Origin of the sequence: Streptomyces sp. 549 (assembly GCF_030124175.1) — a bacterium.
GTDB lineage: Bacteria > Actinomycetota > Actinomycetes > Streptomycetales > Streptomycetaceae > Streptomyces.
Genome location: NZ_JASKMT010000012.1, coordinates 113,246 through 165,379 on the forward strand (window position 1 = coordinate 113,246; position 52,134 = coordinate 165,379).

The following is a 52,134-nucleotide window of genomic DNA, read 5'->3' on the forward strand; positions in this document are numbered from 1 at the left end:
CGGGCTCCGGGCGGCCAGGGGCCCGAAGTCTGAGACGGGGCTGACCGCGATATGACCGGCGGGTAGGGTCGTTCGCGTGCCGAAGCCGCTCAGTCTCCCGTTCGACCCGATCGCGCGCGCCGACGAACTGTGGAAGCAGCGCTGGGGTTCCGTGCCGTCCATGGCCGCCATCACCTCGATCATGCGGGCGCACCAGATCCTGCTCGCCGAGGTGGACGCGGTCGTCCGTCCCTACGGTCTGACGTTCGCCCGCTACGAGGCGCTGGTCCTGCTGACCTTCTCGCAGGCCGGCGAGCTGACGATGTCCAAGATCGGCGAGCGGCTGATGGTGCACCCCACCTCCGTGACCAACACCGTCGACCGGCTCGTGCGGTCCGGGCTGGTCGCCAAGCGGCCCAACCCCAACGACGGCCGGGGCACGCTGGCGTCGATCACCGACAAGGGGCGCGAGGTGTGCGAGCAGGCCACCCGCGAGCTGATGGCCATGGACTTCGGGCTCGGCGCCTACGACCACGAGGAGTGCGCGGAGATCTTCGCCATGCTGCGCCCGCTGCGCTTGGCCGCCGCCGACTTCGAGGAGGGCTGACCTGCCCGCTCGCCGGTCGCCCGCGTCTCCGGACGGGTGACGGCGGGGCCGCCTCGCCGCTGCCCGGAACGCCCGGTTACGCTCGTTGCCCATGAAGTCCAATGTGCTCACCCGGTACCGGGTGATGGCCTACGTGACCGCGGTGTGGCTGCTCGTGTTCACCGGGTTCATCATCGCCAAGTACGCCTTCGAGGTCGGGGACACCACGGTCGTCTCGCAGATCCACGGTGTGCTCTACATCATCTACGTCGTCTTCGCCTTCGACCTGGGCTCCAAGGCGCGCTGGCCGTTCGGCAAGCTGCTGTGGGTGCTGGCGGCCGGCTGCATCCCGGTGGTCGCGTTCTTCGTCGAGAAGCGCATCGCCGCCGAGATGAAGCCGCTGCTGGAGGACGCGGAGCCGGCCACCCCGGTCAAGGCCTGACCGGGCCGACCCGCCGCGGGCGAGTCCGCCCGGGGCTGCCCGGGGTCGCCCGGACTGTGAAGCCCCGCCCGGTGTCCGTCAAGGTCGCCGGGCGTCTGCTCTAGCCAAATAGTAGGACGTCCTAGTAAATTTGTCCTCATGGACGCTGACGCCACCGCTGAGGGCCGCCGCCGCTGGCAGGCCCGGTTCGACGCCGCCCGCAAGCGGGACGCCGACTTCACCACGCTGAGCGGTGATCCCGTCGAACCCGTCTACGGGCCCCGCCCCGGCGACACCTACGAGGGCTTCGAGCGCATCGGCTGGCCCGGTGAGTACCCCTTCACCCGGGGACTGCACGCCACCGGCTACCGGGGGCGGACGTGGACGATCCGCCAGTTCGCCGGCTTCGGCAACGCCGAGCAGACCAACGAGCGCTACAAGATGATCCTGGAGGCCGGTGGCGGCGGCCTCTCCGTCGCCTTCGACATGCCGACCCTGATGGGCCGCGACTCCGACGACCCGCGCTCGCTCGGCGAGGTCGGCCACTGCGGCGTCGCCATCGACTCGGCCGCCGACATGGAGGTGCTGTTCCGCGACATCCCGCTGGGGGACGTCACCACCTCCATGACGATCAGCGGCCCGGCCGTGCCGGTGTTCTGCATGTACCTGGTCGCCGCCGAGCGCCAGGGCGTCGACCCGGCGGTGCTGAACGGCACCCTCCAGACGGACATCTTCAAGGAGTACATCGCCCAGAAGGAGTGGCTGTTCCAGCCCGAGCCGCACCTGCGGCTCATCGGCGACCTCATGGAGCACTGCGCCGCGGGCATCCCGGCGTACAAGCCGCTGTCCGTCTCCGGCTACCACATCCGCGAGGCCGGCTCCACGGCCGCGCAGGAACTCGCCTACACGCTCGCCGACGGCTTCGGCTACGTCGAGCTGGGCCTCAGCCGCGGTCTGGACGTCAACACCTTCGCGCCCGGCCTGTCCTTCTTCTTCGACGCCCACCTGGACTTCTTCGAGGAGATCGCGAAGTTCCGGGCCGCCCGCCGTATCTGGGCCCGCTGGATGCGGGACGTCTACGGCGCCACCAGCGAGAAGGCGCAGTGGCTGCGGTTCCACACTCAGACGGCCGGCGTCTCCCTCACCGCGCAGCAGCCCTACAACAACGTGGTGCGCACCGCCGTCGAGGCGCTGTCGGCCGTGCTGGGCGGCACCAACTCGCTGCACACCAACGCGCTCGACGAGACCCTGGCCCTGCCCTCCCAGCAGGCGGCGGAGATCGCCCTGCGCACCCAGCAGGTCCTCATGGAGGAGACCGGCATCACCAACGTGGCCGACCCGCTGGGCGGCTCCTGGTACGTCGAGCAGCTCACCGACCGCATCGAGGCGGACGCCGAGAAGATCTTCGAACAGATCCGGGAGCGCGGCACCCGCGCCCACCCCGACGGCGTGCACCCGATCGGCCCGATGACGTCCGGCATCCTGCGCGGCATCGAGGACGGCTGGTTCACCGGCGAGATCGCCGAGGCCGCCTTCCAGTACCAGCGCGCGCTGGAGAAGGACGAGAAGCGCGTCGTCGGCGTGAACTGCCACACCGGTTCCGTCACCGGCGACCTGGAGATCCTCCGGGTCAGCCACGAGGTCGAGCGGGACCAGGTCAGCGCGCTTGCCGCGCGCAAGGCCCGCCGCGACGAGGCCCGGGTGCGCGCCGGGCTGGACGCGATGCTGGCGGCGGCCAGGGACGGCGGCAACATGATCGGGCCGATGCTCGACGCGGTGCGGGCGGAGGCCACGCTCGGCGAGATCTGCGACGTCCTGCGCGACGAGTGGGGCGTCTACGTGGAGCCGCCCGGCTTCTGACCGGCCCGGTCGTCCGGCTCGGCCCCACCCCCGGCAGCGCCGCCGTGCGCGAGCGCGCTGGGGGTGAGGCGGCCGACGATCGCCGGGGTCTCCCGGACCAGGGTGCGCACTGCTGGCTGACCAGACGCCGGACCGACGTCGTGCAGATCTCCCCCGACCCTGAAGCCCTCGAACCCCTCACCACCGCCGTGCTCACCGAGATGCACGACGAGCGGATTGCCTGCCCTCGCCGCTACCTCCCCGAAGGGGGCATGGACAAGGTCTATCCCGACAACGATCAGATCGGTCCGGCTACGCCACCACAGGGGACATGACCCGCTGTGGGCGTGACATGCGACGGCGGACCCTAGCTGGGCGGCTGCAGTTCCCAGTGGGGCGGCTCGATGGATGTCCGCTCCACCGCGATTCGACCGGCCGTGCCGGGAATGTCCATCAGCCTTCCGAACGAGCCGGAGTGATCGCTGGGGGTGTGCTCGATGTCGGCCCACACCCGGCTGCCGGGCCCGGCGGAGCCGTTCGAAACGGTCCACTCGGCGTACTTGTCAGCGCAGTTGCTGACCGCCACGCGGTGGTCCGATGTCACCTTCATGCAAGCGCGCGGGTTCGAGCCCGGAGGGGAGATCTCCATCATCCCGTTGGGAAGTTTCTGTACCTGCCAGTTCGCCGAGGTGGACGCGGTGTCCGTGCAGGCGCCCAGCGACACCATGCCGATGTTCCCGTGTGTCTTGGGCCAGACCAAGCACTTGCCGTCGTGGAGAGCTGCGAACCGGTAGACCCCGTCGACGAGGGGGGCGGCCTGGGCGGGCTGCGCGAGTGCCGCGGTGGCCGCAAGTGCGGCGGCCATGACGGCGATGACACGTGAACGCATGGGGTGGGACTCCTCGGACAGTCGGATGGATCCGATCACACGGCACAGACGCGGTTGACGCACACTTCGCCGGACTCGGGGAAGGCACTGATCGTGGAACACTGACCCCTCCGAAAGCAGGCCGCGCCAGCCGCTGTCACGCGTTCGGCCTAGCCGCATCACCCGATGGCGTGGCGGCACTCGGAATGTGGTTTCGCCGAGGACTCCGTGAACAAGAGCCCACGCCAGCGGGGGTGCTGGAGCAGTGGCGAGGCATCGCCCGCCCGACACGGCAGGACCGCGCGCCGAACCCTCGGCACCGGTGCCAGGGAGCGACCGCGACAGACGTGGGCCAACCCCGCCCCCGAGGGCCTTCCCGCCTGGTACCCGACCTGGCCCACCCTCCACAGAGGCTTCTGCCCCGGGTGCGACACGGCGTTCGCATCCGTAGCAGAGGGCTCTCCCATGATCATGGGGCTGGTTCCACTCTGCGCCAATCCTCGCAGTGGCCTCGGCCTCGATCAGTTCTGGGGCATCCGCTCGGCCACCCCGCGGACGAGTTCGAGCCCGTCCGCCGAGCGTAGTGACTCCAGCAGCCGGAGTAGGTCATGCTGAGACAGGGCCATCCTGCACCTCCCGCGTTGAACTGCCCGTTCACTACGGAGAGTTGCGCGATGGCCCGCCTCATGCGCAGAGAGCGCGGGCCCCTTCGCGGGTGTGCGCCCGGCGAGCAAGCCCGCGCACACCTCACCCTTGATCGGCTACACCACGCGGCGGGACGCCATCCCGGACCCAGCCCCGACCTGCCGCATCGCCTGGTGCTGGGACCGGGTAGGTTCGCCGCAGGCTCGCAGTTGTTCGGGCACGGACGTGCCTTTCGCCTTCCCACCGTGGGCCGGTGATCGCCTGCGAGTGACAAAGGGGGCAGTGTGAACGGCAATCCGCTGTACCACTGGATAGGGCTGGCGGTGTCCACGGCGGTCGTGCTGCCGGTGCCGGTGGCGATACTGCTGGGGTGGACATCGCCGTGGATGCGGAAGCGAGAGGCCGGGAAGCGGCTTCGCGCCTACGGCATCCTGTGCATCTACGGCCTCATTCTCGTCAACAGCATCCCCCGGATCGCCGACGCCTCCTTTGAGACGGTCATGGCCTGCATGAACGTCGGCTTCGGCTTCATCGCCGCCGCTGTGGTCCTGTTCCTGCTCGCGGAACGCAAGGACGCACGCGCCCGGACAGCCGCCGTGGTCGAACCGAGGGAAGGCTGAAGCTCACTCCGCCACACCCGAGTTCTTGCGCCACGCCCTTACGCCACCCCCTGTGCCGGTACGAGCCTCCCGGAGCGCATCTCGATCGACCGGTCGGCGAAGTGGCGTACCACGGCTCGGTCGTGGCAGATGAAGAGGTACGCCAGGTCCAGCTCGTCCTGGAGGTCGGCGAGCAGGTTGAGGACTCCGGCCCGGATGGAGGGGTCGAGAGCGGACACCGGTTCGTCCAGCACCAGCAGGCGGGGCTCGGAGGCCAACGCCCTCGCGATGCCAGCGCGTTGGCACTGCCCGCCGGACAGCTCGTGCGGGTGTCGGTCGCCGTAGGCGGGGTCCAGGCCGACCCGGTCGAGGAGTTCCGCGACCCGGGCGGGGCCCGTCGTGTCCCAGCGGCCCTGCACGTGGAGGGGTTCCGCCACCGCGTCCCGGATGCGGTGGCGGGGGCTGAGCGAGCCGTACGGGTCCTGGAAGACCGGCTGCATCCGGGGGCGGATCGGACGCAGTTCGCGTTCGGGCAGAGAGGTCAGTTCCCGACCCTCGAAACGGACCTCGCCCCCGTGCGGGCGCCGCAGCTGGAGTACGGCCGCGATGGTGGATGACTTGCCGCAGCCGGACGGGCCGTTCAGGGCCAGGGTCTCACCCGCGTCCACTGTGAAGGACACCTGGTCGACGGCGGTGACCGTGCCGTAGCGGACGACCAGGTCGCGCACGTCGAGCAGTGCGTGGCCCTCGTCGCCGGGCAGGGCGCGGCTGCGGTCGTCGGGCCGGTGCTCGCGCGGGTTCATGCGGGCTGCTCCAGGAACAACTCGGTGGCGGAGTGCGGGAGGTCGTCCCAGCGGTGGCAGGCGACCTCGTGGTCGGCGCCGGCCGCCCGCAGCGACGGCTCCTCGCGGCGGCAGCGGTCCTCGGCGAGCGGGCAGCGCGGTGCGAAGGCGCAGCCGGGCGGAAGCGCGTCGGGGGCGGGGGGAGAGCCGGGGATGGAGGGCAGCCGGCGGCGACGCCGACGGGCCCCGGACCGTGAGTCGTCAGCGGCACCGTGACCCGCACCGGCACCCGCATGTACATCGTCCGGTGGCAGTGACGCCATCAGTCCCACTGTGTACGGCGCGCGGGGGCGGCCCAGTACTGCCCCGGCCGGGCCCTGCTCGACCTGGCGGCCGGCGTACATGACCAGCACGCGGTCGGCGTGGCCCCGGACCACGCCCAGGTCGTGGGTGACCAGGACCAGCGCGGCCCCGACCGCCTCGCGCTGCTCGCCGAGGACGCGGAGGACCTGTTCCTGGAGTTCCGCGTCGAGCGCGGTCGTGGGTTCGTCGGCGACGACGACGTCCGGTTCGTTGATGGTCGCCATGGCGATCACGGCGCGCTGGCGCATGCCGCCGGAGTACTCGTGCGGGTACGCCCGCGCCTTGCGTGCGGCGTCGGGGATTCCCACCCGGTCGAGCGCGGCGACCGCGCGAGCGCGGGCCTCCCTGCGCGGCACGCCGCCCACCGACCTGACGGCGGCGGCGAGTTGGTCGCCCACCGGGTGGACGGGGGAGAGCGCGGAGAGGGCGTCCTGCGGGACGAGGGCGATACGGCGGCCTCGCTGGGAGGCCAGATCCGCCGCACCGCGCAGCCGTACCGTTCCGGTTGTCGTCGCGCCCGCGGGCAGCATCCCGAGCAGGGCCCGCGCCGTGAGGGACTTGCCGGCGCCCGACTCGCCGACGAGGGCCAGCACTTCGCGGGGCCGGACGTCGAAGGACAGCCCGCGCACGGCCTCCACCCCGTCGAACGCGATCCGCAGCTCGCGCACCGACAGCAGTACGTCGTCGTCAGACGTCAACGGGGGCCTCCTTCGACACGGTCTTCGTGCTTGCCGGGTTCGTGCTGTGTGTCGGGCTCGTCGCCCCGGTCGGGTCCGGTGCGGGCGTCCTGGCCTTCACGGACCTGCGCCGGGCGGCCTGCCGGGCGGACCGCCGGCCGCGCTGCCCGTCGGCGTACGTCGCTCCCGACACCGCCAGACCGGCCAGCAGGGCCAGCGCGACCGCCGGGGCGAGCGCCGCCCACGGGGCGCGTTCCACGTACGCGCGGGACTCGTCGAGCAGCAGCCCCCACTCGGGCGTCGGCGGTTGGGCGCCGAGGCCGAGGAATCCGAGGGCGGCGAGGGCGAGGGCGATGCCCGGGAGGCGGAGGACGGCGTGGCGTGCGACGGGACCCGCGACGGACGGGAGCACGTGCCGGGTGAGGATCCATGACGGGCTCGCCCCGATGGCCCGCTGGGCCGTCAGGAAGGTGGACGCGCGGACCTCCTGGACCAGCGCCGCCGAGTGGGCCGACAGGGCCGGCCAGGAGACCGCAGCCACGGCGAGGGCCGCGCCGCCCGTGCCGGGGCCGGCTGCCGCGGCGACGAGGATGCCGACGATCACCGGGGGCAGGGCGTTGGCGATGTCCGACGCGCCCGCGGCCAGGCCGGGCAGGAAGCCGAGTGCCAGGGCCACCAGCAGGCTCAGGGCGCAGACCGCCGCCGCGGTGCCGACCGTGGAGGCCGCGCCGTGGCCGAGGCGGGCCAGCACGTCACGGCCGAGCCCGTCCGTGCCGAGCGGATACGCCCAGGACGGCGGCAGCAGGCGGGCGGTGGTGTCCACGGCGTACGGGTCACGCAGCAGGCCCCAGCCGATGGTGGTCAGGAGGACGGCTGCCAGGACCAGGGGTACCGCCGGATGGGTGCGGACCGGTCGGGTCGGCGGGAGGGTGAGCCCCGCGTCGCGCAGGGCCGGGCCGAGCAGGCGGCGGCGGACGAGGGCGGCCAGGGCGCCGGCGGCCAGACCCAGGACGAGCAGGGCGAGGACGGAGCCCTGGAGGAGCGGGAGGTCCTGGGACTTGGCCGCGCCGAGCGCCGTGCGGCCGATGCCGGGCACCGCGAACACCGTCTCCACGGCGACCGCGCCGCCCGTCAGGCCGACGGCGACCATGCCGAACTGCGGTACCAGCGGCGGCAGCACACGGCGCAGCGCGGCGGTCGAGACGCGGGACCGGCTCACGCCCGCGCCGCGCCACAGCTCCACCCAGCGTTCGTCGAGTACGGCGGGCAGCGCGTCCGCGACCAGGCGGCCCAGCAGGCCGCCGGCCGGGACGCCGAGGGCGATCGCGGGCAGGACAAGGTACTCCGGTCCCGCCCAGCCCGCTGTGGGCAGCCAGCCCAGCCACACCCCGCACACCAGCAACGCGACCGTGGCCAGCAGGAACTCGGGCACGGCGGCGAGCATCGCGGCGAACGCGCCGCCCGTTCCCCGGCTCCGGACGAGCACCGGGGCGACCAGCGCGCAGGCCAGGAGTGCCGCGACGGCGAAGGCGGCGCCCATCAGGCCGAGGGAGACCTGGAGGCCGGAGGCGACCGAGGGGAGCACGTCGGTGCCGGACACCCACGACGTGCCGAGGTCGCCGCGCAGCAGGCCCAAGGCCCAGTCCCCCAGGAGGGTGAGGGGACCGGCGCCGAGGCCCAGGTCCTCGCGGATCGCGGCCAGCGCCTCGGGCGTGGCCTCCTGCTCGGCTGACCGGGCCCGCAGCACGGTCAGCGCGGGGTCGCGGCCGGACAGCCACGGCAGGAGGCCGACCACGGCCAGCACGGTGATCAGGCAGACGAAGCGGGCCGACCCCGCGGGGCCGACCCGCTTCCAGACGGACTGCTTCACTTGACGTAGGTCTCCGAGGTGACCAGCTCACGCTCGCGCGGGTCGTGCGCGGCGTCCACGACTCCGGCCGCGTCGCCCTGGATGACCCGCTCGTGCAGCATCGGCACGGCGGCGTCGGTGCCGAGGACGGCGGCCTCGGCGTCGATGACGGCCTGGCGGCGGGCGTCGCCGGCGGCGGTGTCGGAGGCCTTGCCGAGTGCCTTGTCGACGGTCCGGTCGGCGAGCTGGGGGATGTTGAAGGAGCCGTCGGAGGCGAAGTCGCTGTACAGGTAGGCGGCCGGGTCGCCGGAGTCGAGAACGGTCGCCCGGGAGAGGACGAAGGCGTCGAACTCGCCTGCCAGCGCGTCGGATTCGATGTTGGCGTACTCGCGCACGTCGAGCCTCACCTTGAACCCGGCCTTCTGCAGCTGCTGCTGCAGTGCGGCGGCGACCTCGGGCAGTTCGGCGCGGTCCGTGAAGGTGCCGATGGTGATCGACTTGCCGGCCGGGTCACCGGCCTTGGCGCGCTTCACCGTGGACCGCAGGTCGGCCGCCCAGGGGAGTGCGGGCCCGAGCAGTCCCTCGGCCACGTCGGCGCGCCCCTCGTAGACGCCCTCGACGATCGACTCGGTGTCGAGGGCCTCGCGGGCGGCGGCGCGCAGGGCGGCGTCCTTGAAGACGCCCTTCTCGGTGTTCAGGTAGAGCGTGTTGGTGCGGGGCATCGGGACCTCGGTGATCAGGTCCTCGTCGAGCACGGCTGCCTGCGACACGGGCACCGACTCGACGATGTCGGCCTCACCGCTGCGCAGGGAGGCAGCGCGGGCGGTGCCGTCCGGCACGAACTTCACGTCGATGCCGGGGGCCTTGGCCTTGCCGCCCCAGTAGTCGTCGTAGCGGTCGAGGGAGGCGGAGGAGGTGCCGTTGACCTTGGTCAGCTCGAAGGGGCCGGTGCCGGCGCCCACCGGGTCGACGGTCTTCCCCTTGTAGGCCTTCGCCGCGAGGATCGACAGCTGCGGCGAGCTGAGCCGCTGCGGGACCAGCGGGTCCTCCACGGCGGTGGTGACGGTGACGGTGTCGCCGTCGGCCTTCGCCGTCAGCTTGACGCCGTCGAGGATGCGGGGCTTGGGGGAGGCGGTGGCCGCCACGGTGAGGGACTTCGCGACGGCCTCGCCGGTGAGCTTCGTCCCGTCGTGGAAGGTCACCCCGTCCCGGAGGGTGAACGTCCACTGCTTGCCCGACTGCTTCCACTCGGTGGCCAGCGCGGGCTGCGCGTCGCCCTCCGCGTCCAGCTTCACCAGGGTCTCCGCGGTCGACCACCGCGACAGCTTGAACGCGTCGTCGGACAGCGGCGTCAGGCCCGAGCGGGGCGGCTGCATCATCGCGACCCGTATGCGCTTGCCCTCCCCGGAGGCCGCGTCCTCCGTCGTGCCCGTCGACGAGAAGCAGCCTGTGAGCAGGAGGGAGGACGCCGCGGTGGTGATCGCGACGAGGGGAACGGATCGGGCGGGATGGCGCACAGGGGACTCCGGGGGGAGGGCATCGTTGAAGTTTGAACATCGCCGACCGTAGCATGATGACAATCGTTTTCAGAAGCGGACATTTATCACATGCCCAAGAGCCTTGTACGTTCCGCGAGTTGAAGAGTGGTGCGTCCTGCGGGACGGCGAAAGCCGAGCCGGATGTGGCCTGTACGTGTCAGCCCTGGCTCTACTCGCCGTTCGGTTGTGCGGTGGCCTCCATGGCGGCGAGGCCGCCGAGTAGGAGGGCGGCGAACCGGGCGGCCCACTGCCGGTCGACCGAGCCGCCGCTGATCAGGCAGCGGTGCACGACCGCGCCCGCGATCACGTCGAAGAGCAGGTCGACGACGCGGGCCGTCTCGGCGGTGTCCGCGGCGTCCGGCGGTAGCTCGCCCCGGGCCTGGGCGCGCGCCCGGCCGGTGACGACGAGGTGCTTCTGGCGGTCGACGACGGTTGCGCGCAGCCGCTGCTGGAGTGCGGGGTCGGTGGCGGCCTCGCCGACCACCGCCAGCAGGGCCGCCGAGGTCTCGGGGCGTTCCAGCAGCGCGCCGAAGGACAGGACGACGCCCTCCAGGTCGTCCCGCAGGTTGCCAAGGTCCGGCAGTTCGAGCGAGTCGAAGACGGTCGCGACCGCGTCCACGACCAGTTCGCTCTTGCCCGGCCAGCGCCGGTAGAGCGTGGTCTTCGCCACGCCCGCACGGCTGGCGACGTCCGCCATCGACAGCCCGGACCAGCCCAGTTCGACCAGGGCCGCCCTGGTCGCGTCCAGAATGGCCGCGTCCGTGGCGGCGTTGCGTGGTCGAGCCATGGGGTGACCCTACCCAGCACATGAGTTACGCTACGGCCCGTAGCGGAATGGCCTGCGGTGGACCTGCCCCGGTCTCCGGAGCGCCGCGACACACCGCGACAACCACAACCGGGTGGGGACCCGGCGCACAACACCGCGTGGAGGGGGGAGACTGTCCTCATGCAGCCACGCAACATGTCCATGAGCGGAGTGGTCGACCTCGGTGCCGTGAAGGCCGCCGGGGAGGCCAAGCAGAAGGCGGAGGAGGCGCGCGCCCAGCGCGCCGCCGCCGGCAGTGGGCCGGGATCGGCCGCGGCGCCGTCCGGCCTGGTGATCGACGTCGACGAGGCGGGCTTCGAGCTCGACGTGCTCCAGCGGTCCGCCGAGGTGCCGGTGGTCATCGACTTCTGGGCCGAGTGGTGCGAGCCGTGCAAGCAGCTCGGACCGCTGCTGGAGCGCCTCGCGCAGGAGTACCGCGGGCGCTTCGTACTCGCCAAGATCGACGTCGACAGCAACCAGATGCTGTTCCAGCAGTTCGGCGTGCAGGGCATCCCGGCCGTCTTCGCCGTCATCGCCGGTCAGGCGCTGCCCCTCTTCCAGGGCGCGGCCCCCGAGGCGCAGGTCCGCCAGGTGCTGGACCAGCTGATCCAGGCCGCCGAGGAGCGGTTCGGCATCGTCGGTGCCCCCGTGGACGGGGACGCCGCTCCGGTGGCCGAGCAGGCGCCCGAGCCGCCGGTCGATCCGGTGCTGGCCGCGGCGCACGAGGCGCTGGACGCCGGTGACCTCGGCGGTGCGGTGCAGGCCTACCGCAACGTGCTCTCCGACAACCCGCTGAACCAGGAGGCGAAACTGGGCCTGGCGCAGGCCGAGTTGCTTGCCCGGGTGCAGGGTCTTGACGAGCGCGAGGTGCGCACCGCCGCCGCCGACGCGCCGACGGACGTGCAGGCGCAGCTGCGGGCGGCGGACCTGGATCTGGTCGGCGGCCACGTGGAGGACGCCTTCGGCCGACTCGTGGAGACGGTTCGCCGCACCGCGGGGGACGACCGGGAGAGTGTCCGGCTGCGTCTGCTGGAGCTGTTCGAGGTGATCGGCGGGGAGGACCCGAGGGTCGTCGCCGCCCGCGGCGCGCTCGCCCGGGTGCTGTTCTGACCGTCGTCCCGATTCCGCCGCGCTTATTTACAGACTGACAAACAGCGGCCGCGCTTTGCCAAATCTTGGCAATCGCGGCCGCTGTTACTCCGGGTAAGTGCAGGTCGGCGTTTTCTCCGTAAGGTGCCCGTTTGATCCACTTGTCAGCGCCGACCCGGCGGGCACCCTCCGTACCCGCCCTGTTCGCGGCGCCGGGCTGTGGTTACCCGTTCGTTACCCGTAAGTAACGAGGCCCTTGTGTCGCGGCCCGTCCATGGACCACGATCGGCCACGCTCGGTCCACTCCCACCGCCCGGCAGCCAACCGGTGTCCGTGCGGCCAGTGGTCACCCCACCGGGCAGGCCGCGGGCACCCCACCCGCGGTCAGGACAGGGGGGTCTCCGCCGATCGGCGGGGCCTGTCCGCAGCCGCGCGAGAGCGCGGCAAGTGGTTGTCGCTCGGGGGTGATCGCCGGCCGACGGGACGCTTCCCGCGCCCCGGGGCTTCGGCGTTCCCCTTCCCGAGGACGGAGCACTTCTCCCATCCCTGCCGGGGGGCGGTCCGCATCGGACGGCCGCACCGGGCCGGAGATGTACGTCCGAGAAGGAGGAATGTCATGGAGTCTGTGGCTCGTGGCGGGACCAGGTGGAAGCGGTTCGCCGTTGTCATGGTCCCGAGTGTGGCCGCCACCGCGGCGGTCGGCCTGGCGATAGGCCAGGGCGCGCTCGCCGCGTCGTTCAGTGTGTCCGGGCAGCAGGCCAAGGTCGCCGTGGACAAGCTCGACGGCAGCGGGTTCGTCCAGTACGGGGCGATCGACACGCAGCGTGGCGGCAAGAAGGTGCCGGTGGCGGTCTCGGCGTTCAAGACCGCGGAGCTGACCAACCTGTGCCAGTCGGTGGTGGTGCCCGTACCCGGCTTCGGCGACGTGTCGCTGCTGCTGCGGGCCGGGCAGGGAAGCAAGAAGGTCGAGGCGCAGAACCTCTACATCGACCTCGACCAGCTCGACGCGGACGCGACCTTCCGCAACATCAACATCGGTGTCGCGGCCGGCGACTCGAACAAGGGGCCCGGCATCAAGCCGGGCGACGACGCCGGAGCCGGCTCGTTCGCCCAGGAGGCCGACTCGGCCACGCTGCTCAACGTCCGCCAGACGTCGTGGGCGACCAGCGCGGGCACCTTCAAGCTCTCGGGACTGAAGATGAACGTCTCCAAGGGCAAGAACGAGTGCTTCTGACGCACTGAGGGGGAGCGGGGCGTGGCGTCCCGCTCCCCGACCTCGAACTTCGCACCGTCCGGCCCGAGGGAGCTGTTCTTATGAGTGCCGAGTCGCTGGGGACGCCGTCGCGCGTCGGCCACTGGCGCAGGTCGTTCCGCCACTGGCGCTGGCAGCGCCCGTTCTGGGCGGGACTGCTGACACTGCTGGCCGGTCTGCCGATCGTCTGGATACCGTACGCCGATCCCAGCCTGGAGGACCTGTCCTTCCGCCTGGCCACCACGACGGGGTCGGGTTCGCTGATCATCGGGGTGCTGCTGGTGGTACTGGGCCTGACGCTCTGGTACCAGCCGCACGGGCGGGTCTTCGCCGGGGTCGCCGCGATCCTGCTCGCCCTGGTGTCCCTGGTGGTGTCCAACATCGGCGGGTACCTCGTCGGATTCCTGCTGGCCCTGGTCGGCGGCGCCATGGCCGTCTCGTGGGCGCCCGGTGACGCCTCCGCGAAGGCCCGCGACACCCGGCCGGTGGAGCCCGCCGAGCCCGCCGAGCCGGTCGGCCCGCGGCCCGTCGTGGAACCCGCAGCCGGCACCGCCCCCGCCGCCGCGGTGGACACCGCCACCGCCGTCGGCACCGACAACCGGGCCGTGTCCGCCGGGAACGAGGCCGGTCCGGCGGACGGGGGAACCCGTGCCGGATGACAGGCCCGCCCGCACCGGTCCGCGGCATGCCGCACCGCGCAAGCCCCTGCTGACCCGGCTGCACGTGCCCACCGGCAAGGCGGTGGCGCTGGCCGCGATGCCGTCCGCGGTGCTGATGAGCATGGGGCTGATGCCCCAACTGGCCAGCGCCCGGCCCCTGCCCGACAACCCGTTCGCGGACGGCCCGTGCGTCACGGCACCCGACCGCGAGCAAGCGCCTGCCGACGGCGTTGACGGCGTTGAGGGCGCTGACGGCGCTGACGGCCGGGAGGACGCGGGGGGCAAGCAGGACGCCGGAGGCGTGGACGGCCCCGAAGCCGACGCCCCCGACTCCCCGGGCGCCTCCGGCCCGTCCGGCGTGCCGCGCCCGGGCGCCTCCGGCGGCCCGCAGACGACGCCGAGCCCCGGCCCGAAGCCGACTGCCCCGGCCGCCCCCGACGTGCCGAAGCCCGCCGCACCCGGTGCGTCCGCCCCGGCGGAGCCCGCGCCGGCTCCCAGCCCGTCCGCGACGCGCAACCCGCTGGACCCGCTGGGCATCGGCGACGCGCTCAGGGACCTGCTCACCCCTGGCGGCAAGCCGTCCCCCACCCCGACCCCCTCGGGTACCCCCGAAGCGGCCGGGACCGAGGCCCCGGACACGGGGGCCGCCCCCGGACGCCCCGACCCGTCCGCCGCCCCCGCCACCGGTGGCGCCGCCCCGGACAAGCCGGGCCGCGGGCCGTCGGAGGGCGACGCCACCGGCAGTGCCGGGCGCGACGCCCCCGACGCCGCTGCCGAGGACCTGACGGCCGACGCCGCCGAGGACCTGCCGGCCGACGCCGCCGAGGACCTGCCGGCCGACGCTGCCGCGGAGGAGGAGAGCACACCCGAGGAGGACGCGGCGGGCAAGGAGCCCTTCCCCTGCCCGGAGTTCGACGCTGAGGCGTACCGCGACGCCGCCGCCGAGCCGACCGCCGCGCTCGTCCCGGACACACCCTGGCGGCTGGAGTCGACCCGGCTGACACTGCTGGGCCTGAAGTACCACGGCATCGTGCAGGTGACGACGTTCAACGGCGCCCAGAAGCGCGTACTGAAGTTCACCGCCGACTCGCTGGACATCAGGGACCTGCACCAGCTCGTCGACGGACCGGCCGGCAGCACCCAGCACGTGCGGGCGCGGGCCGGGAGTACCTCCACCATCCGCGGCGGCACCGTGACGATGTACACAGAGGAGCTGAAGGGCAAGCTGTTCGGGCTGATCCCGATCACCTTCAGTCCCAAGTCCCCGCCGCCGCTGGACGTGCCGGTGGCGTTCTTCACGGACGTCCGGGTCGTCCAGGCGGGCCAGTTCGGCGGCACGTTGACCGTGCCCGGCATGCGGCTGACCAACTCCGGCTGACCCGCCGACCCACCGCCCCCGACGGGGGCCGACGTCCGCAGCACGAGGGCCCGCCCACCGCGAGATCGCGGTGGGCGGGCCCTCGTTCACGTTCCGGTCGGCGTCTCCCGGGGGACGCCGACCGGCGCTGTGTCAGCTCTCGCTGCCCAGGTGCAGCACACGCACCATGTTGGTGGTGCCGACCACTCCGGGCGGCGAACCGGCTGTCATGATCATCGTGTCGTTCTCGCGGAAGCGGTTGAGCTTCAGCAGCTCGGCGTCGACCAGGCCGACCATGGCGTCGGTGTTCTCGGCGTGCGGCACCACGAAGGTCTCCACACCCCAGGTCAGCGTCAGCTGGTTGCGGGTGCTGGCGTCCTCGGTGAAGGCCAGGATCGGCTGCTCCACGCGGTAGCGGGACAGGCGGCGCGCGGTGTCGCCGGACTGGGTGAAGGCCACCAGGGCCTTCGCCCCCAGGAAGTCCGCCATCTCGCAGGCGGCGCGGGCCACCGAACCGCCCTGGGTGCGGGGCTTCTTGCCCGGAACCAGCGGCTGCAGGCCCTTCGACAGCAGCTCCTTCTCGGCGGCCACCACGATCTTCGACATGGTCTTGACCGTCTCGATCGGGTACTGGCCGACGGAGGACTCGGCGGACAGCATCACCGCGTCGGCGCCGTCCAGGATGGCGTTGGCGACGTCGGACGCCTCGGCGCGGGTCGGGCGCGAGTTGGTGATCATCGACTCCATCATCTGGGTCGCCACGATCACCGGCTTGGCGTTGCGGCGGCACAGCTCGATGAGGCGCTTCTGCACCATCGGCACCAACTCCAGCGGGTACTCCACCGCCAGGTCGCCGCGGGCCACCATCACACCGTCGAAGGAGAGGACGACCTCCTCCATGTTCTCGACCGCCTGCGGCTTCTCCACCTTGGCGATGACCGGCACCCGGATGCCGACCTCGTCCATCACCTGGTGCACGTCCCGCACGTCGGCGGCGTTGCGCACGAAGGACAGGGCGACCATGTCGCAGCCCATGTGCAGCGCGAACTTGAGGTCGTCGACGTCCTTCTCGGACAGCGCCGGCACGTTGACGGCCGCGCCGGGCAGGTTGATGCCCTTGTGGTCGGAGATCACTCCGCCCTCGATGACGATGGTCCGCACCTGCGGGCCCTCGACCTCGACCACCTGGAGCGCGACGTTGCCGTCGTTGATCAGGATCGGGTCGCCCTTGGAGACGTCACCGGCCAGGCCCTTGTAGGTGGTGCCGCAGATGGTCCGGTCACCGGGGACGTCCTCGGTGGTGATGACGAACTCCTCGCCGCGGACCAGCTCGACCGGCCCCTCGGCGAAGGTGGCGAGGCGGATCTTCGGGCCCTGGAGGTCGGCGAGCACGCCCACCGCCCGCCCGGTCTCCTCGGCGGCTTTACGGAGGCGGTCGTACCGCTCCTGGTGCTCCGGCTGGCTGCCGTGGCTCATGTTGAAGCGGGCCACGTTCATACCGGCCTCGATCAGCGTCTTCAGCTGATCGTAGGAGTCGACGGCGGGGCCCAGGGTGCAGACGATTTTGGAACGGCGCATGGGTGCGATCCTATCGTTTTGTTTAGACGCGAAACGTATCGGGGGGTGACGCAGCTCACCGATCAGCGGCTGACCAGGCTGTACGCCTGCGCGGCGATCTCCAGCTCCTCGTCCGTCGGCACCACGGCGACGGCGACCCGAGCGTACTCCGGGGAGATCAGCCGGGGCGTGTCCCCGCGCACCGTGTTGAGCTGCGTGTCCAACGCGAGGCCCAGCTCCTCCAGACCCTCCACGGCGGCCTGCCGCACCGGCGCCGAGTTCTCCCCGACGCCCGCGGTGAAGGCCACCGCGTCGACCCGGCCAAGGACCGCGCTGTACGCCCCGATGTACTTCTTCAGCCGGTGCACGTAGACGTCGAAGGCGAGCGTGGCCCGCTCGTCGCCCTCCTCCCTCCGGCGGACGATCTCCCGCATGTCGTTGTCGCCGCACAGCCCCAGCAGCCCGCTGCGCTTGTTCAGCAGTGTGTCGATGTCGTCCACCGACATGCCCGCGACACGCGACAGGTGGAACACGACCGCCGGATCGACATCGCCCGAGCGGGTACCCATCACCAGGCCCTCCAAGGGCGTGAGCCCCATCGAGGTGTCCACGCACCGGCCGCCGCGCACCGCCGACGCCGAGGCGCCGTTGCCCAGGTGCAGCACGATGATGTTGGTGTCCGCGGGGTCGCGGTCCAGCAGCTCGGCCGTGCGGCGCGAGACGTAGGCGTGCGAGGTGCCGTGGAAGCCGTAGCGCCGTACGCGGTGCGCGTCGGCCGTCTCCACGTCGATGGCGTACCGGGCGGCGTGCTCGGGCATCGTGGTGTGGAACGCCGTGTCGAACACCGCGACCTGCGGCAGGTCCGGGTTCAGCGACCGGGCCGTGCGGATGCCGGTCAGGTTGGCCGGGTTGTGCAGGGGCGCGACGGGCACCAGCCGCTCGATCTCCGCCAGCACCTCCTCGTCCACCACAGTCGGCGCGCTGAACCGCTGCCCGCCGTGCACCACCCGGTGGCCCACCGCCGCCAGCTCCGGCGAGTCCAGGCCCATGCCGTCGGCGGCGAGCTCCTCCTCGACGGCCCGCAGCGCCGCCTCGTGGTCGGCGATCGGCTGCTGACGCTCCCGCCGCTCGCCCCCGGTGGGGGAGTGCACCAGCCGGGCGCCGGCCTCGCCGATCCGCTCGACCAGCCCCATCGCCAGACGGGTCGGGCCTGCCATGTCCAGCAGCTGGTACTTCACCGACGACGAGCCGGAGTTGAGCACGAGCACTCGTGTGGCAGGCATGCTCAGACGCCCCTTTCCTGGGCCTGGATGGCGGTGATCGCCACCGTGGTGACGATGTCGGGGACCAGCGCGCCGCGCGACAGGTCGTTGACCGGCTTGCGCAGCCCCTGGAGTACCGGGCCGACCGCGACCGCCCCGGCCGAGCGCTGCACCGCCTTGTACGTGTTGTTGCCGGTGTTGAGGTCGGGGAAGATCAGCACCGTCGCCTGCCCGGCCACCTCCGAGCCGGGCAGCTTGGTCGCCGCCACCGACGGCTCCACCGCCGCGTCGTACTGGATCGGCCCCTCCACCAGCAGGTCGGGACGCTGCTCGCGGACGAGTTCGGTGGCGCGCCGCACCTTGTCCACGTCCGCGCCCGAACCGGAGGTGCCGGTCGAGTAGGACAGCATGGCGATGCGGGGCTCGACGCCGAACTGGGCCGCGGTCGCGGCCGACTGGATGGCGATGTCCGCCAACTGCTCCGCGTCCGGGTCCGGGTTGACCGCGCAGTCGCCGTAGACCAGCACCTTGTCCGCGAGGCACATGAAGAACACCGACGAGACGATCGACGCGTCAGGCTTGGTCTTGATGATCTCGAAGGCCGGCCGGATGGTGGCCGCCGTGGAGTGCGCGGCGCCCGACACCATGCCGTCGGCCAGGCCCTCCTGCACCATCAGCGTGCCGAAGTACGACACCTCCGCCACTGTGTCGTAGGCCAGCTCGTAGGTGACGCCCCGGTGCCCGCGCAGCTTTGCGTACAGCTCGGCGAACCGTTCCCGCAGCGGGGACTCGGCCGGGTCCACCACACGCGCGGTGGCCGAGGTGCCGTCGGGGATCTCGTGCGGACCCAGCAGGTTCAGCTGCACGCCCAGGTCGGCGGCACGCTTGCGCACCGCCGCGTCCGGTCCCAGCAGCGTCAGGTCGCAGATGTTGCGGCGCAGCAGCACGTCCGCCGCGCGCAGCACCCGCTCGTCGGTGCCCTCCGGCAGCACCACGTGCCGGCGGGAGGTCCGCGACCGCTCGATCAGCTCGTGCTCGAACATCATCGGCGTGACCCGGCCGCTGCGCGCGACCGACAGGCGCTCGGAGAGCCGCCCGGTGTCCACGTGCGACTCGAACAGCCCCAGGGCGATCTCCGCCTTGCGCGGGTTCGCCGCGTTCAGCTTGCCCTGGAGCGTGACCAACTCGCCCGCGGTGGGGAAGGAGCCGCCGGGCACGGCCAGCACCGGCGTGCCGGGCGCCAGCCGGGCCGCGAGCTGAAGCGTCTCCGGGCCGGGGCGCTCGCCCAGCGTCAGCAGCACACCGGCGATCGGGGGCGCGCCCGCCGAGTGGGACGCGAGCGCGCCGACGATCAGGTCGGCCCGGTCCCCGGGCGTCACCACCAGGCAGCCGTCGGTCAGCGCCGGCAGGAACGTCGGCAGCATCGCGCCGCCGAAGACGAAGTCCCGGCAGTCCCTCGCCAGGCCCGCCGGGTCGCCGAGCAGCACCTCGGCGCCCAGCTCGTCGACGATCTGCTGCACGGTCGGCGCGGACAGCGCCGGCTCCTCGGGCAGCACGTACACCGGCTCCGGCAGGTGCCCGCCGAGCGCGCGGGCCGCCTCCGCGGTGTGGCTGTCACGCACCCGGTTGGCGATCGTCGCGATCACCTCGCAGCCCAGCGAGGTGAAGGCGTGGTGGGCGTTGCGCACCTCGGCGACCACCGACTCCGCGCTCTGGTCCAGGCCCGCCACCACCGGCAGCACCACCGCGCCCAGTTCGTTGGCGAGGCGCGCGTTCAGCGCCAGCTCCGCCGGCAGCCCGGTGTCCGCGTAGTCCGTGCCGAGCACCAGGACGGCCTCGTAGTCGCGGGAGACCTCGTGGAAGCGGTCCACCAGCTGCGACACCAGCTCGTCGGTGCCCTTCTCCGCCTGGAGCACCGCCGCCTCGTCGTACCCCATGCCGACCATCGTGCCCGGGGGCTGGCTGAGCCGGTAGCGGCTGCGGAGCAGGTCCAGCAGCGGATCGGCGCCGTCATGGGCGAGCGGCCGGAACACGGCGACCCGGTCGATGCGCCGCGTCAGCAGCTCCATGACCCCCAGCTCCACCACCTGCCTGCCGTCGCCTCGGCCGATGCCGGTTACGTACACGCTGCGCGTCACGGCGTGCTCTCTCCTTCGTGTCCCGCGCTCGCAGGGCAGGTCCATCTGCCCCGTGACCGCAGGGCGGATCGGTATCACGGAAACCCGAACGGGCCTGGCTTTACTCTTGACAGTACCTGTGGAACTGGATATGCGGCGGTCGGGGCGGCAGCATGTGGACGAGCTGTACGGGCCGCGTTCAGGACGTGAAACAATCCCCCCGGCCTCAGTCGGACCGTCCCCGATCAGGAGTAGCGATCAGCATGCGCATCGGAGTTCTCACCGCCGGCGGCGACTGCCCCGGCCTGAACGCCGTCATCCGGTCAGTGGTGCACCGGGCCGTGGTCGACCGCGGTGACCAGGTCATCGGATTCGAGGACGGTTTCAAGGGCCTGCTCGACGGCCGCTACCGCGAACTGGACCTGAACTCCGTCAGCGGCATCCTCTCCCGCGGTGGCACGATCCTCGGCTCGGCCCGCCTGGAGCGGGACCGCCTGCGCGAGGCGTGCGACAACAGCGAGGAGCTGATGGGCCGCCTCGGCATCGACGCGCTCATCCCGATCGGCGGTGAGGGCACGCTGACCGCGGCCACCATGCTCTCCCAGGCCGGTCTGCCCGTGGTCGGTGTGCCGAAGACCATCGACAACGACATCTCCGCCACCGACCGCACCTTCGGGTTCGACACCGCCGTGGGTGTCGCCACCGAGGCCATGGACCGGCTGAAGACCACGGCCGAGTCCCACCAGCGCATCATGGTCGTCGAGGTCATGGGCCGGCACGCCGGCTGGATCGCGCTGGAGGCCGGCATGGCCGGCGGCGCGCACGGCATCTGCCTGCCGGAGCGCCCCTTCCAGATCGACGACCTGTGCAAGATGATCGAGGAGCGGTTCTCCCGCGCCAAGAAGTTCGCGGTGGTCTGCGTCGCGGAGGGCGCCCGGCCCGCCGAGGGGTCCATGCCCTACGAGAAGGGCGTCATCGACCAGTACGGCCACGAGCGGTTCACCGGCATCGGCAACCGGCTCGCGGTCGAGCTGGAGCGCCGGGTCGGCAAGGAGGCCCGTCCGGTCATCCTCGGCCACGTCCAGCGCGGCGGCACCCCCACCGCCTACGACCGGGTGCTGGCCACCCGCTTCGGCTGGCACGCTGTGGAGGCCGCCCACCGGGGCGACTTCGGCAAGATGACCGCGCTGCGCGGCACCGACATCGTGATGGCCGACCTGGCCGACGCCACCCGCGAGCTGAAGACCGTGCCGCAGTACCGCATGGACGAGACCGAAGCCGTCTTCTGATCCCGCCCGGCCCGGGCACCCCCACCACCGCGTGACCGGGACGGCCGTCAGGACGTGTTGCGGCGGCCCCAGTGGTAGAAGTGCTCGGGCCGCCCCTGCCCGCCGTAGCGCGGGGCCCGCTCCACCAGGCCCTGCTCGGCCAGGTGCTCCAGGTAGCGGCGGGCGGTGACCCGGGAGGCGCCGATCAGCTCGCCCACCCGGCTCGCGGACAGCCCGTCGGGCGCCGCCTGCCGCAGGTGGTCGACGACCGCCTCCAGCGTCTCGTTGCTCATGCCCTTCGGCAGCGGCCCGCCGACGCTTCCGCGCAGCGCCGCGAACGCCCGGTCCACGTCCTGCTGCGCGGTCGACTCGCCGTGGAAGACGAGCTGCCGCCGGTAGTCGGCGTACCGCTCCAGCTTGTCGCGGAACGCCGCGAACGTGAACGGCTTCAGCAGGTACTGCACCACGCCGTGCGCCACCACCGACCGCACGACGTCCACGTCACGGGCCGAGGTGACGGCGATGACGTCGGTGAGGTCGCCGCGGGCCCGCAGGCCCCGGCACACGTCCAGGCCCGTCATGTCCGGCAGGTAGAAGTCCAGCAGGATCAGGTCCACCGACTGCCGGTCCAGGAACTCCGGGACCTGCCCGCCGCGGTGCACCACCCCCGCCACGGTGAAGCCCGGCACCCGGGCCACGAACTGGGCGTGGGCGTCCGCGATCCGCGGATCGTCCTCGACGACCAGCGTCCGGATCTCCGGTGTGTGCGGCATCATCTCTCCGGTTCCTCACGAAGCGGGCGCAACCTCACGGTGAAGACCGCGCCCTCGCCGCTCTCTACGTCGACCTCTCCGTCATACCGGTTGATGACCTGCTTCACCAGGGACAGCCCCAACCCGCGTCCGTGCGGGCCCTCCGCGCGCTTCGTCGACCAGCCGCGGGTGAACATCGACTCCAGCTGGGAGTTGTCCACCCCGTCGCCGGAGTCCGCCACCCGCACCAGCAGCGAGCCGTCCGGCGCGCTGCGCACCGTCACCGCGACCCGGCGGGGCGGGGCGCCGGCCAGTGCCGCGTCGATCGCGTTGTCCACCAGGTTGCCGACGAGCGTCACCAGGTCCCGGGCCGCGAACGACGTCCCGGCCACCGCGGTGTCCTCGCTCACCGACAGCTCCACGCCCTTCTCCGCCGCCTGCGCGGCCTTGCCCAGCAGCAGCGCGGCCAGCGCCGGCTCCTCGACCTCGCCGGTCAGCCGGTCGGTGAGCGCCTGCGCCGACGCCAGTTCCACGGTGGCGAACTCCACCGCCTCCTCGGGACGGCCCAGCTCGATCATCGTGACGACCGTGTGCAGCCGGTTCGCCGACTCGTGGGTCTGCGAACGCAGCGCCTCCGCGAAGCCGCGCACCGAGTCCAGCTCGCCGGCCAGCGCCTCCAGGTCGGTGTGGTCGCGCAGGGTGGTGACGGCACCCAGCGGGCGGCCGTCCTTGTCGATGCGCTCCTGGTTGACGACCAGCACCCGGTCGCCGTACACGCACAGCTCGTCGTGCACCGCCTCACCCGACGCCAGTACCGACCCCAGCGGCTCGTCCAGCTCCAGGTCGCGCACCTCCTGGCCCTCCGGCTGGTCGGGCAGGCCGAGCAGCCGGGCCGCCTCCTGGTTGACCAGCGTCAGCCGACCGTGCGGGTCGACGATCAGCAGGCCCTCGTGCACGTTCCGCAGCACCGCGTCGTGGCTCTCGTACAGCCGGCTGATCTCGGCCGCGCCCAGCCCCAGCGTCTGCCGCCGCAGCCGGCGGCTGATCGCCCACGAGCCGGCGGCGGCCAGCACCAGCGCCGCCGCCGAGATCACCACCACCGGTCCCATCCGGCGCCGCACCTCGTCGCCGATCTGCTCCTGGAGGATGCCGATCGCCACCAGCCCCAGCACCCGGCCCTGCTCGGTCTCCACCGGGACGACCGCGCGGGCGGAGGGGCCGAGCGTGCCCTCGTACGTCTCGGTGAACGGCTCACCGTGCAGCGCGGGGCGGATGGTGCCGAGGAACTTGCCGCCGACCGCGTCCGGGTTGGGGTGGGAGTACCGGGTCCGGTCGGGGCCCATGAAGACGATGAAGTCCGTGCCGGTGGCCTCGCGCACGGACTCCGCCAGCGGTTGCAGCGTCAGGCTCGGGGCCGGCTGGGTGAACGCCTCGCGCACCTCGGGCAGCCGGGCCAGACCGGCTGACAGGGTCAGCACCCGGTGCTCGGCGTCGGACTGGCTGTCCCGCCGTGCCTCCAGGACCACCAGAGCGGCCCCGGACCCGACCAGGAGCAGGATCACGGCAAGCTGTAGCACGAAGAGCTGCTGTGCCAGGCTGAGCTGCTTGCGCATGCCGTGATTGTCGCAGGTCAGGTCCGGGGCCGCGGCCGCCCTGACGGGCGCGGGGCCGGTGGTCAGAACTGGATGCCCAGGGCCCAGCCGCCGAGCAGCATCACCATGCCGGTGATGAGCAGCATGCCGATGATGTTCAGCCAGAGGCCGGCCCGGACCATCTGCGGCATGGTGACGTAACCCGACCCGAAGACGATCGCGTTCGGCGGGGTGCCCACCGGCAGCATGAAGCTGCAGGTCGCGGCGAGTGCGGCGGGAGCCAGCAGCAGCAGCGGGTCGAGTCCGATGCCGACCGCGACGCCGCCCAGGACGGGCAGGAACGTGGACGCGGTGGCGGTGTTGCTGGTCAGCTCGGTCAGCATCAGGATGATCAGGCAGACCACGGCGATCAGCAGGACCGTCGGCAGGGTGCCCAGGCCGCTCATTCGGGTGCCGATCCAGTCGCTGAGCTTCGTCTCCTGCACGGCCTTGGCCAGGCTCAGGCCGCCGCCGAACAGCAGCAGCACGCCCCAGGGGATGCCGGACTGCGCGGTCCGCCAGTCCATGGTCTGCGTGATGCCCTTCTTCAGCGACACCGGGATGAGGAACAGCAGCACGACCGCGCCGATGGCGACCGCCTCGTCGGTGAGGTTCGCGGTGAACGGCAGCAGCGAGGTCAGCGTGCCCCAGTTGGTGATCGGCTGCTTGAAGACCCACAGCAGTGCGGCGCCGGCGAAGATGACCAGCACGTTCCACTCGCCGCGCGACATCCGGCCCAGCTTGTCGATCTCCTGCTGGATGACCTCCTTGCCGCCCACGACGTCCTTGAGCTTGGTGGGGTAGGCGACGCGGGTCAGGAACAGCCAGGCGATGATCAGGAACACCGTGGCGAGCGGCACGCCGACCTTCATCCAGTCGGCGAAGGCGATGGTGATGTCGTAGTTCTGCTGGACGAAGCCCGACATGATCAGGTTCGGCGGGCTGCCGATCAGCGTGCCCAGGCCGCCGATGGTGGCGGCGTAGGCGATGGCCAGCATGAGGCCGGTGGCGAAGTTCTTGGTGTCCTTGTCGTCGGCGAGGTCGGAGACCGGGCCGCTGATGGCCTCGGCGTCCCCCGCGCCCTCGGAGTCTCCGGCGGCTCCGGCGTCTCCTCCCTCTGCGGCCTTGCGGTCGCCGGCCTTCTTGGCGATCACCATGGCGAGCACGCTGGTGCCGATGGGCAGCATCATCAGGGTCGTCGCGGTGTTGCTCACCCACATGCTGAGGAACGCCGTGGCCACCATGACGCCGAGGATCAGCTGGCGCGGCTTGGTGCCGATCGCCCGCATCGTCAGCAACGCGATCCGGCGGTGCAGGTTCCACTTCTGCATGGCCAGGGCGATGACGAAGCCGCCGAGGAAGAGGAACACCGTGGGGTGCGCGTAGGGCGCGGTGGCCTCGTCGACGGCCAGCACGCCCAGCAGCGGGAAGGCGACGATCGGCACCAGCGACGTCACCGGCAGCGGCAGCGCCTCCGTCATCCACCACACGGCGACCAGCACGACCACGGCGGCGGTGGTGCGCGCCGCCGTCGACAGGGCGGCGTCGTCGGGCAGCAGGAAGTAGGTGAGCAGCCCGAGCACCGGGCCGAGTACCCGGCCGAGCCAGATGCGCCGCTGCGGAAGGTGCTGGCTGTCGGCCCCCGGTCGGGGTCCGGCCGAGGCTCTTGCCCGCTCCTCGGCCTGCTGCGTGTTCGTCGTCATGACCGTGCCTCCGAAACTTCCCGGCCACTTCGCTGTAACCGTCGTTCCGGGGAATGTGGCACGGCTCACTGGGGCTGTCGCGCTTTTGTTCTTAACGGTCGCGGCCCACGCCGCAACCCCGCACCCGGTGGCCGGGGACGGCCGGGCTTCCGCAGGTGGAACGCCCGTCAGGCGGACCCGGACGGCACGCGATGCCGTATACGGCCGGTCCGTCGCCCAAGGCCCCGGCAGGTCCCGCGGTGTGCTCCCGCGCGGGTGCGGCCGGCTTCCGCCCCCTGGGGCCGTGCCGCCCCGCAATACGGGGCGTATTACCGGTAGTCTGGGACATCCCGGGCGCTGACCTGCACGAATCCAGCCCGGGCGGGAAACGGGGAATGACGTGCAGGTGGGGGAGATGAGGCATTCGTCATGAGTCAGTGGAAAGAGCTGCCGACCGCACTCGACCCGCGGGCAGGGGAGTTCGTGCACGCGCTGCGCCGGCTCAAGGACTCCGGCGGGCTCAGCTTCGCGACCCTCGCGAAGCGCACCAGCTACAGCAAGTCCTCGTGGGAGCGCTACCTCAACGGCAAGAACCTGCCGCCGGCCGACGCGGTGTCAGAACTGGGCCGCGTGTGCGGGGAGGACGTCCAACGCCTGCTGGAGCTGCGGTCCGCTGCGGCGGAGCACTGGCACGCGTCGCCCGCCGCTGCACCGGACAGGTCGGCGGGCGCCGCCCCGGCACCGGTCGCGGCAGCCGAACGGACGCCGGGCGACGGCGATCCGGCGCCCGGCCCGGACGGTGGCGAGTCCGCGGCCCCGAGTGCGCATGCGGACGGCGCTGCGGACGGCGCCGGGAACGCGGTCCGGCGGCGGAGTCCGCGTATGGCTGCGCTGGTCGGGGCGGTGGCCGTGGTGCTCGGTGTGCTGGTGGCCGCCGCGGTGGTGCTCCTGCCGTCCTCGAAGCCCACGGCGGCGGAGAACCGGCGAGTGGAGAGCGCCCCGTTCGCCTTCACCCCGGGCACCACCTACAGCTGCGACATCCACCGCGAGGCCGGCCTGCTCCACGCCGGACGCAGCGACACCGTGGAGGCGCTGCTCCAGCAGATCACGACCAGTTGGGACGTCGTCGAGGCCCAGTGCCTGCTGCGCTACCGCGGTTACGACGTCGGTGAGGTCGACGGCGCGTACGGCGCCGCCACGGAACGCGCCGTCAAGCGGCTCCAGGACGACAACAACCTGGTGGTCGACGGCATCATGGGCCCGCACAGCTGGGAGGTGCTGCGTCGGTGAGCACGGGGGCGTCCGCCGGACCGCCGCCCGAGCAGGCGCGGTTGGCGCGCGAACTCACAGCGCTGCGGGAGCGCACCGGGCTGAGCCTGGCGGCGCTCGCCGCCCGCACCACGGCGAGCCGCTCCTCGTGGCAGCGGTACCTGTGCGGCGGCAAGCTGCCGCCGCGTGAACTGGTCCGCGAACTGTGCCTGCTGGCGGGTGAACGGCCCGGACGGCTCCTGCTGCTGTGGGAGTTGGCCGACGAGGCCCGCCGCTCCCCGGCAGCCCAGCCCCCGCCGCAGCCCTCGCAGCCCTCGCCTCCCTTGCGAACCACCGCCGCGCCCCCCGGCACGGCCCCGGAGCCGGGGCCCGGCGCAGGGCCGGACGCGGCGCCTGGCGCACGGGAGGACGCGGCTCGACGGGTGCCGGGCCGGGGGCGGCGGCTGCGGCGGCGCCTGCTGGTCGCGGTGCTGTCGATCGGCACGCTGATCGGACTGGTCGGCGCCTACCACGGGGTACAGGACCGGTCAGGTCCGGCCACCGGACCGGTGAAGGCCGGTTGCCGCGGCTCGACGTGCACCGGTGAGAACGCCCAGTCGCAGGCCTGCGCCATCGCGTCGAGCGGTCCGCGCACGGTCGCCGAACGCCGCTTCGCCGGGAAGAAGGCCGTGGACATCCGCTACAGCGAGGGCTGCGACGCGGGTTGGGCCCGGATCAGGTTCGGCAGCATCGGCGACCGCGTGGAGATCAGCGCGCCGGGTGAGGAGCGCCAGTCCGTGCGCATCGCCGACCGGTACGACGCCGAGGGCTACCTGTCCACGCGTATGACCGGCGGTGGTCCGCGGGGGCTCGAAGCGTGTCTGGTCAGCGGCGACACCGGCGAGCGGCACTGCTTCACTTCCTGACCCCGTCCCGGCCGGCCCGGTGCTCGGCGGGCGGGACGGCGTCAGGTGCGCTGCCCGGTGTCCAGCGCGGCCCAGAAGTGCTCCTCGATCCCGTCCAGGAAGATCCGTCCCGCGTCCGCCGAGCCCTGCGCCGTCTGCGAACCGGTGTCGATCCAGCTCAGCGAGGAGAAGCTGCGCCGGTGGAACTCGTCGTTGAGCAACTCCAGGACCTCCTCCGCCCGTTCCCCGGACAGCTCGGGCAGCAGCTTGCGAAGCGGACGCACATAGCCCTGCCAGCGTGAACCGGCCGCGCTGCGCAGCAGCGCGACGAGCCGGTCCCGCCTGCCGGTCAGCTCGGTCCTGGCGCGCAGCGACATGCCCAGCGCGTCCGCCAGGGCCACCGCCTGCCGCTCGTCGCCGGTCCAGCGGCCGGACCGCTCCACCTCCCGGTACTGGGCGGCGGGCATCCCGACCCGCATGGCCACGTCGGTCAGGGCCGTCCCGCGGGCGAGCCGGTACTCGCGCACGGTGCGCGGCTCACCCATCAGCTCCGCCGGCGCACACCACAGCGCACCGGCGAGCGCGGCCAGTTCGTCCTCGGTGGGGGCGTCCTCCTGGTGTTCCCAGGCGGTGACGCGCTCGGCGCTGATCCGCAGGCCGAAAGCCGCCCACATCCCGTAGGCGACGTGGCCCGGCGTCATGCCCAGGGATTCCCGGAGACGGCGTGCCGCCGTGGCGTCGAAGGGTGGGCGCGTGTGCATGCGGACACGGTAGGGGCGGTCACCCGCGGTGACCCCCGGTGCGTTCCGCCAGAACCCGCATCTGGTGGAACGTCCAGTGCCCCTGGACCATCCCCCAGGTGCCGCCGGGTGCCCCCAGGTGCCGCCGGGTGCCGACCGCGCACGACCGCCCCGCCGCCGGGCGGTGAGGTGTGTGGAGAACATGTGCGTTCTGCATGGGCGAGAGGTGACAACGGTGACTGTCCGCGCCCCGGCAGCCCGTGGAAACGTCGGTCCCGTCACCGACCGAGGGGGGAGCGCGTGAACCCGGAGTACGCCGTCCACTGCGACGCAGACCGGCACTTCTACGACGCTCCGCACCGCGTGTCCGCCTCGCGGGACAGCCGCGGCGCCCTCTGGGAGACCGCCCGCCGTTCCGCGCCGGACGGCTGGGAGCGCAAGCGCGCCGGCGACTGGCTCGCCTACAGCCCGCTCGACGTGCGGCTGCCCGCCCAGGGCTGGAAGATCCACGTCTCGGCCGCGCTGGACAACGCCGAGTCGGTGCTCTCCCGCGTGATGGACCACTGCCTCGCCCGCCGCGTCCCCTTCAAGTTCGTGCCGAACCGCTACCTGCTGCACACCCGCAACGCGAAGTACGCCGACCGTGCGGCCAGCGGCAAGTTCATCACCGTCTACCCGGCCGACGACGCGCAGTGCCGCACCCTCGCGGAGGAACTGGACACGCTGCTCGCCGGTGAGCACGGGCCGTACGTGCTGAGCGACCTGCGCTGGGGCGACGGGCCGGTCCACGTGCGGTACGGGGCGTTCGCCCGGCGCTTCTGCCGCGACGCGAGCGGCGAGCTGTGCCCCGCGGTGGAGGACCCGTCGGGCGCCCTCGTTCCTGACCTGCGCGGCCCGGTCTTCCGCACCCCGGAATGGGTGGCGCTACCCGACTTCCTGGCGCCGCACCTGGCCGCCCGGTCCGCCAACGGCACAGCGGACGTGCCCTACACCGTCGAGCGCGCGCTGCACTTCTCCAACGGCGGCGGCGTGTACCTGGGCCGGGACAACCGGACGGGTGAGCAGGTCGTACTGAAGGAGGCCCGCCCGCACGCCGGACTGGCCGCGGACGGCGCCGACGCGATCGCCCGCCTGGAACGTGAACGCGCCGCGCTGGAGCAGCTCGCCGGACTGCCGTGCGTGCCCCGGGTGCTGGACACCCTCACCCTGGGCGAGCACCGCTTCCTCGTCCTGGAGCACATCGCGGGCACCACGCTCAACACGGTCTTCGCGCGCCGCTTCCCGCTCTCCGAGGCCGACCCGGCGCCGGAGCGGCTGGCCGAGCACACCGCCTGGGCACTGCGAATCCACGACCTGGTGGCGCGGGCCGTGGAGGCCGTGCACAGCCGGGGCCTGGTCATCAGCGACCTGCACATGAGCAACGTCATCGTCGCCGAGGACGAGTCCTCGGTGGTGCTGCTGGACTTCGAGGCGGCGTCTGCGGCCGCCGAGAACCGGCGCCAGGTCGTCGCCAACCCGGCCTTCGTCGCACCGTCCGACCGGCGCGGCACCGACATCGACACCTACGCGCTGGCCTGCCTGCGCCTCGCCCTGTTCGTGCCGCTCACCACGCTGTTCACCCTGGACCGGGGCAAGGCCGCGCACCTGGCGGACGTCATCGCTCGCACCTTCCCCGTGGACCGCGCCCTGCTGGACGACGCCGTCGCCGAGATCAGCCGCGAGGGCGCCGCCCCGGTCCCGGTGACCGCCGCGCCGCCCTCGGCCCCGGCCGTGCCCCCGCGCGCCGCCCCCTCCGGGCCGGAGACGTGGGCCCGGCTGCGGCCGGGCGACTGGCCGCACAGCCGCGACTCGATGGTCCGGGCCGTGCTCGCCTCCGCCACCTTCGACCGCGAGGACCGCTGCTTCCCCGGTGACATCGCGCAGTTCGCCACGCCCTGCGGCGGCCAGTCCTTCGGCTACGGCGCCGCCGGTGTGCTGCACGCTTTGGCGTCCACGGGCGCGCCGCCCTGTCCGGACGCCGAGGAGTGGCTGCTGCTGCGCAGCAAGGAACCGGCCTCCGGCAGCCCGCTGGGCTTCTACGACGGCCTGGCCGGCATCGCCTGGACGCTGGACCGCCTCGGCCACCGCCAGCCCGCCCTCGCACTGGCGCACCTGGTCACCGAGCAGCCCTGGCAGGGGCTCGGCACCGACCTGCACACCGGTCTTGCCGGTATCGGCCTCGCGCTGGACGCGCTCGCCACCCCCGGCGCGGGCGGAGCAGGTGCCGCGGGCGAGGACCCGGTGCTGCGGCAGGCCGCGGACCGCTGCGTTGAACTGGTCGCCGACCGGCTCGCCTCGGCCGCCGCCGCGACCGCCGCCGGCCCGGGCGCCCGCACCGGCCTGCTGCACGGCACGACCGGTGCCGCGCTGCTGCTGGTCCGCGCCTTCGAACGCACCGGCGACAGCGCGCTGCTGGACCTGGCGGCGCGGGCGCTGCGCGACGACCTGAGCCGCTGCGTCCAGGACGACGGCGGCGCCCTGCTCGTCCGGGAGGGCCGCCGCACGATGCCCTACCTGGGCGCGGGCAGCGTGGGCATCGCCATGGTGCTGGACGACTACCTCGCCCACCGTGACGACGGGGAACTGCGCCGGACGCGGGAGGAGACGACCCGCGCCGCGCACTCCTCCTTCTACATCCAGCCCGGCCTGTTCCGCGGCGTGGCGGGCCTGCTGCTGCACCTGGCCCGCACCACCGGCCCCGCACTCCCCGCCGACCCGCGCCCCGCACACCCCGCCGACCCGGACGGAAGCGGCCACGCCGCGGAGTCCGGACGGCACCTGCGGCGGCTGACCGAGCTGATGTCCTGGCACGCGATCCCGTACGAAGGCGAACTCGCTTTCCCTGGCGAGCAGTTGATGCGCCTGTCGATGGACCTCGCCACCGGTACCGCGGGTTGCCTGCTCGCTCTCGGCAGCGCCCTGCACGACGCCCCCGTGCACCTGCCGTTCCTGCCGCCGCTCCGGCGGCCCACCAGCCGGCCCCACCCAGGGGTCAGGGGCAAGTGAAGATCACCTACCGTCCCCAGAAAGGGAACACCTCATGGCACTTCTCGACCTGCAGGCGATGGACACCCCCACCGACGAGGCCGTCGGCGACCTCGCCACCGGCAGTCAGGTGAGCCTGCTCATCTGCGAGTACAGCTCGCTCAGCGTCACCCTGTGCACCCCGTGACGCAGCTCTCCCGCGTCTGACGGGTGAGGCCGCGCGGCCTCCGTTCGCCGCGCGGCCCATCCCGCACCCGGGTCCCGGGCCGGGCCCCTCGGGCCCACCCGGGACCCGGGCGCGCGCCCCTCCCGGCACCGCCCGGCGCACTGACGGCCGCGCACGGCCCCTGACGGCGGCACGCCGTCCGAACCCCGCCCGCAGGTGTCTGCACCCGCCCGCACCGACGAAGGAGGGCCCCGGACATGGCCCCGGCCCCGCAGGCCGCCGCGGTCGCCTCCCCGGAGGCAGCCGACCGTCTGCTGCGCGCCGCGGTCCGGCACAGCGCCGGCCGGGTCGCCGCCCTGCTGGCCTGCGCGGCGGCAGCCGCCGCTGCGGCCGTGGCGCTGCCCGCCGTACTGGGCCGCACGCTGGACCTGCTTCTCGCCGGTGACCCGCAGGCGCAGCGCTGGCTGCTGCTGGCCGCCGCCCTGATCGGCGCGGGCGCGGCCCTGGACGCCACCACCGCCTGGCTCGGCGGTACCACCGGCGCCCGCTCCACCGCCTGGGTCCGCCGCCGCTGCGTCGGCCGGCTGCTGGCCACCGAACCCCGGCACGGCGCGGGGTTCTCCGCCGGTGACCTCGGCACCCGGCTGACCGTCAACGCGGCCGACACCGGCACCGCACCCGTCACCTGCGCCACCGGAGTGGCCTCGCTGCTCACCCCCGTCGGCGGGCTGGTCGGCCTCTTCCTCATCGACGTGTGGACCGCCGCCGCGTTCCTCCTCGGCGTGCCCCTGCTGATCCTGCTGCTGCGCGCCTTCGCCCGGGGCACCGCCGCCACCGTCGGCGCCTACCAGGAGGTTCAGGGCCGGATCGCGGGCCGCCTGGTCGAGGCCCTGGCCGGGGCGCGCACCGTCGCCGCGGCCGGCACCGCCGCCCGCGAACGCGCCCGCATCCTCGCGCCGCTCACCGAACTCGACGCGGAGGGACGGCAGACCTGGCGGCTCTACGGCCGGGCCGTGGCCCGCACCGGGGTGCTCATGCCGCTGCTGGCGACGGTCGTGCTGGCCGTCGGCGGGCTGCGGCTCGCCGACGGGCACCTCACCGTCGGCGCGCTGCTGGCCGCCTCCCGCTACGCGGTGCTGGCCGGCGGCGTCGGGGCGGTGACCGGCGCGCTCAGCGCGCTCGTCCGCAGTCGTACCGCCGCCCGGCGCACCGCCGCCCTGCTTGACCTGCCCGCGGTGCCGCACGGCACCCGGGCGCTGCCACCGGACGGCCCAGGCACGCTGGAGCTGTGCCGGGTCGGAGTGCGCCGGGACGGCCTGCTGCTGCTGCACGACGTCGACCTGGTGGTGCCCGGCGGGACGACGACCGCCGTCGTCGGCCGCTCGGGCGCCGGCAAGTCGCTGCTGGCGGCCGTCGCCGGCCGGCTCACCGATCCCGACGAGGGCGTGGTGCTGCTCGACGGCGTGCCGCTGCACACCCTGGAACCCGGCCGGCTGCGCCGTGAGGTCGGCTACGCCTTCGAACGGCCCGCGCTGTTCGGCGGGACCGTCGAGGAGGCCCTTGCCTTCGGCGCCCACCGCCCACCGGCCGCCGAGCTGCGCGCGGCGGCCGGTGCGGCGGACGCCCACGGCTTCGTGACCCGGCTGCCGCACGGCTACACCACGCCGCTCGCCGACGCGCCGATGTCCGGCGGGGAGGCGCAACGCCTGGGCCTGGCACGGTGCTTCGCGCACGCCGGGCGGCTGCTGATCCTGGACGACGCCACCTCCAGCCTGGACACCGTCACCGAACGCCGGGTCAGCCGCGCATTGACCCGGCAGGTCAGGCCCGGCACCCGGCTGGTCGTCGCACACCGGGTCTCCTCCGCCGCCCGCGCCGACCTCGTGGTGTGGCTGGACGGCGGACGGGTGCGGGCGGTGGCACCGCACGCCGAGCTGTGGCGGGACCCCGCCTACCGCGCCGCGTTCGCCGACGCCCCCGAGCCCGGGGCGCACGCGGAGAAGGGGGAGGAACGATGAGGAGAACTCCGTCGGCCGAGCCCGCCGAGCCCGTCGAGCAGACCATGCAGGCGGGGGAGGACCCGGCCGGGACGGGGGCCGTCTCGACCGGTCGCGGCCCCGCGCCTGCCGGTGAGGCGCCCGGGCGCCGGGGCCGCGGCGCGCTGCGCCGGGTGATGGCACAGGCCTGGCCGTTCCTCGGGCGCCGCAAGCGGGCGCTGGCCGTCCTGGGCGGATGGTCCCTGCTGGAGTCGCTGCAGACCTTCCTCGGCGGCTACGGCGTGGCCCGCGCCCTGGACGACGGCTTCCTCGCCGGGGACCCGGCGACCGGCCTGTGGTGGCTGGCCCTGGCCGCGGTGGCGATCCTGCTCGGCGGAGCCGCCGTCCGGGGCGTGTTCACCGGGCTTGCCGGCCTGGTGGAACCGCTGCGGGACGGCCTGGTGCGCCGGGCGGTGACCCGGGCTCTGGACACCGCTGTCGCGGACCCGGCACGGGCCGACGACTCGGCGGTCTCCCGGCTGGTCCACCAGACCGAGATCGCCCGGGACGGCTTCGCCGGGGTGGTGCTGACCGCGCGTTCCTTCGTCTTCGTCGCGGCGGGCGCGCTCCTCGGCCTTGGCACGCTCGCCCCGCCGCTGCTGCCGATCGTCGTGGTGCCCCTGGTGTGCGGGGTGGGCCTGTTCCTGGCCACGCTGCGGCCGATGGCCGCCCGGCAGCGCGAGTTCCTCGACGCCGACGAGCAACTGGCCGCGCACGTCGGTGCGGTGGGCTCCGGACTCCGGGACGTCGCCGCCTGCGGCGGGCAGCGGAGCGTGGCCGGACGGGCCGACGGGCTCGTCGCAGCGGAGGCCGACGCCGCCCGTGCGCTGGCCCGTTGGGCGGCGGCCCGCACCTTGGCGCTCGCCGTCGCCGGGCAACTACCCATCCTGCTGGTGCTGCTGGCGACGCCCTGGCTGCTGGACCAGGGGGTGACCGCGGGGGTACTGGCCGGGGCGCTCACCTATCTGACGCAGGCTCTGCTGCCCGCGCTGCACGCCCTGATGAGCGCGCTCGGCGCTGCGGGCACCCGCCTGGTCGTCGTACTCGACCGCTTCGGCCCGCCCCCGCCCCTGCCTCCGTCCTCGGCCTCGCCCGCACGTCCGTCCCCGCCACCGACCACCGGTCCGGACGACCCGGCGGTGGCGCTGCGCGGCGTCACCTTCGCCTACGGGGCGTCGGCGCAACCGGTCGTCGAGAACCTGGACCTGACGGTCCGGCACGGCGAGCACCTGGCGGTCGTCGGTCCCAGCGGCATCGGCAAGTCCACCCTGACCGCGCTGGTGGCGGGCCTGCTCAGCCCGCAGCGCGGCACGGTGGCGCTCGACGGCGTCCCGCTGACCGGCCGCCCGCGGCACCCGTCCGGCCGGGCTGGGCCGACTGGGCCGGCTGGGCCGGACGTGTCGGGCCGCACCCTCGTGCCCCAGGAGGCGTACGTCTTCACCGGGTCGGTCCGAGACAACCTCCGCTACCTGCGGCCCGACGCGACCGACCGGTTGCTGGGCGCCAGCGTGGCGGCCCTGGGGCTGGGCCCGCTCGTCCACCGGCTGGGCGGCCTGGACGCGGTGCTCGAACCGCGGGACCTCTCCCAGGGCGAGCGACAGCTGCTCGCCCTGGGCCGCGCCCACCTGTCGGCGGCACCGCTGCTGCTGCTGGACGAGGCGACCTGCCATCTTGATCCGGCCACCGAGGCGGAAGCCGAGCGGGCACTCGCCGCGCGTCCCGGAACGCTCGTCGTCGTCGCGCACCGGCTGTCGTCGGCCCGCCGCGCCGACCGGGTGCTCGTCATGGACGGCACCCGGGTGGTCACCGGCTCGCACGCGGAACTCCTGCGGCGGTCGGACCTCTACCGGGAACTGGCGGGCGTCTGGGAGAGCGGTCGGGCCTGAGCCGCCCGTGGCGGTCACGCCCGGAGCCGCCGTGTCCCGCTCACATCCAGCCGGCGCCCTGCGAGATGCGGATGGCGTCCATCCGGTTGCGGGCGCCGACCTTGCGGGTCGCCGCGGCCATGTAGTTGCGCACGGTCCCCCTCGACAGGCACAGGCTCTGTGCGATGTCCGCGACCGAGCGGCCCTCCGCCGCCAGCGACAGCACGGTCAGCTCGCGCGGGGTCAGCGGCATCTCGGCCGCCTGGAGAAAGCCGAAGGCCAGCGACTCGTCGACGAACCGCTCGCCCCGGCGGACCGTGCGTATCGCCTCCGCCAGGGTGCCGGCCGGTGCGTTGCGGTCCACGAAGCCGAGCGCGCCGGCGTCGAACGCCTTGCGCAGGGTGCCCGGACGGTCGGCGTTGGCCAGCACCAGCAGCGCGCCCTCCTGGCCGAGGCCGCCCCGGGCCAGCTCCAGTGCCTCCAGCAGCGCCACGGAACCCGGGGAGTCGACATCAACGGTGTACACGTCCGGACGATCGCACCGGATGCGGTCCGCAAGCCCGCGTCTCCCCACCGAGGTCACCAGGAAACCGGGCTCGGCGCGGAGTAACGCGACCAGCGCGGACCGGAACAGAACGGCCTCGTGCACCACCAGAACCCGGGTCATTCCCCACCCTCTCGTCTCGATTCGGCGGCACGCCCCGGCTCCACGCCCCCGTCGGCCGGACGCCGCCACATGTCCCCCGTGCATGTGCCCGGGGTGGCGGGCGGGGAACGCTACTGCCCGGTCCACCGGCCGCCACTTGGAGCGCGGGCACATGAATCACGCTCCGGCGCGCGGTTGAATGCGCCCCCTTGCACACTTCCGGAACGGGGTACTCCCGCCTCTCTCAGCCAGCCGGTGCAAGCCGCTGCCCATCGTTTCGGCACACGCACACACACGCACGCACGTACGCCCGCCCGTCCCGGCGGGCGTACGCGTGCCGGGACGGGCGGGCGTGCAGGGGAGCGGGGCCGGGCACGTCAGTCTGCGATGTCCTCCAGCCGGAACCCGACCTTGAGGCCGACCTGGAAGTGCGCGACCTCGCCGTTCTCGATGTGGCCGCGCACCTGCGTGACCTCGAACCAGTCCATGCCCCGCAGTGTCTGCGAGGCCCGGCCGATGGCGTTGCGGATCGCGGCGTCCACCCCCTCGTGCGAGGTGCCGACGATCTCGGTGACCCGGTAGGTGTGCTCGCTCATGTCGTCTCCTGGCGGTTGTCGCGGGTGGTGCCGGTGGTGCCGGTGGTGTGGGAAGTGCCGTGGGGCGGGACCTGGGATGAAACGCGGCCCTTCCACGGTGCCCCACCGGGCGGGGTCCCGCACCCGGCGCGCGGCCGGGCGCGGGACGGGGCCCTCACGCCGGGCGCAGCCAGACGGTGGCCAGCGGCGGCAGCGTGGGCGTGATGCTCGCGGGCAGGCCGTCCGCGCCCTGCGGCTCCGCCTTCAGCGGCTCCCGGTTGCCGACGTCGCTGCCGCCGTACCGCAGGTCGTCGGTGTTGAGCACCTCCTGCCAGGCGGCGGCGTCCCCGGGGACGCCCAGCCGGTAGCCCTGGCGGACCACGGGGGAGAAGTTGCTCACCGCCAGCAGCGGAGACCCGTCGGCGGCGTACCGGAGGAAGGCGAAGACGTTGTCCTCCGCCGCGCCTCCGTCCACCCAGGAGAAGCCGCCCGGCTCGGTGTCCCGCTCCCACAGGGCGGGCGCGGCGGTGTAGACCCGGTTGAGGTCCTTGACCAGGTCCCGCACGCCCCGGTGGTCGGCGGCTGCCGAGTACGTCGGGTCGAGCAGCCACCAGTCGGGGCCGTGCGGCTCGGACCACTCGGCGCCCTGTGCGAACTCCTGGCCCATGAAGAGCAGCTGCTTGCCGGGGTGCGCCCACATGTAGCCCAGGTACGCCCGGTGGTTCGCCCGCTGCTGCCACCAGTCGCCGGGCATCTTCGACACCAGCGAGCCCTTGCCGTGCACCACCTCGTCGTGGCTGATCGGCAGCACGTAGTTCTCCGAGTAGGCGTACACCATGGAGAACGTCATCTCACCGTGGTGGTACTTGCGGTGCACCGGCTCCTTGCTGACGTACTCCAGCGAGTCGTGCATCCAGCCCATGTTCCACTTCAGGCCGAAGCCCAGACCGCCGAACCCGCCAGGCCCGACGTGGTGGGTGGCGCGGGTGACGCCGTCCCAGGCGGTGGACTCCTCGGCGATGGTCACCGCGCCCGGGCAGCGCCGGTACACCGTGGCGTTCATCTCCTGCAGGAACGCCACCGCGTCCGGGTTCTCCCGGCCGCCGTGCTCGTTCGGCGACCACTGGCCGTCCTCCCGGGAGTAGTCCAGGTAGAGCATCGAGGCCACCGCGTCGACCCGCAGGCCGTCGATGTGGAACTCCTCGCACCAGTACACGGCGTTGGCCACCAGGAAGTTGCGCACCTCGCGGCGGCCGTAGTCGAACTCCAGCGTGCCCCAGTCGGGGTGCTCGGCCCGCTGCGGATCCGGGTGCTCGTACAGCGCGGCCCCGTCGAACCGGGCCAGCGCCCACTCGTCCTTCGGGAAGTGCGCCGGCACCCAGTCCACGATCACCCCGATGCCCGCCTGGTGCAGGGCGTCCACCAGGTGCTTGAAGTCGTCGGGAGTGCCCAGCCGCGCGGTCGGCGCGTAGAAGCCGGTGACCTGGTAGCCCCACGAACCGCCGAACGGGTGCTCGGCGACGGGCAGCAGCTCCACGTGGGTGAAGCCGAGGTCCCGGACGTACGTCGGCAGTTGGTCGGCCAGCTCCCGGTAGCCCAGGCCGGGCCGCCACGACGCCAGGTGCACCTCGTAGACGGAGAACGGCGACGCGTGCACCGGGCGGTCGCCGCGGTGCGCCATCCACTGCTCGTCCCGCCACTCGTAGCCGGAGGTGTGCACCACGGACGCGGTGGCCGGCGGGCACTCGGTGCGGCGGGCCATCGGGTCGGCTCGCAGGGTGTGGCTGCCGTCCGCCCGGCAGATGTCGAACTTGTACAGCGCGCCGTCGCCCACCCCCGGCAGGAACAGCTCCCAGACGCCGCTGGACCCCAGCGACCGCATCGGGAACGCCGTGCCGTCCCAGTAGTTGAAGTCGCCGGCGACGCGCACCCCGAGAGCGTTGGGAGCCCACACGGTGAACCGGGTGCCGGCGACGCCCTGGTGGGTCATGGTCCGGGCGCCGAGCGCGTGCCACAGCTCCTCGTGGCGGCCCTCGCCCAGCAGGTGCAGGTCGAGGTCGCCGAGCGAGGGCAGCAGCCGGTAGGGGTCGTCGACCTCCACCGTGTTCATCTTGTCCTGCCCGTCCTGCCCGTCCTGCCCGTCCTGCCCGCCGTAGTGCACCAGCAGCCGGTAGGCGGGCAGCTGCCCGCTGGTGTCCGGCGGGAGCACGGCGCTGAAGAGTCCGTCCCCGTCGTCGTGCAGTGCGGCGCGCAGCCCGCCGGCGACCACCACCTCCACGGAGGTGGCGTACGGCCGCAGCGTGCGGACCACGACACCGTCGGCCACCGGGTGCGCACCGAGCAGCGCGTGCGGGTCGTGGTGCTCGCCGTGCAGCAGCCGGCGGCGGTCGACGCCGCCGAGCGGCGCCGCCGCGAGCGCGGCGCCTGCGGCGGGTGAGGGGGGCGAGGTCGCGGCGGCGGGCGCGGCCTTCGGGGGCCGGGTCGCGGTTCTCCGGGCCCTGGAAGCGGGCTTCACGGCGGGCGGCGCAGGCTCGGAAGCAGCGGGTGCGGTCTCGGAAGCGGCCGGTTCGGCGGTCGGTGCGGTGTCCGGTGCAGCCTCCGGGCGGGCAGGCGCGGCGTCCGGTGCGGCTTCGGCAGCGACTGGCTCGGCGGTCGGCGCGGCGGTCGGGGAGTCGGCCGGGGAGGCGTCGGCCTCGGGGCCGGCCCCCTCGGGGGCGCCGGTGCTGCCGCTGCGGGGGGCGGGCGGGGCGGAGGCGGGGCGGAAGGTTTCCGGTACCTCGGAGCGGGCGGTCACGGGACGGTTCTCCCTGGAGTCGAGGGTGTGATCCTGCGGGGCGTGCACGGGCGGGGGAGGGGAGGCGGTCAGCGGGCCGCGGCGAGGCGGCGTACCGCGGCGAGCGGGACGGGCAGCCAGTTCGGGCGGTTGCGCGCTTCGTACAGCACCTCGTAGACGGCCTTGTCCGTCTCGTGGGCGCGCAGCAGCGCGGGATGCCCGGCCGGATCGATGCCGCCGGCTTCGGCGTAGCCGGCGCAGTAGGCGGCGCGGGCAGCCGCGGCCCACGCACGGGACGCGTCGCCGGCGCCGCGCTGGCCCGCCGCGTAGTCGAAGGACCGCAGCATGCCGGCGACGTCCCGCAGCACGGGCTGCGGACGGCGGCGTTCGGCCAGCGGCCTGGCCGGCTCGCCCTCGAAGTCGATGAGCGTCCAGCCGCCCGCCGCGGCCGTGCCGTGCGGGGCCGGACTGTGCGGGCTCGGGCCGTGCAGTGCCTGGCCGAGGTGCAGGTCCCCGTGCACCCGCTGCACCGCGCAGCCGCCGCCGGACCGGGCGAGGTCGTGGATCGCGCCGAACGCCTGGTGCAGCCCCGACCGGTAGGGGCGCAGCTGCGGGACGGCCGCGGCGACCGCCTCCAGGCGTTCGGCCATGCCGTCGGCGAGCGCGGCCAGCCGGTCGCCGCGCAGGACGCACGTCGGCAGGGAACGGGCGAGCGCGGTGTGCACATCGGCGGTGGCCCGGCCCAGGGAGTGCGCGGCCGAGGAGAAGTCGGCGTGCCGCTCCAGCGCGCGCAGGGCAAGCTGCCAGCCGTCGGTGGTGCGCGGCAGGAACGGCTGGAGCACGCCCAGCGTGACGGGGTCGGCGGCCGGCACCTCGAACCAGGCGACGGGCGCCGGCACCCGGTCGCAGCCGCTGCGGGCGAGCGCCAGCGGCAGTTCCAGGTCGGGGTTGACGCCGGGGCTGACCCGGCGGAACAGCTTGAGGATGTAGGTGTCCCCGTAGACGACCGAGGAGTTGGACTGCTCGGCGAGGAGCGGACGCGGTCGCAGGCCCGACGGGATGGCGCTGCCCGGCTCCCGCCGGAACCGCAGCCCGCCCAGGCGGCCCGGGGCGCGGAGACGTTCCAGCAGCAGTGCGGTCAGGCGCGGATCGGGCACCGCGTCGTACAGCGCCAGGCCGCGCAGCGGGCCGTCGGAGGGCCTGCCGATCAGTGCGGGCGCCAGTAACGGCGGCAGCACCGGGCGGGTGCCGACCAGCAGTTGGTAGCAGTCCGCCTCCTCGCCCTGGTGCGCGCGCACCAGCAGGTGCAGCAGCCCCGGTGTGGCGCTGCCCGTCGTACACGGCAGGAGTTCGGTGGCGGCGGCCAGGGAGAGCCCGTCCAGCGGACGGCCCTTGCCGGCGAACCAGCGCTGCCGGGGCAGCCAGTGGATGAGCAGTGGAACGAGCGAGCGCAGCAACGCCGGGTCGTCTGTCTCGTCGACAGCAACATGGGGCGAGGAGCTGTCCGGCTTCGCGGTCATGGCGTCCTTCCCCCGGGCACACGAAATCTACGCAAAGTGTCCCGGATTGCGGCAATGACTGTCCGTCTGTGCGGGACGTGTTGAGGGGAGATCGACCGTGCGGCGGATGGTGGCTACGCCGCACGGGTGCTTCCTGCACGAGTGTTGTAGAGGGTGCCCACGGCGGCCCGGAGGAAACCGGCCGGACCGCCGTGACTCGTGCGGTACCCGAGGTTGACGCCGGCTCAGGAGGCGGACGGCTGGCGGCGCAGCCGGAACCAGTAGAAGCCGTGACCTGCGAGGGTGAGCAGGTAGGGCAGGTCGCCGATGGCGGGGAACTTGACCCCGCCGATCAGCTCCACCGGATGGCGGCCCTTCCAGGCCCGCAGGTCGATCTCGGTCGGCTGCGGGAACCGGGAGAAGTTGTTCACGCACATCACCACGTCGTCGCCGCCGTCCGGCAGCCGGACCTCCCGCAGGAAGGCCAGCACGGACGGGTTGGACGACGGCAGCTCGGTGTACTGGCCGGTGCCGAACGCCGGATTCTGCTTGCGGATCTCGATCATCCGCCGGGTCCAGTGCAGCAGCGAGGAGGGCGAACTCATCGCCGCCTCCACGTTGGTGACCTGGTAGCCGTGCACCGGGTCCATGATCGCCGGGAGGAACAGCCGCCCCGGGTCGCAGGACGAGAACCCGGCGTTGCGGTCCGGCGTCCACTGCATCGGCGTGCGGACCGCGTCGCGGTCGCCGAGCCAGATGTTGTCGCCCATGCCGATCTCGTCGCCGTAGTACAGGATCGGCGAGCCGGGCAGGGACAGCAGCAGCGCGGTGAACAGCTCGATCTGGTTGCGGTCGTTGTCGAGCAGTGTCGCCAGCCGCCGCCGGATGCCGATGTTGGCCCGCATCCGCGGGTCCTTGGCGTACTCGGCGTACATGTAGTCGCGTTCCTCGTCCGTGACCATTTCGAGCGTCAGCTCGTCGTGGTTGCGGAGGAAGATGCCCCACTGGCAGCCCGAGGGGATGGCCGGGGTCTTGGCGAGGATTTCCGACACCGGGTAGCGCGACTCCCGGCGGACCGCCATGAAGATGCGCGGCATCACGGGGAAGTGGAACGCCATGTGGCACTCGTCGCCGCCCTTGGAGTAGTCGCCGAAGTAGTCGACGACGTCCTCCGGCCACTGGTTGGCCTCGGCGAGCAGCACGGTGTCCGGGTAGTGCGTGTCGATCTCCGACCGCACCCGCTTGAGGAAGTCGTGCGAGGCCGGCAGGTTCTCGCAGTTGGTCCCCTCCTCGGCGTACAGGTAGGGCACGGCGTCCAGCCGGAAGCCGTCGATGCCCAGGTCCAGCCAGAACCGCAGCGCGGAGATCATCTCCTCCTGCACCTGCGGGTTCTCGTAGTTGAGGTCCGGCTGGTGCGAGAAGAAGCGGTGGAAGAAGTACTGCTTGCGCACCGGGTCGAACGTCCAGTTCGACTGCTCGGTGTCGACGAAGATGATCCGTGCGTCGGCGTACCGGTCGTCGTTGTCGTCCCAGACGTAGTAGTCGCCGTACGGCCCGTCGGGGTCGCTGCGGGACTGCTGGAACCACTCGTGCTGGTCACTCGTGTGGTTCATGACCATGTCGATGATGACCCGGATGCCCCGCTGGTGGGCGGCGTCCACGAACTCCACGAAGTCGGCGAGGTCGCCGAACTCCGGCAGCACCGACGTGTAGTCCGACACGTCGTAGCCGCCGTCGCGCAGCGGCGACTTGAAGAAGGGCGGCAGCCACAGGCAGTCGACGCCGAGCCATTGCAGGTAGTCGAGTTTGGCGGTGAGGCCCTTCAGATCTCCTACGCCGTCGCCGTTGCTGTCCTGGAAGGAGCGGACCAGCACCTCGTAGAACACCGCTCGTTTGAACCACTCGGGATCGCGGTCCTTGGCGGGCGTGTCCTCGAACGTGTCGTGGACGGGCTCATTGACGCTCATCGTTGGGTGACCCTCCGGTCGGTGAGGACGGTCGCAGGGTCAGCACGTGGGCCGGGGCGGACGCTCCGGCACCGCCGGGCTCCAGACGCACGTAGTTGTCCCTGCCCCAGTGGTAGGTCTCGCCGGTGAGCTCGTCGCGCACCGGAATGGGGGCGGCGCCACTTTCCTGCGCGGGTGTGAGTCCCGACGCCTGCAGTGCCGTCATATTCAACGACACCGTTGCCTCGTGGGTGTGGTGCGGATCGAGGTTGACCACCATGAGCACTAGGTCGGCGTAGGGGACGTTGCTGCGCTTGGAGTAGGCGATGACCTGGTCGTTGTCCGTGTGGTGGAAATCCAGGTTCCGCAGCTGCTGCAGGGCGGGGTGCCGGCGGCGCAGCCGGTTGAGGGTGGTCAGCAGCGGGCTGAGCGAGCGCCCCTCCCGCTCCGCGGCGGCCCAGTCACGCGGCCGGAGCTCGTACTTCTCCGAGTCGAGGTACTCCTCGCTGCCCGGTCGCACCGGTGCGCACTCGTACAGCTCGTAGCCCGCGTACACCCCCCAGGTGGGGGACAGCGTGGCGCCCAGCACCGCCCGTACGGCGAACGCCGCCCGCCCGCCGTCCTGGAGGTAGCCGGGCAGGATGTCCGGCGTGTTGACGAAGAAGTTGGGCCGCATGTACGAGGCGGCGTCGCCGGAAAGCCCGGTCAGGTACTCCGTCAGCTCCTGCTTGGTGTTACGCCAGGTGAAGTAGGTGTAGGACTGCTGGAAGCCCACCTTGGCCAGGGTGTGCATCATCGCCGGCCGGGTGAACGCCTCGGCCAGGAAGACGACGTCCGGGTCGGTGCGGTTGATGTCGGCGATCACCTTCTCCCAGAAGACCACCGGCTTGGTGTGCGGGTTGTCGACCCGGAAGATCCGCACGCCCTTCGACATCCACAGCCGCAGTACCCGCAGCGTCTCGCGCACGATGCCGTCGAAGGCCCGCGGGTCGGAGTCGAAGTCGATCGGGTAGATGTCCTGGTACTTCTTCGGGGGGTTCTCCGCGTAGGCGATGGTCCCGTCCGCCCGTTTGCGGAACCACTCCGGATGCTCGCGCACCCATGGATGGTCCGGTGAGCACTGGAGGGCGAAGTCCAGTGCGACCTCCATGCGCAGCGCCTTCGCCTCCGCCACGAAGTACTCGAAGTCGGCGAAGGTGCCCAGGTCCGGGTGGATGGCGTCATGGCCGCCGTCGGCCGAACCGATCGCCCACGGCGAGCCCACGTCGTCCGGGCCGGGGGTGAGCGAGTTGTTGCGGCCCTTGCGGAACGCCGTCCCGATCGGGTGGATCGGCGGCAGGTACACCACGTCGAAGCCCATCGCGGCGACCGCCGGCAGCCGCTCCGCCGCGGTGCGGAACGTGCCGGACACCGGCGGGCGGCCCTCCTCGACCACCGCGCCCTCCGAACGGGGGAACAGCTCGTACCAGGAACCGAACAGCGCCCGCCGACGCTCCACCACCAGCGGCAGCGCCCGGGTGGTGCTCACCAGCTCGCGCAGCGGATGCCCGTCAAGCACGGCCAGCACCTCGGGGGTGAGGGCGGCGGCCAGTCGGGCCGCCACCGGCCGGTCGTGGTCGCGCAGCGCGTCCACCACGTCCAGTACCACCGCCCGGCCCTCGCTCTTGGGTACCTGCGCGGCGGCCCGTTCGTGCAGCACCGCGCCTTCGGTCAGGGTCAGTTCGGCGTCGATCCCGGCCGGGATCTTCACCTGTGCGTGGTGCCGCCAGGTGGCGAGCGGATCACTCCACGCCTCCACCGCGAAGGTCCACCGGCCCTCCACATCCGGGGTGACGTCCGCTCCCCACCGGTCGGTGCCGGGGGCCAGCTCGCGCATCGGCAGCCACGGCCCGCCGCGGCCGGTCGGATCGCGCAGCACCACGTTGGCCGCGACCGCGTCGTGTCCCTCGCGGAACACCGTGGCGGACACCTGGAAGGTCTCTCCGGCCACGGCCTTCGCGGGACGGCGTCCACAGTCGACGAGCGGCTGGACGTCCAGGACGGGGATACGACCGATCATGGGCTCACCTGGGTCTGGTACGGGGGTTTTGTTACTTTCTATCCGCTCCGCTGGCAACTGGCTGGTTGCGGGCATGACCGCTCCTGTCCGCGTTCACTCGGCTGGGGGTCTCGCTGGGGCGCAGGAGGACAGCCTGCCCACGCTCCGGGGGCGGATATTCCGGCGCCGGGTGAACTACTCGTACGTAACTGCGAGTCCTGAAGAGGGGCCACACGGGGGGTGCGACGCCCGGGCGCGCCGCGGCCCCTCGGCGCACCCGGACGGGCCGAAGGGCCCTTCGGGCGGTGGTGCGTCCGGTGCTCGTTCGATGGCGGTGCGTCGGGTGGTGCGTCAGGTGCTGCTTCGAGCGCTGCGTCAGACGGTGCGTCGGGTGGTCCGAACGGCGGTGCGTCGGGCAATTGCTTCGGGCGGTGGTGCGCGGGGTGGTTCGGCAGGTGCGCCCCCCGGCCCGGGAGGCGGGCGGGCGCGCCGGGCAGCGCCGCGACCAGCGGCGGAACGGCCCGGCCGGGCAAGCCGAAGGGGCACGACATGGGGGTGGAAGTCACGTGAAATCGTGGCGAAGGCGCGCATCGGACAGTCCCTCCCGGCTACCGTCGAAGCGTGAAGGCCATTCGTCGTTTCTCCGTGCGTCCCGTCCTTCCCGACTCCCTACGACCGCTCAGCGATCTGGCGCGCAACCTGCGCTGGTCCTGGCATCCGGATACCCGCGAGCTGTTCCGCTACGCCGACCCGGACGGCTGGCACGCCGCCGGGGGCGACCCCATGCGGCTGCTCGGCTCCATCCCCGCCGCACGCATCGACGAGCTGACCCGGGACCGCGCCTTCCGGCGCCGGCTCGCCGTCGCCGCCGGTGACCTGCACGACTACCTCACCGAACCGCGCTGGTACCAGGACGCCGGCGACGGCCTGCCGGCCGCCGTCGCCTACTTCTCGCCCGAGTTCGGCATCACCGCCGCCCTGCCGCAGTACTCCGGCGGCCTGGGCATCCTCGCCGGGGACCACCTCAAGGCCGCCAGCGACCTCGGCGCGCCGCTGATCGGCGTCGGCCTGCTCTACCGGCACGGCTACTTCCGGCAGTCGCTGTCCCGCGACGGCTGGCAGCAGGAGCGCTACCCGGTGCTCGACCCCAACGAGCTGCCCCTGGACCTGCTCCGCGAGGCCGACGGCAGCCCCGCCCCGGTGATCCTCGCCCTGCCCGGCGGCCGCGCGCTGCGCGCCCACGTCTGGGTGGCCCGCGTCGGCCGGGTGCCGCTGCTGCTGCTCGACTCCGACGTGGAGGAGAACGGGCCCGCCGAACGGGACGTCACCGACCGGCTCTACGGCGGCGGCCGGGAGCAGCGGCTGCTCCAGGAGATGCTGCTGGGCATCGGCGGGGTGCGCGCGGTGCGCGACTACTGCCGCCTCACCGGCCATCCCGAGCCGGAGGTGTTCCACACCAACGAGGGCCACGCCGGTTTTCTCGGCCTGGAGCGCATCCGCGAACTGGGCGAGCAGGGCGTTGACTTCGATGCGGCTCTGGAGTCCGTCCGGGCCGGAACCGTGTTCACCACGCACACGCCGGTGCCCGCCGGCATCGACCGCTTCGACCGGGACCTGGTGGCGCGGCACTTCGGTGACGACGGCGAACTGCCCGGCGTCTCCGTCGAGGAGGTGCTCGCACTGGGCACGGAGACCTTCGCCGGCGGCCGCCCCGACCTGTTCAACATGGCCGTCATGGGCCTGCGCCTGGCCCAGCGGGCCAACGGTGTCTCCACCCTGCACGGCGAGGTCAGCCGGGAGATGTTCGCCGGCCTGTGGCCGGGCTTCGACCCGGCCGAGGTGCCCATCGCGTCCATCACCAACGGCGTGCACGCACCCACCTGGGTGGCGCCGGAGGTGACCGCGGGTACCTCCCGCCTGCCCGACGGCGAACTGCGGGAGCTGCGCCGCTCGCTGCGCGAGCAGCTGGTGGCGGAGGTGCGGCAGCGGCTGCACGAGTCGTGGCGCCACCGGGGCGCCGCCGGGGCCGAACTCGGCTGGATCGACCAGGTCCTCGACCCGGACGTGCTCACCATCGGCTTCGCCCGCCGCGTCCCGTCGTACAAGCGGCTCACGCTGATGCTGCACGACCGCAAGCGGCTCACCGAGCTGCTGCTGCACCCCGAACGGCCGATCCAGCTGGTCATCGCGGGCAAGGCCCACCCGGCCGACGACAGCGGCAAGCGCCTCATCCAGGAACTGGTCCGCTTCGCCGACGACCCGCGGGTGCGGCACCGCATCGTGTTCCTGCCGGACTACGGCATGGGCATGGCCCGCACGCTCTACCCCGGCTGCGACGTGTGGCTCAACAACCCGCTGCGTCCGCTGGAGGCGTGCGGCACCAGCGGCATGAAGGCCGCGCTGAACGGCTGTCTCAACCTGTCGGTGCTCGACGGCTGGTGGGACGAGTGGTACGAGCCGGACTTCGGCTGGGCCATCCCCACCGCCGACGGCGCCGCCGCCGACGAGGAGCGGCGGGACGCCATCGAGGCCGCCGCGCTGTACGACCTGCTGGCGGAGCAGGTCGCGCCCGCGTTCTACGACCGGCCGGGCCGCTGGCTGGAGATGATCCGGCAGACCCTGGACCGGCTGGGCCCGAAGGTCCTCGCCGACCGCATGGTGGGGGACTATGTGCAGCGGCTCTACGCCCCGGCCGCACGGGCGCACCGAGAGCTGGACGCGCCGTCCGCCGCGGAGCTGGCCGGCTGGAAGGCCCGGGTCCGGGCCGAGTGGCCGCAGGTCCGGGTGGACCACGTGGAGGCCGTGGACGCGGCCTGCGACTCGCTGGAGCTGGGCGGCGCGCTGTCGCTGCGGGTGCGGGTGACGCTCGGCGCGCTGGAGCCCGCCGAGGTGGAGGTGCAGGCGGTGGCGGGCCGGGTCGACGGGTCCGACACCATCACCGAGCCCGTGCACGTGGCGCTGAAGCCCACCGGCGGGCCCGACCTGGAGGGCCGCTGGCTGTTCGAGGGGCCGCTCACCCTGGACCGGACCGGCCCGTTCGGCTACACCGTCCGGGTGCTGCCCTCTCACCGGCTGCTGGCCGCCGGCACCGAACTCGGCCTGGCCGCCGTCCCACCGGAGGGCACCGCCTCCGGTGAGGCAGCCGGGCTGCTGATGCGCTGACCCCGTCCGGCCGGCGGCCCGGTGCGTCACGGGCCGCCGGCCGGCGTGGAGGGCGCTCGGGAGCGTCAGCCCTCCACCTTCACCGCCGTCCAGGCTGCCTCCACGGCGGCGGTCCGGGCGTTGGCGGGTGTGCCGTCGCCCCGGACGTTGGTGCTGCTGGTCAGCAGCGAGCCGTCCGCTCATACCGCGTACGGGTGTCCCCGTTGCGGTTCTTCACCACGCCGCGGACCTGGAGTTCCTCCCGCTCACCCAGGCCGAGTTCGGCGGCGGTCCGGGCCTTCGCCGCAGGTGTGTCGGCGGCCATGACCAGGCCGGTGTACTGGGCGGCACTGAGCACGGCCGGTGCGGCGCCGGGCGGTTCGGGGGCTGCCGCGCCGGCCGGCACGGCGGTGAGTCCGGCGGCGAGCACCGCCGCCGCGCCGACGAGGGCGGCGCTCACCGAGTTGGCGCGGCGGCGGGTCTTCCGGAGATCATGACGAGGCGTGCGCGAAGTGCGGGGGGCTCGGGTGTCTGCTACAGGGGCTCCTTGGGTGAGGGATCGTCCCGGGTGCCTCGGAAGCGGGGCACGTGGTGCATGAACATGTCATGACGATGCGTGCCGGTTGACCGGAATTCGTCCGTCCACCGCAAATCCTTGTCCGTTATGTGAGCAACCGGCGGAGACCGTGCAACGTCCCCGCAAGTGCGGCCGGTTCACCCGGGCGCAGCACGATGCGAGGAGTGAGTATGGGTCAGCGGGCCGCACGCCGAGGAGTACGGCGTGCCCGCCGGGCCGCGTCGGGGCTCGCGGTGGTCACCGCGCTCGGCGCCGCCGTCCTGGCCGCCGCTCCCGCCACTGCCCTCACGCCCGCAGGACCCGCACCCGACGGTGCCGTCCCCGCGGGGCCGCCCGCGCCCGGACCGCGTCACTCCGCCGACCCGCCGGACGACGGCCCCGCCGCGTCCGCGGGCGGGCCGGACCGCCGGGAGGCGGCGCGGCGGGCCGCCGTGCGGGCCGCCCTCCAGGCCGCCGTCGACCGCGGCATCCCGGGAGCCGTGGCACTCACCACCACCGATCCGGGCACGTCCGAAACGGGGACGACCCGTACCGGGACGTCCCCTGCCGGCGGGTCCCGCACCGGAACGGACGAAGGCCCAGGGGCCGGTGGAGCCGAATGGTTCGGTCATGCGGGCGTCGCCGACCTGGCCACCGGCCGGGAACGCCAGCCCGCCGACCACTTCCGGGCCGGCAGCATCACCAAGACCTTCGTGGCGACCGTGGTGCTGCAACTCGAAGCAGAGGGCGTGCTCGACCTGGACGACACCGTCGAGACCTGGCTGCCCGGCCTGCTCGACGGCAACGGCCACGACGGCCGGGCCGTCACCGTCCGCCACCTGCTCCAGCACACCAGCGGCCTGCCCGACTACACCGCCGACCCCGAGGTGACCCGCCGCCTCGCCGCCGGTTCCGCCGACCACCACCTCCGCACCCGCACCCCGGAACAGCTCATCGCCGTCGCGCTCAGCCACCCGCCGGTCTTCGCGCCCGGCACCGGCTGGTCCTACTCCAACACCGGCTACCTCGTCGCCGGCCTGATCGTCGAGAAGGCCACCGGCCGCACCTGGGCGGATCAGGTCCGCACCCGCATCGTCGAACCGCTCGGCCTCACCGGCACGTCACTGCCCGGCACCCGCAGCACCCTGCCCGGCCCCCACCCCGTCGGCTACGCCGCGCCCCTCAGCGGCGACCCGGACGCGCCGCCGCGGGACGTCACCCGGCTCAACCCCTCCTGGGCAGGCGCCGCGGGCGAGATCGTCTCCACCGCCTCCGACCTCAACCGCTTCTACCGGGCACTGCTGCGCGGGCGCCTCCTGCCCGAGCGGCAGCAGTCGGCCATGTTCCGCAGCGTCCCGCTCAACCCCGCCGGGACCGCACGGTACGGCCTGGGCGTCGAGTCCTGGACCCTGTCCTGCGGCACCACCGTGTGGGGCCACGCCGGCGGTATCCACGGCTCGGCCTCCCGGTCACTGGGCACCGCCGACGGCTCCCACCTGCTCACGTACCACCTGAACGGCGACTGGCTCACCGGCAGCCCGCTCCAGGACGCCATCGCGGAGGCCGCCTTCTGCCCCACCACCCCGGCGAGCAGCGGCAGCGGCTGAGCGGGTGCATCGGCTGACCGGCGGCAGCGGCTGACCGGTGCCAGCGGCTGAGGACAGGGCGGCCGAGCGGGGGCAGGTGCGTGCGGCTCGGTTGCCGGGGCGCGCGGACGAGGAGGTCCGGGCGCCCCGGCGGGCCCTGCTGCCGGCTACCGGCTGAGCGGAGCCTCGGCGTCCAGCCTGGCCAGCTTCTCCGGGTTGGCGACCGAGTAGATCCGGGTGATCCGGCCGTTCTCGACCGTCACACTGATCGCCGCGGCGAGACGGCCGCCGAGGTCGATCCGCGCACCGGGCGCCCCGTTGAGCCAGATGGGCGTGGCCACGAACTTCTCGGTCAGCTTCGCGGTGCCCCCCAGCAGCAGCGCGGCCAGCTTCCGGGCGCCCGCCACGGGCTTGCGTACGCTCGGCGCCAGACCGCCGCCGTCCGACACCAGCACCACGTCCGGTGCCAGCACGTCCATCAGGCCCTGCAGGTCACCGGTGCTGATCGCGGTCAGCAGCCGCTCGACGGCGACCCGCTGCTCCGCCTGGTCCACACTCCGGCGCGGCCGGCGGGCGGCGACGTGCCCCCGCGCCCGATGCGCGATCTGCCGCACCGCGTCCGGCGTCCGGCCCAGGGCCTCGGCGATCTCCTCGTACGGCGCCTCGAACACCTCCCGCAGCACGAACACCGCCCGCTCGGCCGGCCCCAGCGTCTCCAGCACCGTCAGCATGGCGAACGACACGCTTTCGGCCAGCTCGACGTCCTCCGCCACGTCCGGGCTGGTCAGCAGCGGCTCCGGCAGCCACTCGCCGAAGTACTGCTCCCGGCGGCGGGACAGCGTGCGCAGCCGGTTGAGCGACTGGCGGGTGACGATCCGGACCAGGTAGGCCCGCGGATTCCGAACCGGCGAGCGGTCCACCTCCGCCCACCGCAGCCAGGTCTCCTGGACCACGTCCTCGGCGTCGGCGGCCGAGCCGAGCATCTCGTAGGCCACGGTGAACAGCAGGCCGCGGTGGGTGAGGAACGGGTCGTCGCTCATGAGGGGGAGGCTACGTCCGTCGACGGGACGGCGAGCGGTGGCAGGCCGCAGGACGCCGCGAACTCCTGCGAGCGGATGCCGAGCGAGACGTTCAGGCGGGAGGTCGCGTTCATGAAGGCCACCTTGGCGGTCAGCTCGACCAGCGCAGCCGCCCCCAGCTCCCCGGCCAGCCGGGCCGACATCTCGTCGGTGACGGTCGGCGGCGTCTGGCACATCGCCTCGGCGTACTCCATCACCCTGCGCTCCAGCGGCGTGAAGGCGTCGGAGTCCCGCCACCGCGGCACCTCGCGCGCCTTGGCCTCGTCGAGTCCGTTGCGGCGCGTCATGAAGTAGTGCAGGTCCAGGCAGAACCCGCAGCCGATCGCCCCGGCCGAGGCCATGTGCGCGAGCGTGCTCAGCTGCGGGTCGAGCCGGTCCCACTTCTCCGCCTTGCGGCCGAAACCCATCAGGTCCTTGAACACCGGCGGGTTGTTCCACATCACGCCGATCGACTCGGGCACCTGGCCGAGCATGCGGCGGCTCATCCGTTTCAGCAGTGCCCCGTAGACGCCGTTGATCTCGACCGCGGGAACCCGGGTGCTGCTGGCCATGTCTCCTCCAGTGCTGCTCGTGCCGGTGTCGCACAGCGCCCCTTCGGCGCTTCGGCATGGAGACACCGGCCGGGCCCCGGATGTGACAGCGCCGCGGAGAATCCCCGCCGCGGCCTTCCGCCTAATGGGAGCTACCGGGTGAGCCGCGCTGGCAGACTCGGTGCCTGGTAGCCGCCGGTGAGT

General features: G+C 73.0%; 39 protein-coding genes and 2 pseudogenes. 18 read left to right on the forward strand and 23 right to left on the reverse strand.

The genetic code is table 11. The features are described from left to right. The first annotated feature begins 76 nt into the window (after positions 1 to 76). The 4 genes and pseudogenes from QNO07_RS15900 to QNO07_RS15915 all read left to right on the forward strand — a co-directional run. Positions 77 to 586, forward strand: coding sequence for a MarR family winged helix-turn-helix transcriptional regulator (locus tag QNO07_RS15900; protein ID WP_283992668.1), 510 nt, complete (start codon positions 77 to 79; stop codon positions 584 to 586). Positions 587 to 677: 91 nt separating this feature from the next. Next, a complete protein-coding gene (locus tag QNO07_RS15905; protein ID WP_283992669.1) occupies positions 678 to 1,007 on the forward strand; it encodes a DUF3817 domain-containing protein in 330 nt (109 codons plus the stop codon). A gap of 138 nt (positions 1,008 to 1,145) precedes the next feature. Continuing rightward, the gene (gene icmA, locus QNO07_RS15910; protein ID WP_283992670.1) at positions 1,146 to 2,846 is read left to right on the forward strand and encodes a coenzyme B12-dependent isobutyryl-CoA mutase large subunit; all 1,701 of its coding nucleotides are present in this window, start codon (positions 1,146 to 1,148) and stop codon (positions 2,844 to 2,846) included. 122 nt (positions 2,847 to 2,968) lie between these two features. Then, a pseudogene (locus QNO07_RS15915) lies at positions 2,969 to 3,160 on the forward strand (IS256 family transposase); the annotation flags it as partial. A gap of 32 nt (positions 3,161 to 3,192) precedes the next feature. Here the strand turns inward: QNO07_RS15915 and QNO07_RS15920 are convergent. Then, entirely contained in the window at positions 3,193 to 3,714 is a 522-nt protein-coding gene (locus QNO07_RS15920) for a hypothetical protein (RefSeq protein ID WP_283992672.1), read from the reverse strand. Between the two features lie 444 nt (positions 3,715 to 4,158). Continuing rightward, positions 4,159 to 4,319: pseudogene (locus tag QNO07_RS27705) on the reverse strand (IS256 family transposase); the annotation flags it as partial. A gap of 303 nt (positions 4,320 to 4,622) precedes the next feature. On the opposite strand from QNO07_RS27705, the gene QNO07_RS15925 reads away from it, so the two are divergent. After that, positions 4,623 to 4,958, forward strand: a complete 336-nt coding sequence (locus tag QNO07_RS15925; protein WP_283992673.1) for a hypothetical protein — start codon at positions 4,623 to 4,625, stop codon at positions 4,956 to 4,958. Between the two features lie 38 nt (positions 4,959 to 4,996). Here QNO07_RS15925 and QNO07_RS15930 read toward each other — a convergent pair whose 3' ends face one another. The 5 genes from QNO07_RS15930 to QNO07_RS15950 all read right to left on the reverse strand — a co-directional run bounded on the left by QNO07_RS15930 (position 4,997) and on the right by QNO07_RS15950 (position 10,933). Next, entirely contained in the window at positions 4,997 to 5,740 is a 744-nt protein-coding gene (locus QNO07_RS15930; RefSeq protein WP_283992674.1) for an ATP-binding cassette domain-containing protein, read from the reverse strand. Beyond that, complete coding sequence (locus QNO07_RS15935; RefSeq protein WP_283992675.1) at positions 5,737 to 6,780, reverse strand: ABC transporter ATP-binding protein; 1,044 nt, start codon at positions 6,778 to 6,780, stop codon at positions 5,737 to 5,739. Before QNO07_RS15935 ends, QNO07_RS15930 begins: the two co-directional genes overlap by 4 nt. Then, positions 6,770 to 8,629: an ABC transporter permease subunit gene (locus QNO07_RS15940; protein ID WP_283992676.1), complete on the reverse strand. Its 1,860-nt coding sequence runs from the start codon at positions 8,627 to 8,629 to the stop codon at positions 6,770 to 6,772. The genes QNO07_RS15935 and QNO07_RS15940 overlap by 11 nt, the downstream gene beginning before the upstream one ends. Next, positions 8,626 to 10,125, reverse strand: coding sequence for an ABC transporter substrate-binding protein (locus QNO07_RS15945; RefSeq protein WP_283992677.1), 1,500 nt, complete (start codon positions 10,123 to 10,125; stop codon positions 8,626 to 8,628). Before QNO07_RS15945 ends, QNO07_RS15940 begins: the two co-directional genes overlap by 4 nt. Before the next feature lie 190 nt (positions 10,126 to 10,315). Continuing rightward, positions 10,316 to 10,933 (reverse strand): TetR/AcrR family transcriptional regulator, encoded by a 618-nt coding sequence (locus QNO07_RS15950; protein WP_283992678.1) that lies wholly within the window; start codon positions 10,931 to 10,933, stop codon positions 10,316 to 10,318. A gap of 159 nt (positions 10,934 to 11,092) precedes the next feature. Here QNO07_RS15950 and QNO07_RS15955 point away from each other — a divergent pair, with 159 nt between their 5' ends. From QNO07_RS15955 to QNO07_RS15970, 4 genes are all read left to right on the forward strand, one after another. After that, the gene (locus tag QNO07_RS15955) at positions 11,093 to 12,061 is read left to right on the forward strand and encodes a tetratricopeptide repeat protein (RefSeq protein WP_283992679.1); all 969 of its coding nucleotides are present in this window, start codon (positions 11,093 to 11,095) and stop codon (positions 12,059 to 12,061) included. Between the two features lie 595 nt (positions 12,062 to 12,656). Further along, positions 12,657 to 13,274 carry a DUF6230 family protein gene (locus QNO07_RS15960; RefSeq protein ID WP_283992680.1) on the forward strand — a complete coding sequence of 206 codons (618 nt, stop codon included), beginning with the start codon at positions 12,657 to 12,659 and terminating at the stop codon, positions 13,272 to 13,274. Between the two features lie 80 nt (positions 13,275 to 13,354). Further along, positions 13,355 to 13,951, forward strand: a complete 597-nt coding sequence (locus QNO07_RS15965) for a DUF6114 domain-containing protein (protein ID WP_283992681.1) — start codon at positions 13,355 to 13,357, stop codon at positions 13,949 to 13,951. Next, positions 13,941 to 15,329: a hydrogenase expression protein HypF gene (locus tag QNO07_RS15970; RefSeq protein ID WP_283992682.1), complete on the forward strand. Its 1,389-nt coding sequence runs from the start codon at positions 13,941 to 13,943 to the stop codon at positions 15,327 to 15,329. The genes QNO07_RS15965 and QNO07_RS15970 overlap by 11 nt, the downstream gene beginning before the upstream one ends. A 132-nt stretch (positions 15,330 to 15,461) precedes the next feature. On the opposite strand, the gene pyk is transcribed toward QNO07_RS15970, so the two are convergent. The 3 genes from pyk to pta form a co-directional block, all read right to left on the reverse strand. Continuing rightward, positions 15,462 to 16,886 carry a pyruvate kinase gene (gene pyk / locus QNO07_RS15975; protein ID WP_283992683.1) on the reverse strand — a complete coding sequence of 475 codons (1,425 nt, stop codon included), beginning with the start codon at positions 16,884 to 16,886 and terminating at the stop codon, positions 15,462 to 15,464. Positions 16,887 to 16,948: 62 nt separating this feature from the next. Then, positions 16,949 to 18,148 carry an acetate kinase gene (locus tag QNO07_RS15980; RefSeq protein WP_283992684.1) on the reverse strand — a complete coding sequence of 400 codons (1,200 nt, stop codon included), beginning with the start codon at positions 18,146 to 18,148 and terminating at the stop codon, positions 16,949 to 16,951. A gap of 2 nt (positions 18,149 to 18,150) precedes the next feature. Continuing rightward, entirely contained in the window at positions 18,151 to 20,265 is a 2,115-nt protein-coding gene (gene pta, locus QNO07_RS15985) for a phosphate acetyltransferase (protein ID WP_283992685.1), read from the reverse strand. Positions 20,266 to 20,507: 242 nt separating this feature from the next. Between pta and QNO07_RS15990 the strand changes: the two genes are divergently transcribed. After that, entirely contained in the window at positions 20,508 to 21,533 is a 1,026-nt protein-coding gene (locus tag QNO07_RS15990) for an ATP-dependent 6-phosphofructokinase (protein ID WP_283992686.1), read from the forward strand. Positions 21,534 to 21,580: 47 nt separating this feature from the next. Here QNO07_RS15990 and QNO07_RS15995 read toward each other — a convergent pair whose 3' ends face one another. From QNO07_RS15995 to QNO07_RS16005, 3 genes are all read right to left on the reverse strand, one after another. Then, positions 21,581 to 22,288: a response regulator gene (locus QNO07_RS15995; RefSeq protein ID WP_283992687.1), complete on the reverse strand. Its 708-nt coding sequence runs from the start codon at positions 22,286 to 22,288 to the stop codon at positions 21,581 to 21,583. Further along, positions 22,285 to 23,877 carry a sensor histidine kinase gene (locus QNO07_RS16000; RefSeq protein WP_283992688.1) on the reverse strand — a complete coding sequence of 531 codons (1,593 nt, stop codon included), beginning with the start codon at positions 23,875 to 23,877 and terminating at the stop codon, positions 22,285 to 22,287. Before QNO07_RS16000 ends, QNO07_RS15995 begins: the two co-directional genes overlap by 4 nt. A gap of 62 nt (positions 23,878 to 23,939) precedes the next feature. After that, the gene (locus QNO07_RS16005) at positions 23,940 to 25,598 is read right to left on the reverse strand and encodes an SLC13 family permease (protein ID WP_283992689.1); all 1,659 of its coding nucleotides are present in this window, start codon (positions 25,596 to 25,598) and stop codon (positions 23,940 to 23,942) included. A 408-nt stretch (positions 25,599 to 26,006) separates the two neighbouring features. Here QNO07_RS16005 and QNO07_RS16010 point away from each other — a divergent pair, with 408 nt between their 5' ends. Further along, positions 26,007 to 26,867, forward strand: coding sequence for a peptidoglycan-binding protein (locus tag QNO07_RS16010; RefSeq protein WP_283992690.1), 861 nt, complete (start codon positions 26,007 to 26,009; stop codon positions 26,865 to 26,867). After that, the gene (locus QNO07_RS16015) at positions 26,864 to 27,751 is read left to right on the forward strand and encodes a DUF2690 domain-containing protein (RefSeq protein WP_283992691.1); all 888 of its coding nucleotides are present in this window, start codon (positions 26,864 to 26,866) and stop codon (positions 27,749 to 27,751) included. The genes QNO07_RS16010 and QNO07_RS16015 overlap by 4 nt, the downstream gene beginning before the upstream one ends. A 41-nt stretch (positions 27,752 to 27,792) precedes the next feature. Here the strand turns inward: QNO07_RS16015 and QNO07_RS16020 are convergent, their stop codons facing one another. After that, positions 27,793 to 28,491 carry a helix-turn-helix transcriptional regulator gene (locus tag QNO07_RS16020; protein ID WP_283992692.1) on the reverse strand — a complete coding sequence of 233 codons (699 nt, stop codon included), beginning with the start codon at positions 28,489 to 28,491 and terminating at the stop codon, positions 27,793 to 27,795. A 279-nt stretch (positions 28,492 to 28,770) separates the two neighbouring features. On the opposite strand from QNO07_RS16020, the gene lanKC reads away from it, so the two are divergent. The 4 genes from lanKC (at position 28,771) to QNO07_RS16040 (ending at position 35,582) form a co-directional block, all read left to right on the forward strand. After that, positions 28,771 to 31,515: a class III lanthionine synthetase LanKC gene (gene lanKC / locus QNO07_RS16025; RefSeq protein ID WP_283992693.1), complete on the forward strand. Its 2,745-nt coding sequence runs from the start codon at positions 28,771 to 28,773 to the stop codon at positions 31,513 to 31,515. A gap of 34 nt (positions 31,516 to 31,549) precedes the next feature. Beyond that, the gene (locus tag QNO07_RS16030) at positions 31,550 to 31,681 is read left to right on the forward strand and encodes a SapB/AmfS family lanthipeptide (RefSeq protein WP_283992694.1); all 132 of its coding nucleotides are present in this window, start codon (positions 31,550 to 31,552) and stop codon (positions 31,679 to 31,681) included. 236 nt (positions 31,682 to 31,917) lie between these two features. Beyond that, complete coding sequence (locus QNO07_RS16035) at positions 31,918 to 33,678, forward strand: ATP-binding cassette domain-containing protein (RefSeq protein ID WP_283992695.1); 1,761 nt, start codon at positions 31,918 to 31,920, stop codon at positions 33,676 to 33,678. Continuing rightward, the gene (locus QNO07_RS16040; protein WP_502961861.1) at positions 33,675 to 35,582 is read left to right on the forward strand and encodes an ATP-binding cassette domain-containing protein; all 1,908 of its coding nucleotides are present in this window, start codon (positions 33,675 to 33,677) and stop codon (positions 35,580 to 35,582) included. Before QNO07_RS16035 ends, QNO07_RS16040 begins: the two co-directional genes overlap by 4 nt. Positions 35,583 to 35,622: 40 nt before the next feature. On the opposite strand, the gene QNO07_RS16045 is transcribed toward QNO07_RS16040, so the two are convergent. The 6 genes from QNO07_RS16045 to QNO07_RS16070 form a co-directional block, all read right to left on the reverse strand. After that, positions 35,623 to 36,228: a LuxR C-terminal-related transcriptional regulator gene (locus QNO07_RS16045; RefSeq protein WP_283992696.1), complete on the reverse strand. Its 606-nt coding sequence runs from the start codon at positions 36,226 to 36,228 to the stop codon at positions 35,623 to 35,625. Positions 36,229 to 36,584: 356 nt separating this feature from the next. After that, on the reverse strand, positions 36,585 to 36,803 hold the full coding sequence (locus QNO07_RS16050) for a dodecin (RefSeq protein WP_283992697.1): 219 nt from the start codon (positions 36,801 to 36,803) through the stop codon (positions 36,585 to 36,587). A gap of 154 nt (positions 36,804 to 36,957) precedes the next feature. Beyond that, entirely contained in the window at positions 36,958 to 39,576 is a 2,619-nt protein-coding gene (glgB, locus tag QNO07_RS16055) for a 1,4-alpha-glucan branching enzyme (protein WP_283992698.1), read from the reverse strand. A 68-nt stretch (positions 39,577 to 39,644) separates the two neighbouring features. Next, positions 39,645 to 41,075 carry a maltokinase N-terminal cap-like domain-containing protein gene (locus tag QNO07_RS16060; protein WP_283992699.1) on the reverse strand — a complete coding sequence of 477 codons (1,431 nt, stop codon included), beginning with the start codon at positions 41,073 to 41,075 and terminating at the stop codon, positions 39,645 to 39,647. A gap of 224 nt (positions 41,076 to 41,299) precedes the next feature. Beyond that, the gene (gene treS / locus QNO07_RS16065; protein WP_283992700.1) at positions 41,300 to 43,021 is read right to left on the reverse strand and encodes a maltose alpha-D-glucosyltransferase; all 1,722 of its coding nucleotides are present in this window, start codon (positions 43,019 to 43,021) and stop codon (positions 41,300 to 41,302) included. Then, positions 43,008 to 45,059 (reverse strand): alpha-1,4-glucan--maltose-1-phosphate maltosyltransferase, encoded by a 2,052-nt coding sequence (locus tag QNO07_RS16070; protein ID WP_283992701.1) that lies wholly within the window; start codon positions 45,057 to 45,059, stop codon positions 43,008 to 43,010. Before QNO07_RS16070 ends, treS begins: the two co-directional genes overlap by 14 nt. Before the next feature lie 600 nt (positions 45,060 to 45,659). On the opposite strand from QNO07_RS16070, the gene glgP reads away from it, so the two are divergent. After that, the gene (glgP, locus tag QNO07_RS16075; protein ID WP_283992702.1) at positions 45,660 to 48,200 is read left to right on the forward strand and encodes an alpha-glucan family phosphorylase; all 2,541 of its coding nucleotides are present in this window, start codon (positions 45,660 to 45,662) and stop codon (positions 48,198 to 48,200) included. 160 nt (positions 48,201 to 48,360) lie between these two features. On the opposite strand, the gene QNO07_RS16080 is transcribed toward glgP, so the two are convergent. Continuing rightward, on the reverse strand, positions 48,361 to 48,639 hold the full coding sequence (locus QNO07_RS16080) for a hypothetical protein (RefSeq protein ID WP_283992703.1): 279 nt from the start codon (positions 48,637 to 48,639) through the stop codon (positions 48,361 to 48,363). Between the two features lie 287 nt (positions 48,640 to 48,926). Here QNO07_RS16080 and QNO07_RS16085 point away from each other — a divergent pair, with 287 nt between their 5' ends. Then, positions 48,927 to 50,342 (forward strand): serine hydrolase domain-containing protein, encoded by a 1,416-nt coding sequence (locus QNO07_RS16085; RefSeq protein WP_283992704.1) that lies wholly within the window; start codon positions 48,927 to 48,929, stop codon positions 50,340 to 50,342. A gap of 146 nt (positions 50,343 to 50,488) precedes the next feature. Here the strand turns inward: QNO07_RS16085 and QNO07_RS16090 are convergent, their stop codons facing one another. Together QNO07_RS16090 and QNO07_RS16095 are read right to left on the reverse strand one after the other, a co-directional pair. Beyond that, positions 50,489 to 51,361 (reverse strand): RNA polymerase sigma-70 factor, encoded by an 873-nt coding sequence (locus tag QNO07_RS16090; protein ID WP_283992705.1) that lies wholly within the window; start codon positions 51,359 to 51,361, stop codon positions 50,489 to 50,491. Continuing rightward, positions 51,358 to 51,951: a carboxymuconolactone decarboxylase family protein gene (locus QNO07_RS16095; RefSeq protein WP_283992706.1), complete on the reverse strand. Its 594-nt coding sequence runs from the start codon at positions 51,949 to 51,951 to the stop codon at positions 51,358 to 51,360. The genes QNO07_RS16090 and QNO07_RS16095 overlap by 4 nt, the downstream gene beginning before the upstream one ends. Positions 51,952 to 52,134 lie beyond the last annotated feature (183 nt).

What these genes read in the sequence shown, in the direction of transcription:
- QNO07_RS16020 (WP_283992692.1), bottom strand. Translation starts at nt 28,491, where the DNA reads ATGCACACGCGCCCACCCTTCGACGCCACGGCGGCACGCCGTCTCCGG.
- QNO07_RS15920 (WP_283992672.1), bottom strand. Translation starts at nt 3,714, where the DNA reads ATGCGTTCACGTGTCATCGCCGTCATGGCCGCCGCACTTGCGGCCACC.
- QNO07_RS15955 (WP_283992679.1), top strand. Translation starts at nt 11,093, where the DNA reads ATGCAGCCACGCAACATGTCCATGAGCGGAGTGGTCGACCTCGGTGCC.
- QNO07_RS16040 (WP_502961861.1), top strand. Translation starts at nt 33,675, where the DNA reads ATGAGGAGAACTCCGTCGGCCGAGCCCGCCGAGCCCGTCGAGCAGACC.
- QNO07_RS16090 (WP_283992705.1), bottom strand. Translation starts at nt 51,361, where the DNA reads ATGAGCGACGACCCGTTCCTCACCCACCGCGGCCTGCTGTTCACCGTG.
- QNO07_RS16000 (WP_283992688.1), bottom strand. Translation starts at nt 23,877, where the DNA reads ATGCGCAAGCAGCTCAGCCTGGCACAGCAGCTCTTCGTGCTACAGCTT.
- QNO07_RS16030 (WP_283992694.1), top strand. Translation starts at nt 31,550, where the DNA reads ATGGCACTTCTCGACCTGCAGGCGATGGACACCCCCACCGACGAGGCC.
- QNO07_RS16070 (WP_283992701.1), bottom strand. Translation starts at nt 45,059, where the DNA reads ATGATCGGTCGTATCCCCGTCCTGGACGTCCAGCCGCTCGTCGACTGT.
- QNO07_RS15990 (WP_283992686.1), top strand. Translation starts at nt 20,508, where the DNA reads ATGCGCATCGGAGTTCTCACCGCCGGCGGCGACTGCCCCGGCCTGAAC.
- QNO07_RS16010 (WP_283992690.1), top strand. Translation starts at nt 26,007, where the DNA reads ATGAGTCAGTGGAAAGAGCTGCCGACCGCACTCGACCCGCGGGCAGGG.
- QNO07_RS15950 (WP_283992678.1), bottom strand. Translation starts at nt 10,933, where the DNA reads ATGGCTCGACCACGCAACGCCGCCACGGACGCGGCCATTCTGGACGCG.
- QNO07_RS16060 (WP_283992699.1), bottom strand. Translation starts at nt 41,075, where the DNA reads ATGACCGCGAAGCCGGACAGCTCCTCGCCCCATGTTGCTGTCGACGAG.
- QNO07_RS16085 (WP_283992704.1), top strand. Translation starts at nt 48,927, where the DNA reads ATGGGTCAGCGGGCCGCACGCCGAGGAGTACGGCGTGCCCGCCGGGCC.
- QNO07_RS15930 (WP_283992674.1), bottom strand. Translation starts at nt 5,740, where the DNA reads ATGAACCCGCGCGAGCACCGGCCCGACGACCGCAGCCGCGCCCTGCCC.
- QNO07_RS15960 (WP_283992680.1), top strand. Translation starts at nt 12,657, where the DNA reads ATGGAGTCTGTGGCTCGTGGCGGGACCAGGTGGAAGCGGTTCGCCGTT.
- QNO07_RS16035 (WP_283992695.1), top strand. Translation starts at nt 31,918, where the DNA reads ATGGCCCCGGCCCCGCAGGCCGCCGCGGTCGCCTCCCCGGAGGCAGCC.
- QNO07_RS15905 (WP_283992669.1), top strand. Translation starts at nt 678, where the DNA reads ATGAAGTCCAATGTGCTCACCCGGTACCGGGTGATGGCCTACGTGACC.
- icmA (WP_283992670.1), top strand. Translation starts at nt 1,146, where the DNA reads ATGGACGCTGACGCCACCGCTGAGGGCCGCCGCCGCTGGCAGGCCCGG.
- QNO07_RS16050 (WP_283992697.1), bottom strand. Translation starts at nt 36,803, where the DNA reads ATGAGCGAGCACACCTACCGGGTCACCGAGATCGTCGGCACCTCGCAC.
- QNO07_RS15980 (WP_283992684.1), bottom strand. Translation starts at nt 18,148, where the DNA reads ATGCCTGCCACACGAGTGCTCGTGCTCAACTCCGGCTCGTCGTCGGTG.
- pyk (WP_283992683.1), bottom strand. Translation starts at nt 16,886, where the DNA reads ATGCGCCGTTCCAAAATCGTCTGCACCCTGGGCCCCGCCGTCGACTCC.
- QNO07_RS16005 (WP_283992689.1), bottom strand. Translation starts at nt 25,598, where the DNA reads ATGACGACGAACACGCAGCAGGCCGAGGAGCGGGCAAGAGCCTCGGCC.
- QNO07_RS15965 (WP_283992681.1), top strand. Translation starts at nt 13,355, where the DNA reads ATGAGTGCCGAGTCGCTGGGGACGCCGTCGCGCGTCGGCCACTGGCGC.
- QNO07_RS15995 (WP_283992687.1), bottom strand. Translation starts at nt 22,288, where the DNA reads ATGATGCCGCACACACCGGAGATCCGGACGCTGGTCGTCGAGGACGAT.
- treS (WP_283992700.1), bottom strand. Translation starts at nt 43,021, where the DNA reads ATGAGCGTCAATGAGCCCGTCCACGACACGTTCGAGGACACGCCCGCC.
- QNO07_RS16045 (WP_283992696.1), bottom strand. Translation starts at nt 36,228, where the DNA reads ATGACCCGGGTTCTGGTGGTGCACGAGGCCGTTCTGTTCCGGTCCGCG.
- QNO07_RS16095 (WP_283992706.1), bottom strand. Translation starts at nt 51,951, where the DNA reads ATGGCCAGCAGCACCCGGGTTCCCGCGGTCGAGATCAACGGCGTCTAC.